This is a genomic window from Acinetobacter sp. ANC 4910, assembly GCF_004331035.1.
Classification (GTDB): Bacteria; Pseudomonadota; Gammaproteobacteria; order Pseudomonadales; family Moraxellaceae; genus Acinetobacter.
In genome coordinates this window covers 1-56,426 of the sequence record NZ_SJNT01000011.1, presented here as the reverse complement: position 1 = coordinate 56,426, position 56,426 = coordinate 1, and the positions used below count along the sequence as shown (strand labels likewise).

At 39.3% G+C, this 56,426-nt stretch carries 64 protein-coding genes and 2 pseudogenes (1 of these 66 running past the window's edge); 43 read left to right on the top strand and 23 right to left on the bottom strand.

Annotation, left to right across the window (positions count from 1 at the left end; translation table 11 throughout):
* The 3 genes from typA to E0H82_RS12535 all read left to right on the top strand — a co-directional run.
* Positions 1-216 carry the final stretch of a translational GTPase TypA gene (typA, locus tag E0H82_RS12545; protein ID WP_116760016.1) on the top strand. The gene continues 1,614 nt to the left of window position 1, outside the view, so the window shows 216 of its 1,830 coding nt (coding positions 1,615-1,830); its start codon lies beyond the left edge, outside the window; it ends in the stop codon at positions 214-216.
* Positions 217-397: 181 nt separating this feature from the next.
* Positions 398-832, top strand: a complete 435-nt coding sequence (gene mscL / locus E0H82_RS12540; RefSeq protein WP_131265101.1) for a large conductance mechanosensitive channel protein MscL — start codon at positions 398-400, stop codon at positions 830-832.
* A 133-nt stretch (positions 833-965) separates the two neighbouring features.
* A complete protein-coding gene (locus E0H82_RS12535; protein WP_131265100.1) occupies positions 966-1,295 on the top strand; it encodes a gamma-glutamylcyclotransferase family protein in 330 nt (109 codons plus the stop codon).
* A 57-nt stretch (positions 1,296-1,352) separates the two neighbouring features.
* On the opposite strand, the gene E0H82_RS12530 is transcribed toward E0H82_RS12535, so the two are convergent.
* Together E0H82_RS12530 and mutM are read right to left on the bottom strand one after the other, a co-directional pair.
* Positions 1,353-1,637: a peptidylprolyl isomerase gene (locus E0H82_RS12530; protein ID WP_016165366.1), complete on the bottom strand. Its 285-nt coding sequence runs from the start codon at positions 1,635-1,637 to the stop codon at positions 1,353-1,355.
* On the bottom strand, positions 1,634-2,485 hold the full coding sequence (gene mutM, locus E0H82_RS12525; RefSeq protein ID WP_131265099.1) for a bifunctional DNA-formamidopyrimidine glycosylase/DNA-(apurinic or apyrimidinic site) lyase: 852 nt from the start codon (positions 2,483-2,485) through the stop codon (positions 1,634-1,636). The genes E0H82_RS12530 and mutM overlap by 4 nt, the downstream gene beginning before the upstream one ends.
* A 192-nt stretch (positions 2,486-2,677) precedes the next feature.
* On the opposite strand from mutM, the gene E0H82_RS12520 reads away from it, so the two are divergent.
* Positions 2,678-3,787 (top strand): NADH:flavin oxidoreductase/NADH oxidase, encoded by a 1,110-nt coding sequence (locus tag E0H82_RS12520; RefSeq protein WP_131265098.1) that lies wholly within the window; start codon positions 2,678-2,680, stop codon positions 3,785-3,787.
* Between the two features lie 114 nt (positions 3,788-3,901).
* The gene (locus tag E0H82_RS12515) at positions 3,902-4,828 is read left to right on the top strand and encodes an AEC family transporter (protein WP_131265097.1); all 927 of its coding nucleotides are present in this window, start codon (positions 3,902-3,904) and stop codon (positions 4,826-4,828) included.
* Positions 4,829-4,905: 77 nt separating this feature from the next.
* Here the strand turns inward: E0H82_RS12515 and E0H82_RS12510 are convergent, their stop codons facing one another.
* Positions 4,906-5,724, bottom strand: a complete 819-nt coding sequence (locus E0H82_RS12510; RefSeq protein WP_131265096.1) for a tetratricopeptide repeat protein — start codon at positions 5,722-5,724, stop codon at positions 4,906-4,908.
* 253 nt (positions 5,725-5,977) lie between these two features.
* A complete protein-coding gene (locus E0H82_RS12505; RefSeq protein ID WP_131265095.1) occupies positions 5,978-6,172 on the bottom strand; it encodes a hypothetical protein in 195 nt (64 codons plus the stop codon).
* Between the two features lie 466 nt (positions 6,173-6,638).
* On the opposite strand from E0H82_RS12505, the gene sbmA reads away from it, so the two are divergent.
* The 4 genes from sbmA to E0H82_RS12485 all read left to right on the top strand — a co-directional run bounded on the left by sbmA (position 6,639) and on the right by E0H82_RS12485 (position 11,234).
* Complete coding sequence (gene sbmA / locus E0H82_RS12500; protein ID WP_131265094.1) at positions 6,639-7,832, top strand: peptide antibiotic transporter SbmA; 1,194 nt, start codon at positions 6,639-6,641, stop codon at positions 7,830-7,832.
* Positions 7,833-7,976: 144 nt separating this feature from the next.
* A complete protein-coding gene (locus E0H82_RS12495) occupies positions 7,977-9,044 on the top strand; it encodes a DUF1176 domain-containing protein (RefSeq protein ID WP_131265143.1) in 1,068 nt (355 codons plus the stop codon).
* Positions 9,045-9,338: 294 nt separating this feature from the next.
* Positions 9,339-10,316 (top strand): hypothetical protein, encoded by a 978-nt coding sequence (locus E0H82_RS12490; protein WP_228258658.1) that lies wholly within the window; start codon positions 9,339-9,341, stop codon positions 10,314-10,316.
* 81 nt (positions 10,317-10,397) lie between these two features.
* A complete protein-coding gene (locus tag E0H82_RS12485; RefSeq protein WP_131265093.1) occupies positions 10,398-11,234 on the top strand; it encodes a hypothetical protein in 837 nt (278 codons plus the stop codon).
* 68 nt (positions 11,235-11,302) lie between these two features.
* Here E0H82_RS12485 and E0H82_RS12480 read toward each other — a convergent pair whose 3' ends face one another.
* Positions 11,303-11,881: a DJ-1/PfpI family protein gene (locus E0H82_RS12480; protein WP_131265092.1), complete on the bottom strand. Its 579-nt coding sequence runs from the start codon at positions 11,879-11,881 to the stop codon at positions 11,303-11,305.
* A gap of 222 nt (positions 11,882-12,103) precedes the next feature.
* On the opposite strand from E0H82_RS12480, the gene E0H82_RS12475 reads away from it, so the two are divergent.
* Positions 12,104-12,586: a hypothetical protein gene (locus tag E0H82_RS12475; protein WP_131265091.1), complete on the top strand. Its 483-nt coding sequence runs from the start codon at positions 12,104-12,106 to the stop codon at positions 12,584-12,586.
* Positions 12,587-12,698: 112 nt separating this feature from the next.
* Here the strand turns inward: E0H82_RS12475 and E0H82_RS12470 are convergent, their stop codons facing one another.
* Positions 12,699-13,214, bottom strand: a complete 516-nt coding sequence (locus tag E0H82_RS12470) for a chromate transporter (protein WP_131265090.1) — start codon at positions 13,212-13,214, stop codon at positions 12,699-12,701.
* Positions 13,211-13,786 carry a chromate transporter gene (locus E0H82_RS12465; protein WP_131265089.1) on the bottom strand — a complete coding sequence of 192 codons (576 nt, stop codon included), beginning with the start codon at positions 13,784-13,786 and terminating at the stop codon, positions 13,211-13,213. The genes E0H82_RS12470 and E0H82_RS12465 overlap by 4 nt, the downstream gene beginning before the upstream one ends.
* A gap of 114 nt (positions 13,787-13,900) precedes the next feature.
* On the opposite strand from E0H82_RS12465, the gene E0H82_RS12460 reads away from it, so the two are divergent.
* Complete coding sequence (locus E0H82_RS12460) at positions 13,901-14,821, top strand: LysR family transcriptional regulator (protein ID WP_131265088.1); 921 nt, start codon at positions 13,901-13,903, stop codon at positions 14,819-14,821.
* Between the two features lie 45 nt (positions 14,822-14,866).
* Positions 14,867-15,382 carry a hypothetical protein gene (locus tag E0H82_RS12455; protein WP_131265087.1) on the top strand — a complete coding sequence of 172 codons (516 nt, stop codon included), beginning with the start codon at positions 14,867-14,869 and terminating at the stop codon, positions 15,380-15,382.
* Between the two features lie 58 nt (positions 15,383-15,440).
* On the opposite strand, the gene E0H82_RS12450 is transcribed toward E0H82_RS12455, so the two are convergent.
* Positions 15,441-15,908 carry a hypothetical protein gene (locus E0H82_RS12450; RefSeq protein WP_131265086.1) on the bottom strand — a complete coding sequence of 156 codons (468 nt, stop codon included), beginning with the start codon at positions 15,906-15,908 and terminating at the stop codon, positions 15,441-15,443.
* A 287-nt stretch (positions 15,909-16,195) separates the two neighbouring features.
* Here E0H82_RS12450 and E0H82_RS12445 point away from each other — a divergent pair, with 287 nt between their 5' ends.
* Entirely contained in the window at positions 16,196-17,569 is a 1,374-nt protein-coding gene (locus tag E0H82_RS12445) for a hypothetical protein (RefSeq protein ID WP_131265085.1), read from the top strand.
* A gap of 44 nt (positions 17,570-17,613) precedes the next feature.
* Here the strand turns inward: E0H82_RS12445 and gatB are convergent, their stop codons facing one another.
* Genes gatB through gatC form a run of 3 tightly spaced genes read right to left on the bottom strand, consistent with a single transcriptional unit; the run spans position 17,614 to position 20,926 of the window.
* Complete coding sequence (gene gatB / locus E0H82_RS12440; RefSeq protein WP_131265084.1) at positions 17,614-19,080, bottom strand: Asp-tRNA(Asn)/Glu-tRNA(Gln) amidotransferase subunit GatB; 1,467 nt, start codon at positions 19,078-19,080, stop codon at positions 17,614-17,616.
* The gene (gene gatA / locus E0H82_RS12435; protein ID WP_131265083.1) at positions 19,080-20,558 is read right to left on the bottom strand and encodes an Asp-tRNA(Asn)/Glu-tRNA(Gln) amidotransferase subunit GatA; all 1,479 of its coding nucleotides are present in this window, start codon (positions 20,556-20,558) and stop codon (positions 19,080-19,082) included. The genes gatB and gatA overlap by 1 nt, the downstream gene beginning before the upstream one ends.
* Before the next feature lie 53 nt (positions 20,559-20,611).
* Positions 20,612-20,926: an Asp-tRNA(Asn)/Glu-tRNA(Gln) amidotransferase subunit GatC gene (gatC, locus tag E0H82_RS12430; RefSeq protein ID WP_100242180.1), complete on the bottom strand. Its 315-nt coding sequence runs from the start codon at positions 20,924-20,926 to the stop codon at positions 20,612-20,614.
* Positions 20,927-21,058: 132 nt separating this feature from the next.
* Here gatC and E0H82_RS12425 point away from each other — a divergent pair, with 132 nt between their 5' ends.
* The 6 genes from E0H82_RS12425 to E0H82_RS16560 all read left to right on the top strand — a co-directional run bounded on the left by E0H82_RS12425 (position 21,059) and on the right by E0H82_RS16560 (position 25,817).
* Complete coding sequence (locus tag E0H82_RS12425; protein WP_131265082.1) at positions 21,059-22,105, top strand: rod shape-determining protein; 1,047 nt, start codon at positions 21,059-21,061, stop codon at positions 22,103-22,105.
* A 14-nt stretch (positions 22,106-22,119) separates the two neighbouring features.
* Positions 22,120-22,977: a rod shape-determining protein MreC gene (mreC, locus tag E0H82_RS12420; protein WP_016165347.1), complete on the top strand. Its 858-nt coding sequence runs from the start codon at positions 22,120-22,122 to the stop codon at positions 22,975-22,977.
* Positions 22,964-23,455 carry a rod shape-determining protein MreD gene (gene mreD, locus E0H82_RS12415; RefSeq protein WP_116760059.1) on the top strand — a complete coding sequence of 164 codons (492 nt, stop codon included), beginning with the start codon at positions 22,964-22,966 and terminating at the stop codon, positions 23,453-23,455. Before mreC ends, mreD begins: the two co-directional genes overlap by 14 nt.
* The gene (locus tag E0H82_RS12410; protein ID WP_131265081.1) at positions 23,443-24,009 is read left to right on the top strand and encodes a Maf family nucleotide pyrophosphatase; all 567 of its coding nucleotides are present in this window, start codon (positions 23,443-23,445) and stop codon (positions 24,007-24,009) included. Before mreD ends, E0H82_RS12410 begins: the two co-directional genes overlap by 13 nt.
* A gap of 39 nt (positions 24,010-24,048) precedes the next feature.
* Positions 24,049-25,503, top strand: a complete 1,455-nt coding sequence (rng, locus tag E0H82_RS12405) for a ribonuclease G (protein ID WP_131265080.1) — start codon at positions 24,049-24,051, stop codon at positions 25,501-25,503.
* 140 nt (positions 25,504-25,643) lie between these two features.
* Positions 25,644-25,817 (top strand): PA1571 family protein, encoded by a 174-nt coding sequence (locus E0H82_RS16560; RefSeq protein ID WP_016165343.1) that lies wholly within the window; start codon positions 25,644-25,646, stop codon positions 25,815-25,817.
* Positions 25,818-25,876: 59 nt separating this feature from the next.
* On the opposite strand, the gene E0H82_RS12400 is transcribed toward E0H82_RS16560, so the two are convergent.
* Positions 25,877-27,256, bottom strand: a complete 1,380-nt coding sequence (locus tag E0H82_RS12400; RefSeq protein WP_131265079.1) for a WS/DGAT/MGAT family O-acyltransferase — start codon at positions 27,254-27,256, stop codon at positions 25,877-25,879.
* 173 nt (positions 27,257-27,429) lie between these two features.
* Complete coding sequence (locus E0H82_RS12395; RefSeq protein WP_131265078.1) at positions 27,430-28,164, bottom strand: phosphoadenylyl-sulfate reductase; 735 nt, start codon at positions 28,162-28,164, stop codon at positions 27,430-27,432.
* Positions 28,165-28,365: 201 nt separating this feature from the next.
* Here E0H82_RS12395 and thrH point away from each other — a divergent pair, with 201 nt between their 5' ends.
* Entirely contained in the window at positions 28,366-28,983 is a 618-nt protein-coding gene (gene thrH, locus E0H82_RS12390) for a bifunctional phosphoserine phosphatase/homoserine phosphotransferase ThrH (protein WP_131265077.1), read from the top strand.
* A 61-nt stretch (positions 28,984-29,044) separates the two neighbouring features.
* Here the strand turns inward: thrH and E0H82_RS12385 are convergent, their stop codons facing one another.
* The 4 genes from E0H82_RS12385 to E0H82_RS12370 all read right to left on the bottom strand — a co-directional run bounded on the left by E0H82_RS12385 (position 29,045) and on the right by E0H82_RS12370 (position 33,618).
* Positions 29,045-30,226, bottom strand: a complete 1,182-nt coding sequence (locus tag E0H82_RS12385; RefSeq protein ID WP_131265076.1) for an OmpP1/FadL family transporter — start codon at positions 30,224-30,226, stop codon at positions 29,045-29,047.
* A gap of 336 nt (positions 30,227-30,562) precedes the next feature.
* Positions 30,563-31,798, bottom strand: a complete 1,236-nt coding sequence (locus E0H82_RS12380) for an OmpP1/FadL family transporter (protein ID WP_131265075.1) — start codon at positions 31,796-31,798, stop codon at positions 30,563-30,565.
* A 459-nt stretch (positions 31,799-32,257) separates the two neighbouring features.
* Positions 32,258-32,983 (bottom strand): YgfZ/GcvT domain-containing protein, encoded by a 726-nt coding sequence (locus tag E0H82_RS12375; protein ID WP_131265074.1) that lies wholly within the window; start codon positions 32,981-32,983, stop codon positions 32,258-32,260.
* 227 nt (positions 32,984-33,210) lie between these two features.
* A complete protein-coding gene (locus E0H82_RS12370; protein WP_131265073.1) occupies positions 33,211-33,618 on the bottom strand; it encodes a DUF962 domain-containing protein in 408 nt (135 codons plus the stop codon).
* A gap of 67 nt (positions 33,619-33,685) precedes the next feature.
* Here E0H82_RS12370 and E0H82_RS12365 point away from each other — a divergent pair, with 67 nt between their 5' ends.
* The 15 genes from E0H82_RS12365 (at position 33,686) to E0H82_RS12295 (ending at position 43,170) form a co-directional block, all read left to right on the top strand.
* A complete protein-coding gene (locus tag E0H82_RS12365) occupies positions 33,686-34,504 on the top strand; it encodes a helix-turn-helix transcriptional regulator (RefSeq protein WP_131265072.1) in 819 nt (272 codons plus the stop codon).
* Positions 34,505-34,596: 92 nt separating this feature from the next.
* On the top strand, positions 34,597-35,484 hold the full coding sequence (locus E0H82_RS12360) for a DMT family transporter (RefSeq protein ID WP_131265071.1): 888 nt from the start codon (positions 34,597-34,599) through the stop codon (positions 35,482-35,484).
* Between the two features lie 575 nt (positions 35,485-36,059).
* The gene (locus E0H82_RS12355; RefSeq protein WP_131265070.1) at positions 36,060-36,623 is read left to right on the top strand and encodes a DUF4256 domain-containing protein; all 564 of its coding nucleotides are present in this window, start codon (positions 36,060-36,062) and stop codon (positions 36,621-36,623) included.
* Positions 36,624-36,659: 36 nt separating this feature from the next.
* Entirely contained in the window at positions 36,660-36,902 is a 243-nt protein-coding gene (locus E0H82_RS12350; protein WP_131265069.1) for a DUF6868 family protein, read from the top strand.
* Positions 36,903-36,994: 92 nt separating this feature from the next.
* Positions 36,995-37,693, top strand: coding sequence for a DUF1003 domain-containing protein (locus E0H82_RS12345; RefSeq protein ID WP_131265068.1), 699 nt, complete (start codon positions 36,995-36,997; stop codon positions 37,691-37,693).
* A gap of 126 nt (positions 37,694-37,819) precedes the next feature.
* Positions 37,820-38,485, top strand: a complete 666-nt coding sequence (locus E0H82_RS12340) for an RluA family pseudouridine synthase (RefSeq protein WP_131265067.1) — start codon at positions 37,820-37,822, stop codon at positions 38,483-38,485.
* 82 nt (positions 38,486-38,567) lie between these two features.
* Positions 38,568-38,936: a ribonuclease E inhibitor RraB gene (locus E0H82_RS12335; RefSeq protein WP_016165331.1), complete on the top strand. Its 369-nt coding sequence runs from the start codon at positions 38,568-38,570 to the stop codon at positions 38,934-38,936.
* 110 nt (positions 38,937-39,046) lie between these two features.
* Positions 39,047-39,493: an SRPBCC family protein gene (locus tag E0H82_RS12330; protein WP_131265066.1), complete on the top strand. Its 447-nt coding sequence runs from the start codon at positions 39,047-39,049 to the stop codon at positions 39,491-39,493.
* A gap of 14 nt (positions 39,494-39,507) precedes the next feature.
* Complete coding sequence (locus E0H82_RS12325; protein WP_131265065.1) at positions 39,508-39,852, top strand: DUF2004 domain-containing protein; 345 nt, start codon at positions 39,508-39,510, stop codon at positions 39,850-39,852.
* A 35-nt stretch (positions 39,853-39,887) separates the two neighbouring features.
* Positions 39,888-40,250 carry a DUF488 domain-containing protein gene (locus E0H82_RS12320; protein ID WP_131265064.1) on the top strand — a complete coding sequence of 121 codons (363 nt, stop codon included), beginning with the start codon at positions 39,888-39,890 and terminating at the stop codon, positions 40,248-40,250.
* Positions 40,251-40,298: 48 nt separating this feature from the next.
* Positions 40,299-40,916, top strand: a complete 618-nt coding sequence (locus tag E0H82_RS12315) for a class I SAM-dependent methyltransferase (protein ID WP_131265063.1) — start codon at positions 40,299-40,301, stop codon at positions 40,914-40,916.
* Between the two features lie 86 nt (positions 40,917-41,002).
* Complete coding sequence (locus E0H82_RS12310) at positions 41,003-41,347, top strand: zinc ribbon domain-containing protein YjdM (protein WP_131265062.1); 345 nt, start codon at positions 41,003-41,005, stop codon at positions 41,345-41,347.
* Between the two features lie 115 nt (positions 41,348-41,462).
* Positions 41,463-41,831, top strand: coding sequence for a 5-carboxymethyl-2-hydroxymuconate Delta-isomerase (locus tag E0H82_RS12305; protein WP_131265061.1), 369 nt, complete (start codon positions 41,463-41,465; stop codon positions 41,829-41,831).
* Between the two features lie 225 nt (positions 41,832-42,056).
* Positions 42,057-42,392, top strand: a complete 336-nt coding sequence (locus E0H82_RS12300) for a YegP family protein (RefSeq protein WP_131265060.1) — start codon at positions 42,057-42,059, stop codon at positions 42,390-42,392.
* Positions 42,393-42,723: 331 nt separating this feature from the next.
* A complete protein-coding gene (locus E0H82_RS12295; RefSeq protein WP_116760101.1) occupies positions 42,724-43,170 on the top strand; it encodes a YybH family protein in 447 nt (148 codons plus the stop codon).
* 60 nt (positions 43,171-43,230) lie between these two features.
* Here the strand turns inward: E0H82_RS12295 and E0H82_RS12290 are convergent, their stop codons facing one another.
* Entirely contained in the window at positions 43,231-44,166 is a 936-nt protein-coding gene (locus tag E0H82_RS12290) for a tRNA dihydrouridine synthase (RefSeq protein ID WP_131265059.1), read from the bottom strand.
* Positions 44,167-44,409: 243 nt separating this feature from the next.
* Here E0H82_RS12290 and E0H82_RS16685 point away from each other — a divergent pair, with 243 nt between their 5' ends.
* Together E0H82_RS16685 and E0H82_RS12280 are read left to right on the top strand one after the other, a co-directional pair.
* Positions 44,410-44,931 (top strand): SRPBCC domain-containing protein, encoded by a 522-nt coding sequence (locus E0H82_RS16685; RefSeq protein ID WP_228258657.1) that lies wholly within the window; start codon positions 44,410-44,412, stop codon positions 44,929-44,931.
* A gap of 22 nt (positions 44,932-44,953) precedes the next feature.
* A complete protein-coding gene (locus E0H82_RS12280) occupies positions 44,954-45,376 on the top strand; it encodes a MerR family transcriptional regulator (RefSeq protein WP_131265058.1) in 423 nt (140 codons plus the stop codon).
* A gap of 657 nt (positions 45,377-46,033) precedes the next feature.
* Here the strand turns inward: E0H82_RS12280 and E0H82_RS12275 are convergent.
* Positions 46,034-46,504, bottom strand: a complete 471-nt coding sequence (locus tag E0H82_RS12275; RefSeq protein WP_131265057.1) for a winged helix-turn-helix transcriptional regulator — start codon at positions 46,502-46,504, stop codon at positions 46,034-46,036.
* Between the two features lie 62 nt (positions 46,505-46,566).
* Between E0H82_RS12275 and E0H82_RS12270 the strand changes: the two genes are divergently transcribed.
* Positions 46,567-46,797, top strand: coding sequence for a tautomerase family protein (locus E0H82_RS12270; RefSeq protein ID WP_131265056.1), 231 nt, complete (start codon positions 46,567-46,569; stop codon positions 46,795-46,797).
* A 345-nt stretch (positions 46,798-47,142) separates the two neighbouring features.
* The gene (locus E0H82_RS12265) at positions 47,143-47,859 is read left to right on the top strand and encodes a hypothetical protein (protein ID WP_131265055.1); all 717 of its coding nucleotides are present in this window, start codon (positions 47,143-47,145) and stop codon (positions 47,857-47,859) included.
* Between the two features lie 180 nt (positions 47,860-48,039).
* Here E0H82_RS12265 and E0H82_RS12260 read toward each other — a convergent pair whose 3' ends face one another.
* Complete coding sequence (locus tag E0H82_RS12260) at positions 48,040-48,849, bottom strand: cytochrome C assembly family protein (RefSeq protein WP_131265054.1); 810 nt, start codon at positions 48,847-48,849, stop codon at positions 48,040-48,042.
* A 138-nt stretch (positions 48,850-48,987) separates the two neighbouring features.
* On the opposite strand from E0H82_RS12260, the gene ffh reads away from it, so the two are divergent.
* Positions 48,988-50,397 (top strand): signal recognition particle protein, encoded by a 1,410-nt coding sequence (gene ffh, locus E0H82_RS12255; RefSeq protein WP_131265053.1) that lies wholly within the window; start codon positions 48,988-48,990, stop codon positions 50,395-50,397.
* 143 nt (positions 50,398-50,540) lie between these two features.
* Positions 50,541-51,119 carry an RBBP9/YdeN family alpha/beta hydrolase gene (locus E0H82_RS12250; RefSeq protein WP_131265052.1) on the top strand — a complete coding sequence of 193 codons (579 nt, stop codon included), beginning with the start codon at positions 50,541-50,543 and terminating at the stop codon, positions 51,117-51,119.
* On the opposite strand, the gene E0H82_RS12245 is transcribed toward E0H82_RS12250, so the two are convergent.
* The 3 genes and pseudogenes from E0H82_RS12245 to E0H82_RS12235 form a co-directional block, all read right to left on the bottom strand.
* Positions 51,095-51,841 (bottom strand): pantothenate kinase, encoded by a 747-nt coding sequence (locus E0H82_RS12245; protein WP_131265051.1) that lies wholly within the window; start codon positions 51,839-51,841, stop codon positions 51,095-51,097. The two genes, E0H82_RS12250 and E0H82_RS12245, sit on opposite strands and share 25 nt — an antisense overlap.
* A 9-nt stretch (positions 51,842-51,850) precedes the next feature.
* On the bottom strand, positions 51,851-52,609 hold the full coding sequence (locus E0H82_RS12240) for a biotin--[acetyl-CoA-carboxylase] ligase (RefSeq protein WP_131265140.1): 759 nt from the start codon (positions 52,607-52,609) through the stop codon (positions 51,851-51,853).
* Between the two features lie 170 nt (positions 52,610-52,779).
* Positions 52,780-53,506, bottom strand: a pseudogene (locus E0H82_RS12235) (IS5 family transposase); the annotation flags it as partial.
* A 451-nt stretch (positions 53,507-53,957) separates the two neighbouring features.
* Between E0H82_RS12235 and E0H82_RS12230 the strand changes: the two are divergent.
* Both E0H82_RS12230 and E0H82_RS12225 read left to right on the top strand, forming a co-directional pair.
* Positions 53,958-54,851, top strand: coding sequence for a LysR family transcriptional regulator (locus E0H82_RS12230; protein WP_165492952.1), 894 nt, complete (start codon positions 53,958-53,960; stop codon positions 54,849-54,851).
* A gap of 218 nt (positions 54,852-55,069) precedes the next feature.
* Positions 55,070-56,221: pseudogene (locus E0H82_RS12225) on the top strand (MFS transporter); the annotation flags it as partial.
* Between the last annotated feature and the right edge of the window lie 205 nt (positions 56,222-56,426).

Below are 56,426 nucleotides of genomic sequence, written 5' to 3'. Positions count from 1 at the left end.
GACGATATGGTGGTTAACCCAACTAAAGCGAAACAGTTAACTAACGTACGTGCTTCTGGTACTGATGATGCGTTGACTCTTGTTCCTGCAGTTGAATACACGCTTGAACAAGCACTTGAATTCATTGAAGATGATGAATTGGTTGAAGTAACACCTAAGTCAATCCGTATCCGTAAGCGTTGGTTGACTGAAAACGAACGTAAGCGTAACAAATAAGTTATTCTTATCTTCGGATGATAAAAACCGCTGATTTTGATCAGCGGTTTTTTTGTATAAGTTGTTCAATAAAGCGTTGTAGAAAATTTACAAAATCAAGTAAATTAGATGGAAATATATAGATTTCAATAATGTATACTTCATCACATAAATTAAAGTCAAAAAATAACTGGAGAGTTCAATGAGCATTGTTCAAGAGTTTCGCGAATTTGCGGTAAAAGGCAACATGATTGATTTGGCTGTCGGTGTGATCATCGGTGGGGCATTTGGTAAGATTGTTGATTCATTGGTAAAAGACATTATCATGCCGTTGATTACTGTCATCACAGGTGGTGGTGTGGATTTCACGCAAAAATTCTTTGTATTAGGTGATAATCCGAATAACCTACAATCCTTAGATGAGTTGACCAAAGCCGGGGTAAATGTCCTGACTTATGGTAACTTCCTCACCATTTTAATTAACTTCATCATCTTGGCATGGGTAGTATTTTTAATGGTGAAAATGATTAACCGTATGCGTCGTAAGCAAGAAGAAGCAGCACCAGAACCAGTAGCAACACCTGAAGATATTCAATTGTTACGTGAAATACGTGATGAATTAAAAAATAAATCTTAATCAATTCATGGTTCAGAACGGCACTTTCAAGTGCCGTTTTTTTATGTCATCAAGGATGCATGAAAGGGCTAGTTTTTGTACATTTTTCCGATTAAGATGCGCGCTGATTTTTTAATTAGAAGATGAAAATCCGATGAATCGATTGTTTGTCTATGGAACCTTACGCCCTAATCAGGAAAATGCACATATTTTAGAAGGCATTGGTGGCACATGGCAAAAAGGCTATGTAAATGGTGTGGTACACATTTTGGATTGGGGGCCAGACCAAGGATTGCCCGCAATTGTACTCGACCGAGCAGCCCCGAAAGTGGAAGGTTATTTTTTTAGTACAGACGAATTGATTGAACATTGGGCTTCGTTAGATGAGTTTGAAGGCATGCAGTATCAACGGGTCACTGTACAAGTTGAATTGGAGTCGGGTGAACAAACCGATGCTTGGATATATGAAATGAAAGCGGCTTAAACCGCTATCCAAAGGGCGGTGCCTAAAATAATTTAGGCACTGCTTTACTGAATAAATTTAGAATGCCATACGGAATTTTATTTCAACCAAATGGAAGCCAAATTGGCTTTTCACTGGACCATGCAAGACATGTTCAGCCGCAGTAAAGACCAATTTATCAATCACAGGCACCAATTGCCCCTTTTTCACTTCACCCAGTTCACCACCACGCTTACCCGAATTACAGGTCGAGTATTGTTTGGCAATTTTGGCAAAATCGGCACCATCTAAAATTTTCTTTTTTAACTGCTCAGCTAACTCTTTATCTTTGACCAGAATATGTCGAACAATAGCTGTTTTCACTTGATTTTACCTCGCTTGATTGCTGTCATTTTAGCTACTTGTTTCAAGGGTTGGCATTGTGGGCAGAAGACACTTGCACGTTGTCCCAGTTTTAAATTTTCCAATGTTGTTTCACAGTTCACACACATTTCACCAGCGCGACCATACGCGAGCAGGGTTTGTTGAAAGTAACCATTTTCCCCCATCGCGTTACTATAATCTCGTAGCGTTGATCCGCCCAGTTGAATGGCTTGCTGTAAGATTCTTTTGGTTTCCTGCACCAGTTTTTCAATTTGGTGCATAGATAAACTTGAGGCCACTTGTGCTGGATGTATGCCTAAATTGAATAAGCTTTCAGTGGCATAGATATTGCCCACACCCACCACCACATGATTATCCATCATTGCAACTTTTATGCCGACCTGTTTATTTTTCAATTTTTGGCTTAAATAATCTGCATTAAATGCTTCGCTTAATGGTTCAGGTCCTAAAGGAGCAAGCAGTTTTGCTTCAGTTTCCGCATCCCACCAAAGAATGCAACCAAAGCGGCGTGGGTCGTGATAACGCAACTGGATGTCATCAAATTGAAGAATCAAATGATCGTGTTTGCGCTTTTCCTCGTGCGTTTCACACAATCTAAAACTTCCCGACATGCCTAAATGCCAAAGCATCCGATCTTGTTCAAATTCTGCCAGAATATACTTAGAACGACGTGTGAGCTTCAGTAGTTTTTGTCCTTGCAGACGTTGTAAATCGTCGGGAATAGGCCAACGTAAACGCGGCTCAAAGACCGTAACGGATTGAACGTGTTGTCCAATCAACGGGAGCAAGCTAGTTTTGGTGGTTTCTACTTCGGGTAATTCAGGCATAGGCTTTAAAATGACAGTTCTAAGACAACAAGGCTAATATCGGGCTGAATAGGCGGGAATGCAAGCCTTTTCAAAATCTGATCGCTTTCTTTTGAGGATGGAACTTAAACAATAGATGAAAAGAGTATTTGCAGCCTCGGCATAATCTGTATAACGTGATAAGTCACGGAAATTAGAATTATGAGGCATCGCATGTCACGCTTATTTCAGCCCATTCAGTATGGTTCACTCTCTGTAAAAAATCGCATCGTAATTGCGCCAATGTGCCAATATTCAGCCAATGATCAAGGCGAGCTGAGCTATTGGCATGAACAGCAATGGGCAAATTATGCCTTATCTGGTGCGGGGCTGTGTATTGTTGAGGCAACAGCAGTGCAACCCGAAGGACGAATCAGTTTTGCAGATTTAGGGCTATGGAATGATCGACAACGCGATCAAATGCAGCAGTTATTAAAGAAAGTTCGTTCAATTTCTCCGATGCCCTTTGCGATTCAATTGGCGCATGCTGGGCGTAAGGCATCTACGGATAAGCCTTGGTTAGGCAGAGGACAAATTACTCCAACAGAACAACATGGTTGGCAAACGGTTTCTGCCAGTGAGGTAACATTTAATCCGAAAGATATTCCTCCACATGCCTTATCGATGGCTGAGCTTAAGCAGGTTCAGCAAGATTTTGCCCAAGCTGCCATTCGTGCTGTGGATGCAGGATTTGATTTAATTGAGTTACATGCAGCGCATGGTTATCTGTTGCATCAATTTATGTCACCACTGGCAAATCAGCGTCAGGATGAATATGGTGGCGAGTTTGAAAATCGCATTCGGATGACCTTAGAAACTTTTCAAGCGATGCTTGATGTTGTACCTCAAGGCTATCCAATCGGTGTGCGTTTATCTGCTCAAGATTGGTTTGATGGCGGTTGGACGGTTGAGGAATCGGTTGAATTGTCGAAACGCCTGCAACAATTGGGTGCTGCCTATATTCATGTTTCCAGTGGGGGGTTGCATGTAGAGCAGGCGATTCAGATTGGCGCGAATTATCAAGTTCCGTTTGCACAAGCAGTAAAACAAGCCATTGATATTCCAGTGATTGCAGTGGGACTGATTACGGAAGCTCAACAAGCAGAACAGGTATTGCAACAAGAACAAGCCGATGCAATTGGCTTGGCACGCGCGATGTTGTACGACCCACGTTGGCCTTGGCACGCCGCAGCAGAATTGGGAGAAACTCTGGAAATTGCACCACAATATCTGCGTTGTCAGCCGCATGGCGTGAAGCAATTATTCAAGTCATTTTCGGAATAAACCTAGGTTAAGTTGATTGTTGGCGTAGAACCTTCCTTTAAGCATACCGTGATGATTGCATGCTAAAACATAGCAAGGAGGCATTTTGAAAAAGCGTTGGTATGGAGTACACATGTGGTCTTAAGTATTATTTTGCCGATTATATTGTTGGTATTGCTTGGATTTGCCTGTGTCAAAGGTGGCTTAATCCTGTCTGAACAGATTAAAGCGCTTAGTGCCTTCGTGATCAAGATTGCTTTACCTGCATTTTTATTGCATGCCTTAGCCAGTCGTAATTTAAATGAGATTTGGCATCCGAGTTATTTCATTGCATATGGTGGTGGCTCATTACTGCTGTTTGTTTGTGCCTTTGTTTTATATCGGCATTATTTCCAACATCGCTTAACTGCTTCGGCAGTTATGGCGATGGGGGCATCGATGTCAAATACGGGCTTTATTGGTACTGCAATTTTGACCATGTTGATTGGTCAACATGCGGCAATTTATATTTCTCTGACATTGATTATTGAAAATCTACTGATTGTGGCTTTGGTGTTAATGATTGCTGAGGCAGGATTACAGCAGCAGGGCAGTTTTAAACAGGTTGCCCTTCCAACGTTGGTTAATCTGCTGAAAAACCCTGTCATTTTAGCCATTATTTTAGGGATGAGCTGTGTATTATTGGGGCTAAAATTACCTGCTGCCATCGATCAGATTTTAGCGATGCTGGGGAAGACGGCATCGCCACTGGCGTTGTTTGTGATTGGTGGCAGTTTGGTAGGTATAGGTCTTAAAGCTGTTGATATACAAAGCCTTGTTTTGGTTTTCTTTAAAATTATTCTGATGCCGTTGACCATTTTTCTGCTGTTTTCAGTACTGCCGAATGTCAGTCAGGAAATGTTGTATGCAGGAACTTTATTGGCGGCATTGCCTATGCCAATTGCGTTTGGCATATTTGGACAGACTTATGGACTAAATGAAAAAGCCCTTACGCCTTTAATGCTCAGTACAATTTTAGGGTTTGGAGTTGTGAGTGGTTTGATTGCATTTTGGTGGGGATAAGTTTCAATCTTTCGACCAAAAAGAATGCCCATCTTTTTAGATGGGCATTTTCTATATCAACAAGTGATCGGGATAAATTAGCTTTTTTTTGCGGCTTTAGTTGGTGATGCTGTTGATGCTTTCGCCTGTTCAGCCATCATTCTTTCAACGACTGCTAATGATTCTTGTGCTTGTGGTACATTTTCTTTGGCAAGTGCCATGAAGATTTTTTTCGCTTCAGGCAGATTTTGCGGCACGATATTGCCATTGGTAAACATATTACCAACTGCCATTAAGGCAGGAATATAGCCTTTCTGCGCCAAGTTTTGAATACTGGCTAAACCTTGCTTAATCGGAGCTTCATCTTTGTTTTTGAATCCAGTGCTAATGTCATACAAGGCTTTAGCGTGAAGGGCTTGGAAATTCCCTTTTTTGATTAAAGGATCAAGCTTTTGTAATGCCAATTTGTCCGAGGCTGGATTATTTTCAGAAAAAAGTAACACCGCCAGATCGACTGTAGCATCGCTAAAACCTTTAGCAGAGGCTTTTTCAAAATACTGTTTTGCTTTCGCTGTATCTTGTTTTAAACCCAAAGTACCTGCTAAATAATTTTTGCCCAGTACATAGTCCGCAACGGGGTAACCTTTACTGGCAGATTGCTCATAAAGTTGAATGGCTTTCTTTTCATCTTTGGTTGTGCCTTGCCCCATTTGGGTTAAATAGCCTAAATTGTAAAGGGCTTGAGCATTGCCTGCCTTGCCAAGTTTTTCCAATGCCTGATAGGCACCTGTCATATTATTGGCTTTGACCATGGCTTCGACTTCAGTAAAAGCGGGATCTGCTGCGGCGGGTTTACTTTCAGCAAATGCGAATTGTGTGGACATCGCGATTAAGCTAGCAAGAATTATTTTTTTCATCTTTTAAAAACCTTGTGGGGCATTCACACAATTCCATCTGTGTGTCGGGTAGAGAAACAAATACATAATAAGTTGAATTGACCGAATGTAAATATAGCAATTGTGTTTTGCTTAAAATTATTGTTATTGATTTGCCAATATTCATCAGCGTTTAAGTTCACTCAATTAGAGCTTGTGAACATAACCACTCCATATACCCGATACGGGGTGGTTGCTATGACAATTTATGTAGCTTGACAGCCTGAGTGGAATCTTAAAGTTTACGCCAAATGATATTTTCGCCATCTAAATCTACGGTAAAACTAAATTTGGCATCATCACTTACCAATAAAGAATTCGGTGTTTTCAATAAGACTTTAAGAATTGTGCCTTCTTCGAAGACTTTTGCGGTGTGATTTTCTTTTTCTAGAGTAATTGGTTTTATCAGTTCAATAACAAATGATTCCATATTCTTCTCCTCATAAATTTAGTTAATTTTATGGCAACAGTGTAGCATTATTCCTTTCGGGCATAGATTGCACTACGTCAGAAATACAAAATATTTCATGGAATAACGATGAAAAAATTCTATCGATCTTGATAAAAATCAAAAGTCTATTCCATATCATGCCGATTTTTTCGCAATAGCCAATCTATAAGCAATATAGGGGGGCTGATCGATTACGAATATAATAATTATGTAAAAGAATCAATAGTTATAGAGAAAAGGTCGGAGTTGGAATGTTAAACGGTAATGGATAAAAAATTATGAGATTGATCCACAAAAAAAATAGCAAATGAGAATTATTTTCACAAATAAATGATTACAAAAGAAAAAAGTACAAATATCTGTAAAAGTTCGTACCAGAAATTACAAAATTAGGATTAGTATTCCAAAGATATTCATTCAAACAACTCAAGGATTTTCGGGTTCAATGTTTAAATCATTTTTTCCAAATCCCAAATGGTTTTTTATTTCGGTGTTGATCTGGTCAGTGCTTAATATGACTTTGTGGTACACGGGAGGAAATACATGGGGGAGTGCCATTGGATGGCCACAGGGATATACCAATACAGAGTTACCTGTAGGCGTGAGTCGCTTTTGGTCACCTTCATTTTTATGGTTTTATGTCTGGTTCTTTATTTCAACCGCACTATTTGCTTTGTTCTGGAAATTTTTTTCCGACAATAAGTGGCAAGGTTGGTCTATTTGGGGTTCTGCCTTTATTTTGTTTAACATCTGGTTTGGTGTACAGGTCAGTGTTGCGATTAATGCTTGGTATGGTCCATTTTGGGACTTAATCCAAAATATGTTGGGCAAAGGCGGCAATATTAACGACTTATATATGGGCACTTTAACCTTTCTCTACATTGCGATGGTCGCAGTAACGTTTGCTGTGATTAATGCTTTCTTTACCAGTCACTATGTATTCCGCTGGCGTACAGCGATGAACGAATATTATACGGAACGTTGGGAAAAACTGCGCCAAGTTGAAGGGGCATCACAGCGTGTACAGGAAGACACCATGCGTTTTGCCACCATTATGGAAGATTTGGGTGTCGAGCTGATCAAAGCCATTATGATTTTGGTCGCTTTCCTCCCCATTTTATTTGATTTGTCTAAACATGTGCCTGTATTACCCGTTGTAGGCGAAGTTCAGCATTCACTGGTTTGGGCATCCATTATTTGGGCAATTTTTGGTACGGTGTTGTTGATGGTGGTGGGAAATAAGCTGCCAGGTTTGGAATTTAACAATCAGAAAGTAGAAGCAGCATATCGTAAAGAATTGGTATACGGAGAAGATCATGCAGATCGTGCACAGCCTGCAACCTTGGCCGAACTTTTTAGTCGCGTACGCAAAAACTATTTCCGCCTGTATTTTCATTATGCGTATTTCAACTTGGTGGCAACGTGGTATCGACAACTTGATATTTTATATAGCTTAGTGGTGCTATTCCCGTCCATTGCAGCAGGAAAAATGACCTTAGGTTTGGTCAATCAGATTGGGAATGTTTTTGATAAAGTTCGTGAATCTTTCCAATATTTAATTATGTCTTGGAAAACCATTATTGAACTGTTGTCCATTTATAAGCGTTTAAAAGCCTTTGAATCGATTTTGGATGAATAATCGAACTGTTTATCGATTGAAAAGAGCCTGCATTTTGCAGGTTTTTTTCGCTTGGAAAGTAACGTCATTTTGTTCAAATACATGGAAAGCAGTAAACTAAAAACAATGATGACAATAAATAACAGTGCCTTCCTGATGAAATTTATCGCTTATTTTATTTCTGTAACGTGTTTAACTGCGGTCAGTACAGCTATTTTGGCGCAAGATATTAAAGGAATATCTTTTTCTCATGAAGATTGGGAGCTTTATTGTAGCAATACAGGCACCTGCCGTGCGGCAGGTTATCAAAATGATGATCTCAGTCAATCAGAACCCGCATCAATACTTTTGACGCGTCACGCAGGAGCGAAGCAAACGGTAATGGCAGAATTTGCTTTAGCCAGTTTTGAAGAAGAATTGCCAGCATCCAAAATTCGGGATATTCATTTTTTTGTGAATGGTCGGGACTTAGGGATGGTGAATATTGATGGCAATGAGCTGCCTTTGATGGGGACGCTGTCGAATCAGCAAGTGAATGCCTTATTACAAGGTGCTGCACAAAATGCCCAAATTGAATTTAAAAATCAGCATGCACATTGGCAAATCTCTGATAAGGGCATGACTGCGACACTGTTAAAAATGGATGATTTCCAAAAACGGCTGAATACTGTGGGCGCTTTGATTAAAAAGGGACGTAACAATGAAGCAGGTGTTTTAGCAGCTATACCCAAATTCGTGGTGAAACCAGTGAAGACCGCAAATCAACCCTATCGGACTTTAGATCCAACTCAAGCACCCTATCAAACTTTGTATAAAACGTTGATGTCATCGCAGCCTAAAACCGAGGTGAGTGAAGGGTTTTGTGACGGAGTATATACAGGTGATGGACAGGAACCACAACCGATTCAACTGTATAAACTAAGCGGACAAAAGGTATTGGCCACAACGCTGTGCTGGCGTGCCGCCTATAATGAAGGTTATGGCATGTGGGTATTAGATGCTTCACTCAAAGGTCCTGCAACTTTTATTACCGAAACTGCGTCAGATTTTTCGGAGGGGCATATTTATAGTGGGCAAAAAGGGCGAGGCATTGGCGACTGTTGGGCTATTGCAGAATGGGTGTGGAATGGACAACAGTTTGTGCAAACCGTCGATCGTTGGACTGGGATGTGTAAAGGTTTAGCTGCGGGAGGCGTGTGGGATTTAGATAAAATTGAGGCCGTGGTTAAGTAGTTTGTCGGTTTCCATGCACTGAAATTGCGGTAGGCTTGATCGCTATTTTTTATTTATTTGATTAAAAAGATGATTTTATGTGGTCATATCTGTATGAGCTTCAACCACAGTAATTGTGTTAATTGAAACAACTAAAAAAACAAAAATATAATTTGTTTAACATTAAATAGGGTTTGGTTGATTTGGTTTTTAATAAAATATAAAAATGAGTAATAAAATCAGTGGGCTATGGTTTGTTATTTTATGTAATTTGCGATATTTTTAAACAATAAAATAATTATTGAGAACGGCGACGTGAATTTAAAACAATTTATTTTCATTGGGGCGATGGGAATTACTTTACAGGGGTGTAACCACATCAGTAATTTCAGTACAGATTCCATCAATAAATATGCAACACCACAAGCGTTAATTGACCAGAAAAATTTGAATGCAGCTGATGGTACGGCAAAAGAATATGTCTATGATTGGGGAAAACAACAAAACAGCACTGAAACTCAAGCGTTATATCCACGTAAGTATTTAGGTAGTTATTGTCATGCCAAAGGTGGCAAATTTGCCTTGCTGTATAAAAGTAATTTGCATTTAGTTAAAGATCAGACACAGAAAAAGCGCCTGATGGGAAACAGTAATGTGAAGCAAGGTATCGGTGCTTACGAATGTGTATTGCCTGATGAGCGTTGGATTGTTTCGATTGAACCTATTGCAGAAGGAAAGTTGGAAAGTCGTCTTACAGCGCGTGCTGTGAGTTTGCAAACCCGTATGCTGAGAGCAGATGAAGCCAAGCAATGGTATAAAAATGTAGGATCAAACTCGGCAGAGAAAAAAACAGCGAAGAGCACCACAACGACAAAAAATAGCAAAACCGAAATAGCTAAAGAGCCTGATAATAAAAAAGAAGCAGAGAAAAAGAAAGAAAGTAAACCTACTGTAGTAGACGCTACGCAAACTGTAACTGCTGCAGCAGTTGAAACACCGCAACAGCAGCAGCTCAAAGCTTATGTCACCGCTCGTCGTGATTTAAGCAAAGGTACCAATAAGTTAAATGCCTGTAACAATGCCCAACGTGCGTATAACTATGGAAAATTGGCAGGAACCAATGCAAATGTGTATACCGATTCAGGCATGCTCGTTGCACGGTGTTTGACCAGTGTGCCTGCATACAGCAGTCGTTTTTCTAACCCGAAAGGACAAGCCGATAAAATTCTGCAAAATCTTGCTAGCAACTATAACCATGCAGGTGCTAAGCGCATGCTAAAACAGGGGCGATAAGTCGTTTAACGGTCAGTTAAAGTGAATAAATGGGACTGAGGTAGCATCACGAAATAAAAAAGTAAATAAAGAGGTGTGACGATGGGGAACTGTTCGGAAAATGCTGTGTATTTTGAGGCGGCATTATTGGATCGGGAAGTCAGGGAATATGAGGTTGATATTCAACTGACACCCTATTTTTATAATGATGCAGGTCGACCTAGCTATCTCGCGAGCTTACCTGATGGGCTAAAACCACTTGCTCTTGCACCAGAAAATCGAAAAAGCAAAGGCAATAAGTATCTTGTCCCTCGTTGTTTAGGCACTAAGGACAATGCACCTTATGGCATAGAAACCCAGTTGGAATTTAAAGGTACTCGATTTGAGTTTGAAGCACTCTGGGCAACCCGAGAAAATGCGGCAGCTTTTGGTTTTACTCTCGTTGAAGCGGGGCAAGCCATTCAAATTCAAAGTCCAGTTACCACGCTATCCCAAATTGAATATGAATATGGGCTTTGGGCAAGCTACTGGTGTCCCTATTTGGATCTAGGTTTGGCTTCGGGTCGTGGAAAAACTTTATTTCCGTTTATATGTACCGATATGGAGCATCATGATTTTCCACATGTGTTTGCATCGAGCGATGCAAACTTACCTTTGGTGATTAGTGTGGCTCGTTATTGGCCCAAACAAAAGAAAATTTATCTGGCCGATTTGTGGGTTCCCATAGGTTCAGCACTGTATTTACCCCCGCAGCCTGCACATTCGGAGCAGGAATATATTAACTTACATAACAATCGTAACTCCGCACATGCTTGCTGGGGCAGTCAGCAGCAGACCCAATTGAAAACGCATACCTTATTACAAAATCAAGGTGGCTATTTTTATTGGTATTGGAACAAATCACCGACCATACATCATCTGTCACCCGTGATGAAATAGCTCATCTATGGGTTGCGTTCCCTATATGTGGTTTGGAACGCAACGATTAGTACTTAAGATAAAATGTCTTAAATCTGAATAGTTGCACCGAGTGCTTTTACATATTGCGCTAACCAAGCGGGGTGTGCAGGCCAAGCAGGTGCTGTGACCAAATGTCCATCTGTCACTGCTTCTGTTACGGCAATATCAGCATAGTGACCACCTGCCAGTTTCACTTCTGCTGCACAGGCAGGATAGGCTGAACAGGTACGACCTTGCAGTACATTGGCAGCAGCCAGAATTTGTGCACCGTGACATACCGCAGCAATCGGTTTTTTCGAAGTATCAAATTCTTGCACAATTTCAATGACGCGGGCATTCATGCGTAAGTATTCAGGTGCACGACCACCTGGAATGACTAAGCCAATATAGTCAGCAGTATTCACTGCATCAAAATCATGATTAATGGCAAAGTTGTGTCCACGCTTTTCGCTATAGGTTTGTTCACCTTCAAAGTCGTGAATTGCCGTGGCAATACTGTCCCCCGATTTTTTGTCTGGACAGACCGCATGTACGGTATAACCCAGTCCTGTCAAAAATTGAAAAGGCACCATGGTTTCGTAATCTTCGGCGTAGTCACCGACCAGCATGAGAATCTGTTTAGGCATGATTTTTCTCTCTGTGTTGTTCTGTATGGAATCATTTTTCTTCACCATAGCATAGTCCAATGATCAGCTTAAGTCAGGCTTTGTTGTCTTTAGTCGTAACGAATTATCAGGAGGGGATGGAAAATAAAAGACAGTCAATATCATCGTGATCATCAGTTGTTTTAGACCTGATCTGCATTAAAATGCCAGTCTGTCTTATAGCAATAACAAAGGATAATAAAGATGGGCGTGAAGCACTGGGTTTCAAAAAGTTTGTTGTGGGTCGCAATCAGTTTTTCTTCAATGACCATGGCTGCGGATATGACCAGCTATCGGGGGATGGGGACTGCGAAACAAGATTTTCCGACTTTTAAAGTTTTACAAGCGGGTGGCTTTATTGCCAAGAAACCTGAAGTTTCCCGTTATGACTACAACGATGTATTTCGCATTAAAAAACCACTCAAGTTTATGGGGCAAAATGTGGTCGCGGTGTCGGATGAATATATGTCACAGTATGTCGGCTGTTGTGTCAGTGAAGGTTGGGGGGCTGTATTAAGCAAAACTGCGGACTTGGCGGCGTTGCAACAATTTGCCAAAAAGAATCAGTGTTCTTTAGGCCTTATAGCAAACGATAATACTGATTATTATAGTCATATTCTAAAAAGACGACCGCAAGCTGAATATTATGAACTGTCTTGTCGGGAGCGAGATTTAGCGCAATATTAAATCATGTTTTATCCGACAGTAGATGTCACTCGGTGAGTTGGATTCACTCCGTATCTAATTAGAAAAATGATGAAACCCGCACAATGCGGGTTTATTTACCTTTATGATATTTTTATAGAAAACAAGCGCCTGCGGTTGCACCAAAGAGCATAACCCAAAGAGGATGTACTTTCTTAAACAGACTCATCACTGTCGTAATTGCAATGATGGCCATCAGTAAACTATTTTGTGCTGAAGCATCGGCAATAATCCATGCACTGACCAACACCAAGCCTACCGTAATCGGTTTTAAGGCTTTTTCAAAGCGTTCGCGTAGAGGATGGTCTTTAAACTGATTCCAGAATTTGAGTGCGAATACCGTAATCACGGATGATGGTCCAAATTTGGCAAATGAGGAGACCAACAGTCCCGCGGGACCCGCTACATGCCAACCCACCAGCGGAACAATCATCATATTGGGGCCGGGCGCTGCCTGTGCCATCGCAAACATGGTGCTAAATTCTGTGGCAGTTAACCAGTGATGTACTTCGACCACTTGATGTTGTATTTCAGGCAAAATGGCATTACCACCGCCAAAAGCCAGTAACGAAAGCTGAGTAAAAACGATGGCTAAAGCAATCAGAATCATGCGTTTTTTGCTCCTTTATTCAGGCTTAAAACTGTGATATTGAGGGTAACTAAAATCAGCAAAGTCAGCAGCAATGGAATTTTGATGACCAGCATAAATAAAAAAGTCATGCCAATGGTCAACCAAGTTAAATAACGTTTCATAATGGGACGTAGCATTTTTAATCCCATCGCAAACAACAAACCTGCGGCAGCCGCTGCCAAACCTTCAAGCATGTGTTTGACCATGGGGATGGACTGAAATTTTGCATACAGTTCATACAGCATAATCACAATTAAAGTGGGTGCTGAGATTAGACCCACCACAGCACTTATTGCACCTTTAATTCCTTGAAATTGATAGCCAATTGCGACTGACATATTAATAATATTGCCGCCAGGCAGTAGTTGGCACACTCCAAGTAAATGCGTGAATTCCTCAATCGTCAGCCATTTACGATCATCCACAATCATACGGTGTGCCAGTGGCAGTACTCCACCAAACCCCATCAGACCAAGTTTCATAAACCCCATAAATAATTCCTGATTATTGGGATGAATGTCTTGCTCCAATGTCATGACTTCAGTTTTCATTGCTGACCTCACTCGTTCTAATGTTAAAAGTATGCGCCTCTTGCGTTATAATGAAAAATTCTATTTATGGTGCAATCCATACCTAAAAAGTATGTTTGGTTTAGAGGGCGGAAGATGGATATACACAAGCTCAATGCCTTTGTGGTAGTGGTAGAAGAAAGTAATATTTCACGTGCAGCCGTGCGTTTAAATATGCAGCAGCCACCTTTGACCCGCATCATTAAAGGTCTGGAAGATGAATTGAATGTGCAGCTACTGAAGCGTTTACCGCGTGGCGTAGAGGCAACTGAAGCAGGGAAAGTGTTGTATCAGGAAGCACTAACCATATTGATGCATGCACAGGCAATTCCACAGCGCGTGAAGAACATTACCCAAGGTTTGGAAGGGCAGTTGAATATTGGCTTTACCAATTCGGTTGGGCTGCATCCTTTTTTACCTGCCTTGCTGCGGAGCTTCCGTGAAGCTTTTCCTGCGGTGTCGATTCATCTAGAAGAAGATGGCAGTAATTCACTGATTGATTCCATCAGCAATGATAAAAATGACATCGTATTTTTACGCAAACCCGCACCGATTGGTTTGGGGTTAAATAGCCTGCCCGTATTGGATGAGCCATTGATTGTGGCGATGCCGAATAATCATCCATTGGCAGAACAGCCAGATGCAATCCAATTGTTAGCTTTAGAGCCTTACGATTTTGTATTGTATCGCCGTTTAGCAGGGCAAGACTTATTCGACAATATTATGGCAAGTTGCTATCAGGCGGGGTTTAGTCCCAAAATTGTCCAAGAAGCCCCACGGTTAACCTCTAGTTTAAACTTGATTGCCGCAGGTATTGGTTTATCCATTGTGCCTGAAGCCATTCGAGATTTTTGGAACAAACAGATTGTGTATAAGTCGTTAAAGGCAGAGCCACCATTTATTGCCCCAATTTATGCAGTGTATAAGGACAATCCTGAAAATGTACGTTTACAGCATGTGTTGCGATTGTTGGGTAGACAGCACCACGAGATACAGAGTCATAACAACCAACGCTAAAGTCCTGTGCTACAAAGAAGCCAATCAGTTATTGGAATTCAGCAGATGTTTGTTCAGCTTGTGAAAATTCAGGGGAAATGGTCGGGTCTTGGTCGTGCGGTGTTGTTGGCAGCCACGGTTTTGGGTGCAACGCAGATGAGTATAGCGAGTACCACGGTCGATCAACTGAGTGATTGTCTAGTGAAATCGACGACGGCTACCGATAAAACTGCGGTGTTGCAGTGGACCTTTGTGGCGTTATCGACGCATCCCGATTTAAAGCAGTACAGTCAGGTCACGGAAGATCAGAAAACCGCACTAGATAAAAACGTGGCGCAGGTGTTGCAGCGCATTTTAGTCGAGCAATGTTCGGCACAAACCAAAGCCGTGATTCAGGCAGAGGGTATTCAAGCGGTTGGGGAGAGTTTTCAGCAGTTGGGACAGATTACAGGCGAGGAAATTGTAAAGAATACCGAAGTAAAGCAGCAGTTGAATGGTTTGTTGCGTTATGTGGATTTAAACAAGATGGTGACGACGTTTTTGACGCCTGAGATTTGGAATAAGTTGGGTGTGGTGCGTTAGTAGATTGCATAAAATCCCTCATTGATGAGGGATTTTTATTTTATTACAGTTTCATTTATCACAATGAACAGGCTTTGCCCTGATATTCATAACGGTTGACATCATATTTTTGACCATTCCAGCGGTAAACAGCAAAACAAAATCCGGGGCCACCATTTTCAATATCTGGCCAGCCGTCTTTTCCTTTGGTTTTTAGAAAAGTAGGGATGCCCATGTTTTCAAAAATGAGTTTCCAATTTCCAGTTTTTTGCTGAGTAACGATGTGGTAGCCGGCACCTGTATTGCCATAGCACATAGTGCTGGAATCAGAGATAACAGCGTCTTTTAGTCCATCACCATTTAAATCTTTATATGTGGTGATTTCACCTATATCGCAGTTGCCTTCCCAACCATACTTTGTTTTTTTGAAGCCAGCCGCTTTGAAGATTTGGCTGGCTTCTTTGGTAGGAACTTTGGGGTTGGTTTCTGCAAATGTAGTGGTGCTGAGGAAGGCAAGCGTAGAAAGTGTGAGGATAGCTGTTTTCATTTTTGTCCTTTGGTTTTTTTAAAGTATTAGAATGAGTTTAGTGTAGTTGATTTTGAGGAATTAGATAGGAGGTTTTAGCTCTCATTTATGAGGCATTTTTTGAGCTTTTAAATACATCTCCCTAACTTTTCTTAAAAAGGGGGATCCATTACAAAATTGATGACGGCATTGGATTTATAATGAAAGCTTCTTCTCTCATTGGGAGAAGGCGGAGGATGCTTTTTTACTAGGTATGTGGTTAATTAGCTTTTAAAAGTATGCAATCTATATTAAGATACTGAATTTTAATGAATTATAAATTTTATATGTTACAGTTTTTATTTTCATTTTTGATTTTATTAAGTATTTTGTTTTGGTGGGCTGAAGTAAATTATAGCGTCTTTTATAGAGTAAGAGAGAAAGTAAAGAAATTCTGTGATGACATAAAACAACAGACTAAGTTGAAAATAAATATATGTTTTATTATGGCTTTTTTAATTATTGGTCTTTTAATTGGATATCTAGGATATCAGTTATTTGATAAATTATATTCGCCATATTTTAAAGAGGTTCTTGATTCAAATAACCAACTCATTACTCTAAAAAAAACGTCTAACATTAATGACTCAAGTTTAATAGGTAATTGGGGAACTTTCGGAGATTTTATTGGTGGAACACTAAATCCAATTATTGGTTTTATTAGTATTATCCTATTATTTGCTACATGGTTCGTCACTTATCGTACATTAGAAGTGAGTCGGGAAGAGTTAAAGGAGAGTACAAATGCATTAAAAGATAATGCGGGAACGCAAAAAGAAATTCAGAAAACTCAAAAACTACAACAATTTGATAGTCTATTTTTTAATTTATTGAAAAATTTTCAATATTTAAATGTAATCTATTCTCAGCAAGAACAGCATAATAAGCAGTATGAAGATATCTTCATTGAAAAAAATAAAAATATAGCACTATTCCAAGATACAAATCTGCTTCAGTATTTTTCATCCTTAAATCTTATTCTTATAACCATTGGTAAAAAATTAGATATTACAGATAATCTTAATGAACAAATAGAAACACAAAATTATTATGTTGATATTGTATTAGCTCAGGTTCCAAATGGAATGTTGCACATTTTAGCATGGTATGCTTTTCAGGATAAAATTCTTCAAAAAACTCTAGAAAATTCAGGTTTTTTTAGAAATATGGACTTCAAATACTATGTCGAGAACAAAAGTGAAATTTTTGGAAATTATAATTTTGAGTTACTTTTACAATTACATAGATATGATGAAAAAATTTTTCAAAATAATAAAAAATTTTTAGATTTGAAAAGTACTTATTTATATGAGATTTTCTTTGGGGATGAGCCATTTATCTATAAATTCTTTCAGAAACAATATAATAAAGAAATTGTTTTGAATGTCGAAGCTGGACTTACAGGTAGGTATGAGCTAATCCTTACATTTAGTGAAAATGGTATGGAATACTGCTATCGGAATAAAGCTAATAAAAGGTTGGAATGCTACAGTATAGATTATCAAAATATGATTTTCACTACTGTTAGTATTTTAGCTAGGCAGAATAATAATTTCGGTTTTATTATACCCAATGGTGACGTTTCTAAAATTCAGATTGATAATTTAGAAACATATAAATTAATTGATATAAAAATCATATAAAAAAACCCGCTTCACAGCGGGTTTTTTTTCAAAATTAATCAGTCTTAACCAATCAACTTCTTCATTAATTCATTTACTTGCGCAGGGTTAGCTTTGCCTTTTGCAGCTTTCATCACTTGACCCACAAGACCGTTAAAGGCTTTCTCTTTACCAGACTTGTATTCCTCAACCATCTTCTCGTTGGCTGCAAGCACGTCTTTAATAATCGCTTCAATCGCACCTGTATCAGTTTCTTGCTTCAAGCCTTTTTCAGCAATAATGGCATCGGCAGTTTTGCCTTCTTCCCACATAAAGCCAAACACTTGCTTAGCGATTTTGCCGTTAATGGTATTGTCCACAATACGCGCGATCATGCCGCCCAATTGCTCAGCCGAAATAGGGGAATCCGCCAACTCTAAGCCTGCTTTGTTTAAAGCACCCGAGAATTCGCCCATCACCCAGTTTGCAGATACTTTACCTTGAGCCGCACCGCCAGCCGCTTCAACCACTGCTTCATAAAACTCAGACATTTCACGAGTCAGTGTTAACACGTGTGCATCGTACTCAGTCACCCCAAAGTCCGCCACGAAACGCTCACGACGTGCCGCAGGTAACTCAGGTAATGTTGCGCGTGCTGCTTCGATTTGTGCATCTGGAATAATCACAGGCAACAAGTCTGGGTCTGGGAAGTAGCGGTAATCGTTCGCTTCTTCTTTCGAACGCATCGAACGCGTTTCCATTTTTACTGGGTCAAATAGACGTGTTTCTTGGTCGATTTTGCCGCCGTCTTCCAAAATGTCCATTTGGCGTTCAATTTCAACATTGATCGCTTGTTCAATGAAACGGAATGAGTTGAGGTTTTTCAGTTCACAACGTGTACCAAATTCGTTGCCCGGACGACGTAGCGACACGTTACAGTCGGCACGGAATGAACCTTCTGCCATGTTACCGTCAGAAATACCTAACCAACGTACTAAAGTGTGAATCGACTTGATATACGCCACAGCTTCTTCAACCGAACGCATGTCAGGTTCAGACACGATTTCAAGTAAAGGTGTACCTGCACGGTTTAAGTCGATACCTGACATCCCTTCAAACTGGTCATGGATTGATTTACCCGCATCTTCTTCTAGGTGAGCACGTGTTACGCCAATGCGCTTCACCGTACCATCTTCAAGTTGAATGTCGATATGACCCAAGCCCACAATCGGGTTGTCCATCTGGCTAATTTGGTAGCCTTTTGGCGAGTCTGGATAGAAGTAGTTTTTACGTGCAAATACGGATGCTTGGTCGATGTACGCATCAATACCCAAACCAAAACGAATCGCCAAATCCACCACTTGTTTATTTAAAACAGGCAATACACCCGGCATAGCCAAGTCAACAAGGCTGGCTTGTGTATTTGGGTCTTGACCAAATTCAGTCGAAGAACCTGAGAAAATTTTAGATTTGGTCGCAAGCTGAGTGTGAATCTCAATCCCGATAACGACTTCCCAACCGTCAATCAATTTCAACTTTTGAGCTTCAGCCATTATGCATTCTCCTCAGCAATTGCTGCACGTTTGGTGTGCCAGTCCGTGTTTTGTTGGTATTGATGAACAATTGACAACAATTGTGATTCTGACCAGTAGTTACCAATCAACTGTAAACCAACAGGGAGTTGATCTTGGTCAAAGCCAACAGGGGCGTTGATGGCTGGTAAACCTGCCAAGTTCACTGCGATGGTGTAGATGTCGCCCAAATACACTTCGACTGGGTCTAACGATGCGCCAATGCGGTAAGCAGTCGTTGGTGCAGATGGTGCAGCAATCACATCGACTTGTTCAAAGGCTTTTAAGAAGTCTTGTTGAATTAAGCGACGAACTTTCTGTGCTTTCACGTAGTACGCATCGTAGTAACCCGCAGACAACGCATAGGTTCCAATCAAGATACGACGTTGTACTTCAGGGCCAAAACCTTCAGAACGAGAGCGTTTATACAGGTCTAAAATATCCGTCGGGTTTTCACAGCGATAGCCGTAACGCACGCCATCAAAACGAGAGAGGTTAGATGATGCTTCCGCAGGTGCAATCAAATAATAGGTTGGAACATAAGCTTCAGTCATGTTGAGATCAATCTCAACAAGTGTTGCGCCCATCTCTTCCAACTTCTTCAATGACTCTTCAACACGTGCTTTTACTGCGGCGTCTAAACCAGCGACATTAAAGTATTGCTTTGGAATACCAATGCGTAAGCCTTTAACCGCTGTGTTGTTTAGGTTTGCCACATAATCATCAACGTCTTTTTCAATAGACGTTGAGTCTTTCGCATCATGACCAGCCATCACGTTCATGAGGTAGGCACAGTCTTCTGCCGAACGTGCCATTGGGCCACCTTGATCGAGTGATGATGCATAAGCAATCATCCCGAAACGGGATACACGACCATAGGTCGGTTTTAGACCCGTTAAACCACAGAACGAAGCAGGCTGACGGATTGAACCGCCTGTATCGGTACCTGTCGCAAATGGAGCAAGGTCTGCTGCAACGGCTGCTGCAGAACCACCTGAAGAACCACCTGGTACATGACCTAAGTTCCAAGGGTTAGCTGTAGCACCGTAGAATGAGTTCTCAGAGGTTGAACCCATGGCAAATTCGTCCATGTTCACTTTACCTAAAGTCACCAGACCTGCGGTTTTACCTTTGGCAACCACTGTTGCATCGTAAGGAGAGATAAAGTTGTCCAACATCTTAGAACCCGCAGAAGTGCGAATGCCTTGAGTACAGAAAATATCTTTGTGTGCAATCGGCACGCCTGTGAGCACAGTCGCTTGACCTGCTTGACGTAAAGCATCTGCGGCATCGGCTTGAGCCAAAGCTTGTTCAGCCGTCACCGTCACATAGGATTGAACTTGAGCATCGATTTTTTCAATACGTTTTAAATAATGTGCAGTCAGTTCGCGAGAAGAGAATTGAGCTTGTGCCAAACCCTCAGCAAGTTCACGAATCGATAAGCGGTGTAAATCGGTCATGAGAAATAATTCTTTACGTTTAATTTAAAAAAAATGGTTCAACTGAGTGAAAATTATTCAATCACGCGTGGTACAAGGTACAAGCCTGCTTCAGTTGCAGGTGCAACAGCTTGATATTCTTCACGATGATTCTGTTCAGTCACCACGTCTTCACGTAACGGCTGTGGATTGTCGAAAGGGCTTTTCAATGGTTCAACACCTTCGGTGTCGATGCCTTTTAAGGTTTCCATCATGCCTAAAATTTTGTTTAAACTTTGAGCATATTCAGCAGATTGCGTATCATCTAGCGACAAACGAGCAAGATTGGCGATCGCTGAAACGGTTTGAGCATTTAAATCTGCTGAATGCTGAGCATCCGATGTAGACATAACATCACCTAATCAGTATTAAAAAATTTCAAAATATCGTGCGTTATAATAAGCGATTGACTTGTTCAAAGCATCACATTTAGTTAAAGTTGCGACCTTGCGTCCATATAAAGTTAAACTGAGAACGACCCCGTGATTCTAAAACGACTAATTGGCTTGTTTTCGCCAGACCTCGCCATTGATTTAGGTACAGCAAATACACTTATTTATGCACCAGGACGAGGCATTATATTAAATGAACCAACAGTTGTGGCTATTCGTCACAGTGGTTCACAAAAAATTGTTGCCGCTGTTGGTCTTGATGCGAAGCAAATGCTTGGTCGTACGCCTGCGAACATCTCTGCAATTCGCCCAATGAAAGACGGTGTAATTGCTGATTTTGAAGTGACTGAAACCATGCTGAACCAATTTATTGGTAAAGTGCATGAAAAGCGTTTATTTCCACCTGCACCACGCGTTGTGGTGTGTGTCCCATGTAAATCGACATTGGTTGAACGTCGTGCCATTCGTGAGGCTGTATTCAATGCAGGCGCACGTGATGTCCGTTTAATTGAAGAACCAATGGCTGCTGCAATTGGTGCAGGTTTACCTGTAGAACAAGCCTGCGGTTCGATGGTGGTAGATGTGGGTGGTGGTACAACTGAAATTGCGATTATTTCATTGCAAGGTTGTGTCTATGCTGACTCTTTACGTGTTGGTGGTGATGTGTTTGATGAACAAATCATTAACTATGTACGTAAAGCACATGGTTGCGTGATTGGTGAAACCACAGCAGAAAACATCAAGAAAGAAGTAGGCATGGCTTTACCAGATGAAAATGGTAAAACTTTAGAAATTGAAGTTCGTGGTCGTAACTTGGCAGAAGGTGTGCCACGTGCTATTACCGTAACTTCAAATGAAATTACCCAAGCGATTTCTGATCCTTTACAAAGCATTGTTTCAGCAGTGAAATCTGCATTGGAACAAACGCCACCTGAATTATCTTCAGATATTGCAGAGCGCGGCATTGTATTGACAGGGGGTGGTGCATTGCTACGTAACCTCGACAAATTATTGGCTCAGGAAACTGGTTTACCAGTCGTAGTTGCTGAAGATCCTTTAACTTGCGTCACTCGTGGTGGTGGTAAAGTTTTAGAATTCTTTGATAATCCAAATCACGACATGTTATTCGTTGGTTAATTAAGGATTTGGCTGTGCAAACAAATTTGTTTTCTAGGCAGCCCCCATCATTTCGCTCATTTATCATTGCGGTTGTAACATGTTTGGTGGTGCTATTTTTTAACTGGCGCTTACCTCATGTGATACAGCCTGCAAGAGATGTCTTGTATGCGGCATATAATCCCATTTATGCCTTGGCAAGTTATCCTGTATTGTCCAGCGAATGGTTAACTCAGCAGACCAAGTCTGAGGCACAATTACGTCGTGAAAACACTGCCATGCAGGCGGAGTTGCTACAAGCCCAAGTGCGTTTGCAAAAGCTGTCCGAGCTTTCTGCTGAAAATACACGTTTACGTGGTTTACTCGATACGCCTTTAATTATTGATGGTCGAATGGAAATTGCTGAAGTCATTGGGACGGATGCGGATCCATTACGCCATATTATTGTGATTAACCGTGGTTCAACCAACAACTTGAAAGTTGGACAAACGGTACTGGACGATAAAGGTATTATGGGGCAAATCATCAATGTGTATCCGCACAGTAGCCGTGTCATGCTGCTTTCCGACAAAGATCATTCTTTATCGGTACGTTTAGAGTACACAGGCATGCGTGCTATTGTTTCAGGTACAGGTGATTTAGGACATCTGAAAATGGAATACGTTCCGACCAGTGCCAATATTAAGGTGGGTGAAAAAGTGTATAGCTCAGGTTTAGGGGCGCATTTCCCAGCAGGATATTTGGTCGGTACAGTGTCTAAAGTGAGCCGACATACGACGGGTGAATTTGCACAGATTGATGTGGTTCCCGCGGCGCAGTTAGCCAGTGGTCATCATGTTGTGGTGCTGTTTTCCGATTCATTAGCGATGGAGCAGCCACATGCCAATCGCTAAGTTACGTCAAGAAAAACGTCAAGATCCGTTATTCCCAATCATCTTTTCAGTGATTGTTGCTTCTGTGCTGATGGTTTATCCATTGGCATATGCAGTTTCGGGCTGGCGTCCATTGTTTATGATGATGGTGATGCTGTTTTGGGTGCTGTGTCAGCCAACATGGTGTGGTGTCTGGTTTGCTTTCGGTACTGGTATTTTTGTTGATTTGTTGATGGATGCACCACTGGGCTTGAATGCCTTGTGTTTTGTGGTGATTAGTTTTGTGACGCGTTTTTTGATTCGTGAACGCCGTGTACTGACTTTTGCCAACCTGTGGGTTATTGCAGCGCTGGCAATTCTAGCTTATCTATTTATGATGTGGGTGGCACAAATTATGGGGGGCATTCAGTTTCCCTTTGCCCGACATTGGCAACCATTACTCACCAGTGTTTTGCTGTGGCCGCTGGTTTATTTTGTACTGAAAAAATGGCGCATCTAGTTCTTGCTTCTAGTTCTCCCAGACGTCGTGAGCTGCTTCAGCAGCTCGGTCTAGACTTCTTGGTTTATAGTCCTGAGATTGATGAATCTACGTTTGAGAATGAAACCGCAGCAGATTATGTCCAGCGTTTGGCTTGTGAAAAAGCGTCGGTAGTACAAGAAAAATTTCCAAATGCCGTCATTGTTGCTGCAGACACCAGTTTAAGTATCGATGGTGAAATTTTGGGTAAGCCAGAATCAAAAGACCATGCCTTTGAAATGTGGGCAAAAATATCGGGCAGAAAGCATGATGTATTTTCTGGGGTGTGTGTACGTACATCAGCGCAAATTTCAAGTATAGTGGTGCGTACCCAAGTCGAATTTCAAGTGTTGAGCCTGAAAGACATGGAAGACTATTGGGCAACAGGGGAACCTGAAGGGAAAGCGGGAGCTTATGCCATACAAGGGCTTGCTTCGCGTTATATTCCCTGTATTGAAGGCAGTTATACCAATGTAGTTGGTTTGCCGTTACATGAGACAGTCGAGTTATTCAAAGCCATTAAGCTATTAAATTAATGGTGAAACAAAAATTTTTATAATGTTTTGAGTCTTATTATGTCTGACGAGTTACTGATTAATGTCACACCGATGGAGTGTCGTGTGGCGTTAATTCAAAACGGTACAGTCAACGAGTTATATGTTGAACGTACTGTAAAACGGGGTTTGGTAGGAAATATTTATAAAGGCAAAGTGGTTCGTGTTTTGCCAGGTATGCAAGCGGCTTTTGTCGATATTGGTCTGTCGCGTACTGCTTTTTTACATATCAATGATATGATCTGGCCGCGGAATCAGCCTATTCCCAATGTTTTTGAGTTATTACAGCCCGGGCAAATTCTGACAGTCCAAGTCATGAAAGATATGCTGGGAACCAAAGGCGCGCGTTTAAGCACAGACCTTTCTATTCCTTCGCGTTATTTGGTGCTCATGCCTTTTGGTAATCATATTGGTGTATCGCAACGAATTGAATCGGAAGGAGAGCGTGAGCGTTTACGTTCTATTATTGAGAAGATCCAAGCCGAACATGAGTTGCCCGGTTCAGTTATTGTACGCACTGCTGCGGAAGGCATTGATGAAGCGTCCATTGCACAGGATATGGCGTATTTGGCAAAGTTGTGGGAATACATCCAACGTAAACAAAAAAATATTGCCGTACCTTCGCTTATTTTTGAAGAATTACCCTTACCACAACGTATTATTCGTGATTTAGCGAATGAAAATACTGTAAAAATTTCCGTTGACTCACGTGAAATTCATGCCAAATTGCAGGAATTCGTGGCTGAGTTTGTGCCAAATATGCAGAGTCGTTTGATTCACTATCCTGGTGAACGACCAATTTTTGACTTATATAATGTTGAAGAAGACATTCAGAAAGCGTTACAAACACGTGTTGCTTTAAAGTCGGGCGGTTATTTAATGATTGACCAGACCGAGGCCATGACCACAATTGATGTCAATACGGGTTCCTATGTGGGTGGTAGAACACTGGAAGATACCGTGTTTAAAACCAATATGGAGGCAACGCAGGTCATTGCACGCCAGTTACGCTTACGTAACTTGGGTGGCATTATTATCATTGATTTCATTGATATGCAGGAAGCTCAGCATCGTGAAGAAGTGATGAGTCAGTTTGATCGCATGTTGGAACGTGACCATGCCAAGACCAAAATTACGCAGGTTTCTGAGTTAGGTCTGGTGGAAATGACGCGTAAGCGTACCCGTGAGTCATTAGAACATTTGTTATGTGAATCTTGTCCGACGTGTCAGGGGCGTGGTTATGTCAAAACAGCAGAGACGGTATGTTACGAAATCTTTCGAGAAATCTTACGGTATACCCGAGCTTTTGAATCACAGAGTGGCTTTACTGTTGTCGCACATCCATCTGTGATTGATCGCTTACTTACGGCAGAAGCGCCAGCTGTGGCGGATTTAGAGCATTTCATTAATCGCGTGATTAAATTTCAGGTGGAAAATTTATATACGCAAGAGCAATACGATATCATTCTGAGCTGAAATTGTAACAGGATGTCGTTAAACACTTGTTACAACTGAAATTTTACTTTCGAGCTGGTTTTTTCAATACTACTCATACCAAGTAGCCAAACTAAATTTTCATTTTTGGAGAATTTGGTCTTAGCAAGAAGAGGTGTGAAATGGGCATGAGTGAAAAAATTATCAAACAAGGTATCAAGCACGTGCTAGATAATAAAAACGTACATACGGGTTATATCGTAGATGAACAAGGCAAAGAAACTCAAATTACAACTGCCATGGTTCGTTCGGTATGTCATCAATTACTGAAACAGTGTCGTAGTATTAAAGCTTAAGGGGCTCACATGAAGCCCCTTAATTTATTTTGCAGTATCTTGCTGTGCTGTTTTAGCGGTTAACTCACCGCTTGCAACTTTGGGTTCTTTACTCCAACAATACTTTCAAAACGTTGAATTTCTTCTTCCAAATGCGTCAACAAGTTTTGCATTTTAGGTAGTGCAACACGGCATGCCGTTAGACCAACTTCAAGCTTATCCAAATAACTGGTCATCGTAATATTGAGCGCTTGACCATCTAAGATAATGGATGCTGGATATAAGGCATCTAATTTGGCGCCATTCCAATATAAAGGTTCACGTGGACCTGGTACGTTAGAGATAACCAAATTGAATGCCTGACGTTTTGGCATTAAACCTGATGCAATATTTAGACCTGCGGCTCCATATACAAAAGCACTATAATTCATGATTTGGTTTGAATTCATGCGTTTAAAGCGTTCTTTTGCATTGAGGACACTACGACGAATAATCTGCAAACGTTCTAAAGGATCTTCTTTATGTGTGCCCAAATTTGCCAAAATCATGGTAATTCGATTCGATACTTCTGAATCATCATCCCGAATAGAAGCAGGAACCATGGCAATCAAAGGCTTTTTCGGCAGGGCATTTTGACTCAGTAAATATTCACGTAATGCACCAGAGCAAATCGCCAATACCACATCGTTAATAGTGACATTTAAAGATGTCGCGATATGACGCAGACGATCAAAATCAAAAGACTGGGCAGCAAAGCGGCGTGATGAACTGACACGCTGATTCAAAATACTGCTTGGTGCTTGAAAGCTAGACACATAGTCTGGATTACGCCCCATATCCTGCATTACTGTTTTGGAAAGTTCCCGCATCACGATAGGGGTTGCTTCAACCTGTTGCTTCAACCCAGTGATGATTTTTTTCATGCGGCTGACTTTCGCTTCTTTTATGCGTTTTGCACGAGGTCCTTCAACACACCACGGTGGCACAATGCTTTTGGCATTTGGATCGTGAGAGAGTGATTTTTCGACCAGACGCATACCCGCAATACCATCGACCATGGCATGGTGAATTTTAAAATACATAGCAAAACGGTTACCTTCGATTCCCTCGATGATGTAACACGTCCATAAAGGCTTAGCTCGATCAATAAGGGCGCTATGCTCTTGTGAGATATAGGTCAGTAATTCACGAATGCGTCCAGGATGGGGTAATGCAATATGGCGAAAATGATGATCGAGATCAAACTCTTCATCTTCATCCCATAGCAGACCATTTAATTTATTGTTAAATGGTGGGATGGGAATAGATTTTGAGTTGCGAATATCTGCAACTAAATTCTGTAGAAAAGTTTCAGGTGCATGTTCAGGAATTTGGAAAAGAAATAATCCCCCAACGTGCATAGGTTGCTGCCGTTTTTCTAATGTTAAAAAAATAAAGTCAATGGGGTGTAATGGGCGCATAGTATTGATTGCCTCACTGCAATTTCTGCGGTGACTCCTTTCTGAGACACCTTGTTAGAATTATAAAACTTGATTTGAGTATAGCGCCTTTTACTTAGAAAAGTTACGGCTTTATATGTCCATCAATCTGAAAAAAAACCACTGAATAGTTCAGTGGCTTTGGCTTGACAAAATTATTTTGATAAATTACCTGCATGTAATCCGCATTCTTTATGGGTGGCTTCTTCCCACCACCAACGACCTTCACGCTCATGTTGATTGGGCAATACTGGTCGCGTACATGGTTCACAGCCAATTGAAATAAAACCACGCTCATGTAATGGATTGTATGGCACTTCCATCATACGGATATAGCTCCATACTTCTGCACTTGACCAATTGGCTAAAGGATTGTATTTAATCAGCTGTTTATCTGGACCAGAAAAACCAACATCAGATTGAACCACTGGAATTTCTGTGCGTGTGCCAGGGCTTTGGTCTTTACGCTGACCCGTAATCCAACCATCTAAAGTCGCCAGTTTTTTACGTAAAGGTTGTACTTTGCGAATACCACAACATTCTTTATGGTCATCTTGGTAAAAACTGAATAATCCTTTTTCATTCACGAGCGCTTGGACTGCTTCAGATTCTGGGAAACAGATTTCGATATTAATGTTGTAATGTTTACGTACAGTTTCAATAAATTGATAGGTTTCTGGGTGTAAACGCCCCGTGTCTAAGCTAAAAACACGGAATGGTTTACCCAGATTGGCAGCCATATCAATCAGTACAACATCTTCAGCGCCCGAAAAAGAAATGGCAATTTCACCTTCTTGATTCAGTGCGAGTTCTAAAATTTCACTTGGAGATTTATCCGCATATTCAGATGCAAGTGCATCAATATGATCGACAGTAGGGATAGTAGTCATTAGAGTTCCTGGCTATAGGCTTGGAGACTTCAAAACCTATATTAAAAGATTTTGAAAATATTCTAATTGAATTGAATATTTCTACTTAGCATTAAAAAATAAATGCTTATGAAAAAAATAGATTTAAAAAACAGCAATTACTGAATCATAAGTTGATGCTATTATAGTCCAAATTTTTTTCATAGACAGTTGGGAGCATTCATGGAAGTTGTATGTCTTGATTTAGAGGGTGTGTTAGTTCCAGAAATTTGGATTAACTTTGCAAAAAAAACTGGAATTAAAGCGCTAGAAGCGACAACACGTGATATTCCTGACTACGATGTGTTGATGACACAGCGCTTAAATCTTCTTAAGCAACATAATTTAGGCTTGGATGATATTCAAGAAGTGATTGCGGAAATGGGACCCTTTCCAGGTGCGAAAGAGTTTGTTGAATGGGTCAGCACGCATTTTCAACTGATTATTCTCTCAGACACTTTTTATGAGTTTGCACATCCACTGATGAAACAATTGGGTTGGCCAACCATTTTCTGTCATAAGTTAGAAACAGATGAGCAGGGCATGATTTCTGCTTATAAATTACGTCAACCAGACCAAAAGCGTCAGGCAGTGAAAGCACTTCATGGTTTAAACTTCCGTGTGATTGCCGCGGGTGATTCATATAATGACACCACAATGTTGGGCGAAGCAGATCATGGTTTCTTGTTTGATGCGCCAGAAAATGTGATTGCTGAGTTTCCACAATTCCCAGCAATCAACGGTTATGATGCGTTAAAAGAAGCTATTCGTAAGGCATCTATACGTGATATTCCTGCTTAATTTTATAAGATTAAAGCAAAAAAAAGACGGACTTATAAGTCCGTCTTTTTTATTTCAAAGATTAGAATTTATAGCCAAATTTCAATCCGTAAGCAATTGCTTCATTATCAGAGAAATCACCAACAACATTACCGCCAGTTTGTGCCTTAGCGTCCCCTAACCAGAAGTACTTAACACCAGCTTGAACAAAATAATTTTCTGCTGGGCTATATTGACCACCCAAGCCTGCACTCCAATAGCCTTCAACTGGGCCTAAAGTTGTAACGGGATTACCTGCACCTGAATCCCAACCTGCTGAAACAGAACCAGACCATTTTTTATTGAATTTATGACCTAGACCAATTGTTGCAGAAATTTGATCATCAGAATAATCGATCAGGTTTTGTGCTTTACCTTTCGCGATTTTTGATGCGGTTGCTAAAGCTGTTGGGCTAACAGCAAATTGGTCCCAGTGTACCCAACGTACATTTGCGAAAGCTAAAGTATCTTTTGCAACACCAGTTTGAAAGTCTACATTCACAGACTGTGGTGTGACCACTTCAGTTTGGCTGGTGACAGAACGTAAGTCTACGCCACTTGGTAAAGTTGGTAAGTAATTCGGTGGAATATAGATATTTGAAGTTTCTGTAGTATCTAATTCGTGTTTAATTTCAGAGCGGTAGGTTACAGCTGCTTTTAATGCAATTTCTGGAATTTGATACGCTGCACCAGCTAACCAACCATAAGCCTCGTCTTCTTTTAGGTTAATGTCATAACCAGAAAGTAACGAGTAAGCTGCACCACGTAAAGAGACATCACCCTTTACCGTTTGATAAACAGGGCCTGCATAAAAATTCCAGTTTTCAGTTGGTTGGTAGCCGACAATCAGGGATAAGTTGTTGGTACGAACTTTAACACTAGTACCTTCTACGCCATTACCAAAAGTACCCGCTTCAGCAGAATATTGAGAGTCAGCTCCATAAGGTTGGTCGTAAAGTAAACCAAAAGAAAAATGTTCGGTTGCCTGAACTTTAAGTGCAGCTGATGGGAAATAATAGTCATCCGCCATGTCTGTTACAGCAGCCCCACTATTACTTTTACCACTTACATTCGGATCTAAAATACTGATTGAAGCTTCAGCATAGTTTCCTGATTGCAAAAAAGGCAGGATAGATTGACCAGAACGATCGAGACCCGCTGCAAATGTAGAGGTGGTAGGAATAAGACAGAGTAAAATTGCTTTTTTAAGGGCTGTAAGCTTCATGGATATTTTCCCTGATATCACTTTGTAACTAAAAGTTAGGCGAAGGTAACACAAATTAAAAAAGAGTAAATGCACTATGCCGTTTATTAATTGAACTAGCTCATACACAAAAAGTGCTTGAATAGAGTAAAAATACTAATGGTACGTATGTATATTAATGATTTATATATAAAAAATTAGAGTAATTAGTTTAATTATAGAGCTTTTTAAGTAAATGATTAAATGCTTAATTAAGAAACACTTGGCTAAGTTTGATAGAAACAGAAATTTATAAAATGATACTTTTTGCCAAAAAAAAGACCATCCAGAAGGATGGTCTTTTGAATGGAGTATGAATTAGAAGCGGTAGCCGAGTTTTAAACCGTATGCAATTGCATCATTGTCAGAGAAATTTGCAACATAATTTGATGTGCCAAATTGTGCGCCAGTTTGTGCTTTAGCATCGCCTAACCAGAAGTATTTCACACCACCAGCAATAAAGGTTGCTGGTGTTGGGCTATATTGAACACCTAAACCAAGGTTCCAATAACCTTCTGTAGGACCTAGTGTCGTTATAGGGTTACCTGCACCAGAATCCCAACCTACAGAAACATTACCTGCCCATTGTTCATTTAATTTGCGACCTAAGCCAACATTTGTTGACCATTGATCATCGCTATAAGCAACCAAATCAAATCCATTTGGATATCCTGGAGTTTTTCCTGCTGCAACACCAAATGCATAAGGACGAATTGCGAAATCTTTCCAGTTTACCCAACGTACATTCGCAAACGCTACAGTATTTGCCATAACTCCAGTTTGGAAATCAAGATTAACAGATTGAGGTGTAGTAACATCTGTATCACCTGTAGCACTCACTCCCGCTAGTGCAGGATTATTCATAATAGCTGAAAGGGCTCCTGTACCAACAGAAGATTCATCTATTCCGACAGAATGCTCAACTTCAGAACGATAGGTAATAGATGCTTTCAAGGCAATTTCAGGAATTTGGTAGGCAAAACCAGCTAACCATCCTGTAGCGCTGTCTTCACTAATATCTGCATTATATCCGCCGAATCCAGCAGCTCCACCATATGCTAAACCACGAAGTTTTACATGACCTTTAATTGTTTGGTAAACACCACCACCATAAATATTAAAATTTTCATTCGGTTGGTAGCCTAAGATCATAGCAAGGTTTTGGGTTTTAACTTCAACATTGGTCGACTCTGTGCCATTATGAAATAAACCTGAGCCATTTGCTGCTAATACAGAATCACTAGTTGAATAAGTTGCATCAGCACCAAATGGTTGATCGTAAATTAAACCAAAAGAGAAATGATCATTTACTTGTAATTTTAATGCAGCATTTGGAAAGTAATAATCATCGCCCATATCTGATATTGATGAGCCATTAGCATTAGCTGTACCAGAAACACTTGGATCTAGTATTGAAATACCTGCTTCAAAATAGTTGCCTGGTTGTAAGAAGGCAGAAATTGATTGTCCTGAACGGTCAAGTGCCGCAGCAAATGCTCCAGCGGTTGGTAATGCTGCGAGAATCATTGCGGTAGTTAGCGCTTTTAATTTCATTCTTTCATCTTCCCTTGAGGTACACGATTTTTATGCATGTTGAATCATGCTTTTGTTAATTCTGGAATTTTTGGTAGGTCCGACCAAAATCATATTGTTACTCCATGTGACAAAAATAACACAATTAAAATAAGAGTAAATGCTCTAGCTGAACTGGTTAGTTCAAAAAAACAACAAAATAGAGTAAAAAATCTATATTTTAGTAATGGTTTTATTTTAACTAGCTGAAATATATATGTTTAATTGGGGCGTAAGTTGCATTTGGAATAAAATGCAACTGATCATAAAATAACCAAAATTGGGTATTGTGTAATTTAATTTGCTAGAGATGAAATATAGAACGTAAATGATCTGTAATTTATAATTATTCTAAGTATTTATTTTTCATATTAATTTTATGGGGTGAATGAAGATCGTATATGTAATTCATATACGATCTTGGAATGCATTTAAACAGAATTAATGAACAGGTCTTGCAACATCACCATTTAATGCTTCTGGCAAGTCTAAGATTTGTAAGCCTAACTCAGTCATTGCTGTTGGTTTGGCAACGACTAAGGCTTTATAGCCATCGGTTGTCGGTATGCTATTGACCACTTCCACATCCTTGTCAAGTTGTGTCGCAGGAGCAGGGGCTTCACCATGTCCTTGAACTAAATGTAGCCAATGTTTTGGTTTTGCTTTAAACCAGAGGCGAGCCACAATTTCTTGACCTAAGTAGCAGCCTTTATCGTAGTGAATACCTTCACGTTGATGTAAACGTAACTCTTGAGGTTGGAACGCATGTTCAGTGATTTGGCAAATCCATGCTTGACCTGTTTCAATCGCTTGCAATTGCCAAGCACTTATATCGGTCTCTGTTGCTGAAAATTCAGTATGTGTACCAACAATACTCGGAAATACTGACCCAATAGATTCCAGTTTCATCTTGGAAAATGCACCAAATTTTCGAATATGTTTGGCAAATTCTTCGCTTTGATCGAGTGTGGTAATAATTTCGAAACTTTCACTATTTATTTTTTTTAGCCACAAGCCAAAATGAATTCGACCTTTAAGATCACAAATTGCGGTATAGCGAGTTTGATTTTCAATTAGGCGTTCTACGTGAACGGTAACTTGACCTTGTAGAAATTTTTGCACGTCTACACCATTAAGAGTGAAAGCCGTAAATGCAAGAGTACTCATGAAATGCTCACTTCAACAATTTATAGAAGAATTAATTCGCTTGATTTTCCACTATTTTGCGTGAAATTGCACATTTGCTTTACAGGAAAACATGAAAAGGAAATAGATTAAAATTTTCTTGGTTTTTTGCAAATAGATCACAGCTATTGGATAACCGTTAATAGAGGCTATTTCTAAGAATGTTGCTGACTTATTAGACCCCTAAATAAGTCAGCTCTATAGGGGTTTTACCAGTCGACTTTGCCGACTAAAATGTCTTTATACATTTTAAAGTCACAAATTAAGCTAAAGAAGGGCTGTTTAAATGTTGCAGGTTTGTTGTGTTCAAAGAAGAAGTGACCGACCCAAGCAAAACCATAGCCCACGATAGGTAAGGCCCAAAGTAATTTGGCATTTTTCTTCATGGCTGCGGTTGCAGCAATACCAATCACGCAGGTTGTACCTACGAAATGCAAACGACGGCAAGTTGGGTCTGTATGTTGTGAAAGATAAAAAGGGTAGAACTCTTTAAGCGTTTTAATACGACCATCATTGCCGACAATTTGTACCTCATGCTTATTCGTGAGTGTTGGTACAGTATTTTTAATGAGTTCCTGAGTGTTGTTTTTAATCAGTTCTTGGGTATTCTGTAACATGTAACTACTCCTTTAGTGTTTACAGGAGTCATTTTGAACAACATACCACATCGGGTCTTGAACGATTATGCTATTTCATCAGAAGGAATCTGACCCAGTAGCGAAACCAGAAAAGAGCTGGGTATATGCTTGGGATGGCGTCATTTTATATGTCACACAAGAACACTTAAACAAATCACATACGCATTTCCCTGCACTGTTACAAATCGGGTTAGGTGCTCAATTTGCTGTAACTTTGGATCATCAGCCCCGTAGTTATCATGACATTGTTTGTATGGCACCGAATGTTAGCCATAGCACGGATTCTGAAAATCAACCTTATCTGGCGGTGTTAATAGATCCAGACCATGAACTTTATAGCTATGTACACACTGCATTACAAGGAAAGCAGATGCATTCATTGCCTGCGGATTGTTTACAGCCACTCAGGAGTGAGCTTATACAATTGAGATTAGGGGCATTAAATATTGTGCAAGTGAAACAATTGTTATTGCGTATTTTGCAGCTTGTATCCCCACAAGTAACTCATTTGCCGTGGGATGTCCGTATTTTAAAAGCGTGTGAATATATTAAACAGCAAGTACCACAGAATATTCCTACAGCGGCAGAAGTTTCGGCTCAAGTCGGGTTGTCTGAGTCACGTTTGATGCATTTATTTAGTGCTCAATTGGGTGGTTCCATGCGGCAATATATATTGTGGTTAAAAGTACGCTATGCAATTCAATTGTGGATTGAAGGTTATAGTTTAATTGATCTTGCTTTTGAAGCGGGCTTTTCGGATCAAGCACATTACACACGAACCTTACGTCGCATGGTCGATTTTGCCCCTTCCATTTTGAAGGCTAAAACAGTTTTTATTAGTGAGTCCTCTGTTCAGCCTAAGTAGCAACACACCTGTGGAGTAAAAGAAAACTAAAGCTCGAAAAGCCAATTTGAAGCGAGTAAATTAGCACCTGAGTTAGAGATGAAGTCAGAATTATGGCAATTGCTTGGGTACTATTTACGATTATGGCGGCGTTTATGCAAGCGTGGCGTAATGCTTTTCAAAAGCAACTCAGTACCACCGTTGATGTTTATGGAACTACCTTAGCCCGTTTTCTCTTTTCTCCAATCTTTGCTTTAAGTTACCTCGCAATTTTATATCACCAACAACCTGTCACAGCAGTCGTGAGTTTTTCAGCACATTTTTGGCTGTATATTTTGGTTGCAGGCATAAGTCAAATATATGCAACTGCCTTAATGGTGAAATTGTTTCAACAAAAGAATTACGCGATTGGTATTGGACTGGCAAAAAGCGAAGCCATTTTGGCTGCACTCATTGGCGTCATGTTGCTACAAGAACACTTAAGCGTTTGGGGATGGCTTGGGGTACTGATTGGTGCAATCGCTGTATTCTTACTGAGTCAAGGAAGCAAGCAGAGCAAACTCTCCATCAAAACCTTAATGATCGGATTAGGCAGTGGATTGTGTTTTGCCGTTACCTCTTTATTGGTTCGAGAAGCCAGCTTAGAACTAGCAATGCTGCCTTTTTTGCATCGCGCAGCGTGGGTGTTGTGTATTTTAATTGGCTTCCAGTGTGTGATTTTGTTGTTGTACTTAAGTTTATTTAGCAGAAAAACTTTGTACCACATGGGGCAGCGTGTCGGACTGACCTTTAAAGTCAGTGTATGTAGTTTCTTGGCATCTTTAGGCTGGTTTAGTGCCATGAGTATGCAGACCGTGGCTTTGGTGAAAACTCTAGGACAAATTGAAATTCTATTTAGTTTGTTGATTTCGGCATTTTTCTTTAAAGAGAAATTAGCTCGTTCTGATCATTTAGGGCTATTTTTGGTGATTTTGGCGGCCACTATGGTGATTTGGGCATAATGAGCAGTTGCTTTTATTTTGGTGGTAAAAAAACGCAAATTATGCTTAAAAGTGAAATTAAAACTTCATTAAATTTTATTAAATGGAAATTTATTTCTTTTATTGATTGTATTATGGGAAATACATTTAAAAATTATGGAAAATTCTAAATTTTAGGAAAACAATCCCAATCGAATCTGCCTACACTATATCTCAAGGGTGTGATGGGGATCGGAAAGAGTAGTTTGCTACCAGTTGCGTACAACGTGAGTGTAGTACTTACCCAAAAGGTCTCGATTCGGCTTAGGACGCTATAAACCAAAAGTTTATAGGCACAAGGTTATGATTTACAAAGTCATGGTTGTTGAAGTAAACCACTGATGTTTTCCCTTGACACCCTAAAAAATTTTTTAGAATAAAATTGAATAAAAATATAAGTTTAAAAATATTTTAGAGTCCATTCTAGTTTAGTTTTTTATATAACTCCCATCTATATTTTTACGTCATTTACAAATTTAGACGATGTTTTTTTAGCTCATTCAGTAACATGATAAGAGCGTATTCCCCCCAATAATCTAATAAAAAGAAGAGCAGAAATGACGAGTCATAACTTAGATCAGCCATTGGATGATCAGGAACTTTTCACCCAGTTACAGCAACGTTTTGAGCAGCATGTTTTAAGGCATCCTTATCTCAAATGGAGTGAAGTGTTGCCCAAACTTCAAGCGCAACCTGAAAAAATTCAAAGTTTGCACTGGATGGAGCAAACAGGGGGTGAGCCCGATCTTATTCAGTTTCAACAAAATAACAATGAATATTATTTTGTAGATTGTGCAGAGGAAAGTCCCAAAGGTCGCCGTAGTTTATGTTATGACGCAGACGCATTGGCTGCTCGGAAACAGAATCCACCACAAGACAGTGCAGTGCATTTGGCACAGAAAATGGGCACGATATTACTCACAGAACAGCAATATCGTGAATTACAACAAATAGTAAATTTTGACCAAAAAACATCAAGTTGGGTGTATACGCCTGAGGCTATTCGGGCGTTGGGTGGGGCGCTATTTTGTGACCGTCGCTATGGTCAGGTATTTACTTATCATAATGGGGCTGAATCTTATTATGCTGCGCGAGGTTTTCGGGTTGGGATAAAGCTTTAGCTCACGCCATTGAACCTAAATATAGGGGTGGTACATATGAATATGGAATTATTACGGCAAGTGTTGGGCTGGTCTTTAGCCCTTAATTATCTGATTTTATTGATTTGGTTTGTGGTTTTTATCTATGCTAGAACGTGGATGAAACGTTTACATGGTCGTTGGTTTAATCTGAATGATCAAGCTTTCGATGCCATTCATTATGCGGCGATGGCAGTCTATAAAATTTTAATTATGGTGTTTAATCTGGTTCCATTTATTGTTCTATCTATTTTAAGTTAAATCTGACATTTGTAGTGTTGCAATAATGGAAGTTACTTCATTTAAACCAAAAATTGTTATGATAGAGTCAAAATAGAAAACGAATTAAAAAGATGACAGATAGACAAAATCAAACGTGTGCAGTGTGCAAAAAGTCATTTCCTTATAACGCACTGGTCTCTGGGCATATTATTCGTGATGTGATTAGCGATGAAATTAAAAAAGATGTTTCAGATTGGTCTCCCGATCGTTTTATCTGTCGCTCTGATTTGACCCACTACCGGATTCAGTATGTACACGCCTTATTAAAGTCTGAAAAAGGCGAGCTGACAGATTTAGAGCGTGAAGTAATTAGCAGCATGCAACGGCATGAACTGATTACCAAGAATATAGAGACTGAATTTGATCAAAAATGGACAATGGGAGAGAAATTGGCAGATAAAATTGCCAGTTTTGGCGGCAGTTGGATTTTTTTAATTTGTTTCGGCGTTTTTTTAGTGCTTTGGATTCTTTTAAATACAGTGGTGTTATTGGTACATCCAGTGGATCCGTATCCTTTTATTTTATTAAATTTGGTTTTGTCATGTCTGGCGGCCATACAAGCTCCGATTATTATGATGAGCCAAAATCGACAGGAAGCCAAAGACCGTTTACGTTCGCAGCATGACTATCAAATTAATTTGAAAGCAGAATTAGAAATTCGGCATTTACATGAAAAAATGGATCATTTGTTGTCACATCAATGGGAAAGGCTCACACAAATTCAGGAAATTCAGTTAGATTTGCTGTCAGAAATGAGTAAGCATCGCTAAATATTTCTAGATTTTTGATGGGGGATGCATCATCTTCGGATGAATGTAATGACTTAAAAGCAGAAAAATTGACAGTCTGAATTGAGCTTGATATTTTGCCCGCTTTGTTTGTCATCCCATCTGCTCATGCCTCTTAATGACCACTTCGTTTATACCCCACCACAAGAACCTTTGCAGATTATTTATGAAGATGCAGACTTGGTGGTGATTAATAAACCTGCGGGTTTGTTGTCGGTGCCGGGACGCTTACCTGAACATCATGATAGTGCTTATTATCGCGTTTTAGTGCAATTTCCAGAGGCGAAAATTACCCATCGTTTAGACATGGCGACCTCGGGAATTTTGATGTTTGCCAAGCATCGTGATGCCGAAGTCGCGGTCAGCAAAATGTTCCAAGCACGAACGGTGACCAAACATTATCAAGCATTGGTACAAGGTCAGATTCAGCAATCGGGAAGTGTAGAAGTCCCTTTAATTACGGATTGGGAAAACCGTCCACGTCAGATTGTACATTTTGAGTTGGGTAAAGCTGCAAAAACCTTATTTGAGCTGATGCAATACGATTCAGTGCAGGATATCAGTCGTGTGTTGCTGACTCCGATTACGGGGCGCTCACATCAATTACGTGTGCATATGCAATATATTGGACATCCAATTACAGGCGATAAGCTATACCATCCAGAACCTTTACAAAGTCCTTTAAAGCGCATGGCATTACATGCCAGTCACTTGAAATTTACCCAGCCATTCAGTGGTGAGTTGGTCGATATTCAGAGTGTAGCTGCATTCTAAAAATATCTATTTGGGGGCTTAAACTGTCATAAAATCATGCTAAATTACGTTGAATTAATAAACAAAAAGTAGGGATATAACAATGAGCCGAAACTATGAATTATTTCCAGACGATGATAACGGTAATGTACTGTGGCAGATGTATGAAGATGGTAATGATCTAACCGATCTACATGAAATTGAATTCTCTATTGTTTTTACAACCCAAGATCAGGCAGAAAAATGCGCTTTGCATTTATTGCATGAAGAACAAAAAATTTCACTGTTCCAAGAAGAAGTCAAAAATGATGGCAGTGATTTATGGGTGTTGAACGTGCATGTCAATATGATTCCTGAATATCAAGATGTTCAAGATTTAGAAGAGTGGTTCGTTAAAATTGCCGAAATGTTCCAAGGTGAATATGACGGTTGGGGCTGTTTAAGCTATCTCTATGATTATGATGATGAGTAGCGAGATGCCAAAGTAGGTGGTTGCTGTATAATTCATACTCAAGCTATACATAAGCCACCTCGACTTACCGTACACTATTTGAAACCAAAGAATAAAAATATAGGTGTCTCATGTCGAATACGGTTCAATTACATCGCGTGTTTAATGCGCCACCAGAGCGTGTTTATCGGGCATTTACCACAGCAGATGCCTTAGTCAAATGGATGGCACCCCACGGTTTTACAGCACATGTCGATTTGCTTGAGGTGAAGCCTGAGGGCAAATATCGCATGTATTTCACTAACTTTTCTACAGGCACACGCATTGGTTTTGGTGGCACATATCATGAAGTGGTACCGAATGAGCTGTTACGCTACGTTGATCAATTTGAAGATCCAAACATGCCCGATTTGATTGAAGTCAAAGTTCAATTTAAAGCGGTCTCTGTGGGGACAGAAGTTCAAATCACTCAATCTGGCATACCCGATGTAATTCCCGTAGAAGCGTGCTATTTGGGCTGGCAAGAGTCTTTGCAATTGTTGGCACTCCTAATTACGCCTGAAATACCTGATGGATAAAAGGTAAGGATGTTATGCAAACGTTTAATAATTTTAAGGACAGAGAACAGAAAGCTCGGAATGCGATTTGGCAAAGCTATCTGCAAGATGTCGGGTTAGATAATCAAGTGCGCTTGTATGTAGAGCATCATCTGCAAGAAATCTCTCCGCAATATTGGCAGCATCATACTGGGCTCACGCACCCTGAAGCGAAGCAGGTGATTGAGTTATTATCGACGCAGCGCTTTTTAGACTTTCATTCCGTTGAAGAAAATGATGATTCGATTGATTTTAGTCTGCCAGAAAATGTGACTGACTATGTGTTATGTGTGTCATTTGATGAAGATGGCAATGTTGAAGATATCAGTATGGAAAGTTAAATGAATTCTTTATTTTCGCACCGCTAAGGAAATCAATGCAGATTCAAATCAAGCGTGCCTATAGTCCTGTTACGGCAGAAGATGGATTAAGAATTTTAGTGGATCGTTTATGGCCACGAGGCATTAAAAAACAAGATGCCAAGATTGATCTTTGGCCCAAAGAGATTACGCCTTCTACTGTTTTAAGGCAGTCTTATCATCAAGATTTAATTGGCTGGGAAGAGTTTCGAGCAAAATATTTGCTTGAATTGATGCAACACCCTGAAACGCTTGCCGAATTACGACGTTTAGGCCAACAGAATAATATTAGCTTGATTACAGCGGCAAAGAATACCAACCAAAATCATGCGGTGGTCCTGAAGCATTATTTAGAATTCCCTGAAGATGAAAATACTTAAAATAAAATATATTTTAATATAATATTATTTATTGCAGGGAATGAAGAGATGTCCACAGAAACACATTGGAATCGAGTTTATACAGATAAAGCCGTGACGCAAGTCAGTTGGTTTCAGTTACATGCAAGCCAATCGATACAATTAATTCAATCTTTGAAATTAGCACCTGATGCAGCAATGATTGATGTTGGTGCTGGCGCATCGATACTTGCTGATGAATTACTCGATTTAGGCTATCGCCATTTAACAGTGTTAGATATATCCAACCAGGCATTGCAGCAGAGCCAACAGCGTTTAGGTGATCGTGCTCATTTGATTGATTGGAAAGTAGCCGACCTTTTAAGCGTGGAATTCGAACCAGAAAGCTATCAAGTTTGGCATGATCGTGCAGTATTTCATTTTTTAACTCAACCTCAAGAGCAAAAGCGTTATATACAGCAAGTGAAAACAGCCGTACAACCCTTAGGGTACGTGATTGTAGCTACTTTTGCTGAAGATGGTCCTTTAAAATGCAGTGGATTAGAAGTTCAACGTTATAGTGTTGCACAATTACAGCAACAATTTACTGAACCTGATTTCCGTTTCATTTCGAGTGTGCAGGACGTGCATATCACACCCAATCAACAAGCTCAAAAATTTAATTATGTGGTGTTTCAAAAGCAATAATTTGTAGAAATACCCATATGGAATTTAGGGTTATTCGCAGTTTTACAGTACACTAAGTTTTATTTTTTATTTTTTGAGTTTTTTTTATGTCTTTACCAAACTGCCCAAAATGCCAATCAGAATATACTTATCAAGATGGCGACTTATTAATTTGCCCAGAATGCTCGCATGAATGGAAAGAAGGTGAGCTGAATCAAACAGAAGACGTTGCTCAAATTAAGGATGCCAATGGCAACTTATTGGTCGATGGAGATACGGTTACTGTAATTAAAGACTTAAAAATCAAAGGCTCATCTTCAGTGGTTAAAGTCGGGACCAAGGTCAAGAACATTCGCTTATTGCCTGAAGCTAGCGATGGCCATGATATTGATTGCAAGGTTGACGGTATTGGAGCAATTAAACTGAAATCAGAATATGTGAAAAAAGTTTAATTGTACGGTTTTATCTCACTATGCATAGATTGAGGATGATCTCACCCTTTTTCTTGCATCAGTGAGGTATGAAAACATGGTATAACCCAGTTTTCACTGTTTGGGTTGTACTCAGATGCCGCATATTCATTTGGAATATTCTGACAATTTAAAAGACTTTCATTCCCAGCCTGTTTTATTAGGTCTAAACCAAGCACTATTTGCGACAGGTCATGTAAAAGTTGCCACAGACATTAAAAGCCGAGCAATTTGTCAAAGTGATTATTTGATTGGTTTAGGTGAATCGAATCAAGCCTATGTACATGTCAAGGTTTCTTTGCTTTCAGGGCGAGATATGGCGACAAAAACAGAAATTTCCAATCAATTACTTTTAGCTTTACAGCAGTTGCTACCCAAGCAAATGCATCTGACCGTACAACTGTGTGTGGAAATTCTTGAAATGGAAAGCGCTTTTTACGGTAAAACCGTGGTTGTACCGACCTGAGTAAGGTGATTCCATCTTGTTCTTATATTGTTATTTAAGCAAAAATTGATAATCGCCCCTGAAATTGCATGGTTTTAGGGCGGTTTGAATCACAGTGTTACTTTCTGGACTCATGTTTGATCAAAAAAGCTCTTTTTTGTTATATAAAAGTCATTTATATTTCTTAGAACTAAAATAGTTTCAAGCAACAATAAATAAATTTAAAACAACAAGAGGAATGAAGTTATGTCTGGATGGTTTGAACTAAGTCAAGCAAAAGACGGTCAATATCGCTTTGTGCTTAAAGCAGGTAATGGAGAAGTTATTTTAACCAGTGAGTTGTATAAAGCAAAAGCCTCAGCACATGTGGGCATAGAGTCTGTCCATAAAAATAGTGCTGATGACAGTCGCTATGAACGTTTAACCGCCAGTAATGGTAAGCCGTATTTTAATTTAAAAGCAGCAAACCATCAGATTATTGGTACCAGTCAATTTTATTCTTCTGAACAATCACGTGATAAGGGAATTGAGTCAGTCAAAAATAATGGCTTGGTCACCACGATCAAAGATTTAACGGTGTAATCCCAGATTTATCTTAATGAAGCATGTCCATATCGACATGCTTTTTTATTGAATTAAACTCGGTAAAAAAGGCTAGGAAAGAAGGATTTGAAAGCCCTTTAAAATTACCACTTTATTCTCTGAATTATTTTAGCTATAGTTTTTATAGTGTGATGAAAATCACATGATTTAAGTTTGTGAAGGCTGTAGGGAGTGCACCTTCTAAGACTGTGTATAAAAAGGCAAATGTCTCTGAATGTTTTATTTGTATGCAGATACGTTTAAGTCGTGATGCCGTCAAAATCAGAGCTTATGTTGATGATAAGTTGATACACTGTAAAGGAATGACACGATGAGCATAGAAATTTCGGGTGATGAGCAAAGTGCCCATGCCATCTTATTAATGTTGAAACAATGGGATGAAGCTGTAGCAAGCATGGATATTCAAGCTTTAGCTGATCTTTGTGTCGAAGATGTAAGTTTAATTGATGTAAGTACCCATTTAACGGGTATACAAGCGTACAAACAATTGTGGAGGCGTTATCTCCCAGTGAAAGCTGGAAATATTCGTGTATATCGTGAAGGCATTAAACTTATTGCCCAGCCAGAACTCGCCGTATTGCACTGCTTTTCAAAGGTCGATCAAATTGATGCAATTCCCAATTTAGAAGTGTTTTGGTGCCGCACCACCATATGTTTTCAGAAAGTAGAGCAAGTCTGGAAAGTGGCGCATCAGCATATTTCTATGCCAATACAACTCGAAACAGGACTCCCTATTTTACTCAGCGAAGTGAGTTAATCCTTTTACCTTGAAACAGCCATGAGATACGAAATGTATCTCATGGCCTTTATTTGAAACTTAAAGCACAGTTGCTTCTAATTTTTCTACAATTTCATTTAATTGTTTAATACGTTTTACTTCATCCCAAAGTAATTTCGCTTCAGGATAATGCTTAGACATCATGCCTAACCATTGTTTGTAGCGCCCAAGCATACCAATTTCAGTTTTGGCTGGGCCGTTAATAAAGCGAATTTGCAAAGCCAATAAATCATTCCAACTCAATAAAGCTGTATCTGAGTTTTGGCGGATACATTGAGTTAAATCGGGTGTAGTCACAGCACCACGACCTATCATTAGGTCTTCACAACCTGACTCTAAGCGACATTGCTTAGCATCAGCATTGGTCCAGATTTCACCATTGGCAATCACATTAATTTTCAATGCTTCACGAATCGGTTGTAACTGATCCCAAAATGCGGGCGGGGTATAGCCATCTGCTTTGGTACGGGCATGTACCGTTACCCAAGCTGCGCCCGCATCTTCAATTGCATGGGCATTTTCTAGCATAAAGTTGCGATCCATATAACCCAAGCGCATTTTGGCTGATACTGGAATATGCGGAGGCACAGCATCGCGCACGGCTTTGACCAATTCATGTACCACTTCAGGTTCATCTAACAAGACCGAACCGCCACGATGACGATTGACAGTTTTTGCAGGGCAACCAAAGTTCATATCGATAGCGGGAGCACCAAGTGCAACAGCACGAATGGCATTGGCTGCTAACATTTCAGGATCATTGCCTAAAAACTGTACGTGTACGGGGGTGCCCGAAGCTGTTTTCCCATCGTTCAGTAACTCAGGGCAAAACTGATGAAAAATATGATCAGGCAACACAGAGTTGGTGACACGAATAAACTCGGTTACACACCAGTCGAAGCTCCCAACGGATGTTAAGACATCACGCATAATCGGGTCAGTTAAGCCTTCCATGGGTGCAAGGATGAGTTTCACGATTTGAGTCACCAGTTAAATTTGAAGAACGGTGTTATACGTTTTTTTGTGCAAATTGTCTAGGCGAGGGGCTTTGAAAGGTTATCGTTAGAGGTAGGGTGACGATTTAAGTTTTGTCACAGTGATTTTATGTTAAGGAAAAAACCTTTTAAGAGTTAGCTGTTAGCTTAAAATTTTACTTGATGTTGGAGTAGACTCCAATCTTAGAATTATTGTCTGATTGCGTAATAAAGACATTATTTTATGGAAACAGTTTTCACTATCATTGCATTATTTTTGTTTTTTCTATTTATCTTTAGACAAAAAAGAATTGAAACAAAGATCGTTATAAACCAACCAATAGACTACGTTTGGCAACTTTTCACATCTACTTCATCTTACTCAGAGTGGAATACATTATTTGGTCTTGATCAATTTCCCACATATATCGGTCAACAAATTATTGTCGATTTATATGATGAAAACAAAAATGTGAAATTTCAAATGCAGCCAGAGGTAAAAAAACTTGATCAATATTATCTAGAATGGGAGGGTAAACTCTATATCAATGGTTTGTTTAATGGTCGACATCAGTTTGTTTTTACTAAAATTGATGCTAATACAACTCAATTCATTCAGGCAGAAGATTTTAATGGGTTACTTGTGCCTATTTTAAATTATTTTATTATTCAACCTACGCAATTAAATTTTGAGAGAATGAATGAGTCCTTCAAACAATATCTTGAAGATCATCCATTCAACAAAGACATTTTTAGAATATCCTAGATAAAGGAATCGTGGTGGTTGAGTGAATATTCGTCAATTTTCTCTAAAATATGGTCTTTCATTAGACACTTTACGTTTTTATGAAAGGCGTAAAATATTAATTCCTGACCGACTAGCAAATGGATATAGGAGTTATCGTGATATACATGAGAAAAAAGTTAAGTTAATTATTTGTTTAAAAAGCATTGGATTTAGTCTGGAAGAGATCAAGCATTTAATTGAGCTTGAGACAAAACCGCCTTCCGAAACCTGTAATGATATTTCTAATCAACTCATTGGAAAAAAAATAGAAATTATTGATCAACAAATCGCGTTGTTGGAATATGGGAAAAATACGCTTCATGATGTGAAAAAATATATTGAAGATAATTCTTTCGTTAAAAATAGGGACATAATTTCAGATATGATTGAAAACTTATATCATATTACAAAAAGCACGTATTAATAAAAAAGCCCGACGTCCTGTCGGGCTTTTTCGTATTGGTTCGCTTGGTATAACTCCTGTCGTACCTTGCAGTCCTTGTGCGATCTTTCTTATTTTTGTTCTTTGGAACTTCCTGTTCTCTATGTCCACATGATAAGAAATCCACCTGAGGTCGTACAGCCGCAAAGAGCGGGAATTGTTGTAAGCATATACGTACAAGTCTGGATAAAATTTGTCTTCTTTTTATCCTCTGAAATTGGGGATAATTTTCGTGTTGAACCGGCTGGAAAAGCTTTAATTGGGTTGAGAAGTAATTAGATTTATTGGACAGAAGTATCAAAATTACACATAAAAAAACCGACTTATTTCTAAGTCGGTTGAACGAGATCGTTCCAGAGGGTATGTATAAGAATAAGATACTGATCTTAAGGTAATCTTAAAAATCTATTTTGTATAAGCGCGATTATGTTAAAGATGAATAAGAAATTGGCGCTTTGCAAAAGAGTAAAAAGACTTTTCTGATAGGATATTAATAGTTTTATTACCCTTTTATGGTAGAAGTATTTCTGTATAACTCTTTTTCATTACAGAACGTTCTTGAGCTTTATGCAGTGGCGCCCAAAATTTAGAGCTAAGCAGAAAGTAATTGATGAAAGAAGTCTGATTAGCTTTTCTAAACTAATTTTTAGAATTAGAAACAGTTCTTAATTCCACATCGTTAATACTAACCACTTGATTATTTTCATTAACAAGTTTCAATCTAAGCGCTACATCTTGATCTTTTTGGAAAATTTTAACGACAGGCTCTTCTTGTGATAAAAAATGACCACCAGATTCTAACATAGCAAGTAATACCACATTCAAACTTCTTCCCTTTGATGTGAGTAAGTATTCTTGACGTTCTCTTGTTCCCATTTCTTTGTATAAAGACAAGTTTAATATATTTAATTCAACAAGATGCTTTAATCGATTGGATAGGATTTGCTTGGATATACCTGTATTTTTCATGAAATCATTGAATTTAGTCACCCCATAAAAGGCTTCTCTTAATAACAGAATGGTCCATCTGTCATTTAGAATTTCAGCAATTTTAACAATTCCACAAGCTTTGGAAGAAAACTGGTGACTCAAAGATATTTGATTTGACATTCAAAAGAACTCCGCTTACTCTGGGTCTGTATTAAAGACCTAGAGTTGATTGAGATAATAATATGCCATTCATTCATGTACAAACAATAGAAGGTTTACTTGATAAGGACAGTAAAGCTGAGCTTTTTGAGCGTTTAACAGATTTATTTGTGGAAATTGAAGGTAAAGGAAGAGCGGCTTTTAGAGAGCATATTTGGATTCGGATTGATGAACATCCACCTGAACAATGGCAACTAGGTCATTTAAAACCTACAAAAGAAATGATTCAGGTTCTTAATGAAATGGATAAATAAAAATTAAGTACTTACCCAAAACTTAGAACAATCCCAACTGACAAGTTGTGATGATTTTAATCATCACAACTTTTAGTAATCAAGATGAATTTGTTTCGATCGCTTTTATTGGCTGAAAATAATAAATTTGCTGAATAAAACGCTGACTTGTTTCAAAATTGGCTTTTGTGCGTTTTGAACTATGGTGAAATTTTAAAATAATTGATATTTAAGTTAATATATAAATCTACTTCGTATAACGATCATTATTTTAAATATAAATTATAGTTATAAGAAATTTAAGTTAATCAAAAATATATAACTGGAATAGTATAGAAATTCAATTGATCTTTAAAACTATTAATTATGAACAAGTACGCAGTAGCGACAATACAAGACCCTTTGATTGAAATTTTTCCCAATATTTATTTAGTGAGAGGAAGTATAAAAATTGGACCACTATTACAAATGAATCGTAATATGGTTATTGTCCGAGATGGATCTGAACTTACCTTAATTAATGCTGTTCGTCTTGATAGTACAAACTTAGAACATTTGGATAAATTAGGTACTGTTAAAAATATTATTCGTTTAGGCGACTTTCATGGCTTAGATGACCAATTTTATATTGATACATATAAAGCTACTTTCTGGAGTCAAGAGCGCCATGATAATTACTCAGAATTGCAGCCCAATAAAGTTATTAATGCAACAACCGATTCTCCTATCCTAAACAGCAAATTCTTTATTTTTAAATCAGCAAAGTTTCCTGAGGCTGCTCTTTTCCTTGAGGATAGTCAGTTGTTAATTACAACAGATAGTGTTCAATACTGGGATGATTGGAGACATATAAGCTTTTTAAGCAAAATTATTTTGTTATTAATGGGATTCCGCTTAGGATTATTTATAGGTGGTCCATGGTTGAAGAAAGTTTCTAGGCAAAAAGGTAGTCTTGAGCATGATTTTAACCAACTATTGAGCTTAAATTTTACAAGTTTAGTTGCTGCTCACGGAAATATTTTAAGGGATGGTGCAAAAAAAGAATTAGAGAGAATTGTTATTAATACTTTTAAGAGAAGTTAAATCAACATAATACACCTTATACGAAATGCACTATCTAAGTCATTTATAATCAATAGATTGTTGATTGGATAAAAGCCCAGCTTATACAAACTGGGCTTTTCTATTGAATTTTGATGTTCTTCTCGTTCGCGTAATGAAGAATGTTCTATATCTTTAATCAGCCAAACTGAATAAATGCCTTTATCTGCCTAAAATCATTTCCAGTACAAACTTAGAACCAATAAAACCAACCGCTAAAAGGAAGAAACCGATCAGGGTAAAACGAATGGCTTTTTGCCCGCGCCAACCAAACTTATAGTGACCTATCAGCAGCGAACCATAGACAAACCATGAAATAATACTGAACGCAGTTTTATGTGCTAAATGCTGAGCAAAGAAATCTTCAATGGTAAAGAAACCAAACACTAATGCTGTGGTCAGTAAAATAAAGCCAGTTTGAATTAAATCAAACAATAACGATTCCATCGCTTGAAAAGATGGAAGCAAATTAACCCAGATACGCTTCTTTTGCTTGTTTTTTAGCTCACGGTTTTGGAACCATAAAATTACCGCTTGAATGGTTGCCATTAGCAAAACAGCATAGGCCGATAAAGACAGAATAATATGAATATCTAGGCTAACCGAATGCTGTTCAATAAATTGATCAGGTTTACTAAAGGCAAAGCCTAAAATCAGCCCTGTCGCAGCGACAGGAATACCGATTAAATTTAACGCCAGAATCGGGCGATAAGTACTAAAAATTAAACTCAGTAACAGCATTAAACCTGAGGTAAAGGACATGAGTACAAAAACATCATAATTGACCCCAAGTGGCGTAAGCATGTCATGGTAAAGCACCCCTGCATGCAGCAGCAGCCCTAAACCCAAAATTACGCCAATAAACCAATGGTTTGGTTCACGTTTCGACATTAAATGCAGGAATAAATACCAAAAGGAGGTGGTATAGGCAATTAAAGCCAAAATGGTATAAACCAAGGGAAGACTAATCATGTCAAACCTTTTTCAGGATGATGAATATTCATTTATATAAATTCGACTCGAACTACAGTATCCTATAGCATCTTATGCATAAATTTTCTATTTTAAGAAAGATTTTTTTGCTACTGGCTATTTTAAGCGGATTTTGCAATGTTTGATACCTTAACAGAACGACTCACGCAGAGTTTAAGAAATGTTACTGGCTCAGGGCAGCTAACCGAAGATAATATTAAAGATACGTTACGTGAAGTACGTATGGCACTTCTTGAAGCCGATGTTGCGTTACCTGTAACTCGTGAATTCATCGCGAAAGTTAAGGAAGAAGCATTAGGCCAGGAAGTGATGACGCAGTTATCCCCTGGGCAAGCCTTCGTTAAAATTGTTTATAACGAATTAACCAAAATGATGGGCGAGGCCAATGAAAGCCTTGACCTCGCAGCGAAACCTCCAGTGGTTGTACTTCTTGCAGGTTTGCAAGGTGCAGGTAAAACCACCACTGCGGCAAAATTAGCGCGCTTCTTACAAGAACGCCAAAAGAAAAAAGTGGCAATGGTCTCTGCCGATGTTTACCGTCCTGCGGCAATTAAGCAGTTGCAAACGGTTGCAGGTGAAGTTGGTGCGATTTTCTTTGAATCGGATGCCAGTGAAAAGCCAATTGATATTGCTAACCGTGCGATTGAACAAGCCAAAATCCAGTTTGCGGATGTCTTGATTGTCGATACTGCGGGTCGTTTACATGTCGATGATGACATGATGGACGAAATTAAAGAGTTACACGCTGCGATTAAGCCAACTGAAACCTTGTTCGTGGTTGATGCCATGACAGGTCAGGATGCGGCAAATACAGCTAAAGCCTTTAATGATGCTTTAGCTTTAACGGGTGTGATCCTGACCAAGACCGATGGTGATGCGCGCGGTGGTGCAGCACTTTCTGTTCGTGCGATTACAGGTAAGCCAATCAAATTCTTGGGTATGGGCGAAAAGCTTGATGCCTTGGAGCCATTCCATCCAGAACGTGTTGCACAACGTATTTTGGGTATGGGTGACGTCCTTTCTTTAGTCGAAGAAGTTGAACGCAAAATCGACAAAGAAAAAGCCGAAAAAATGGCGAAAAAATTGCAAAAAGGCGGCAGCTTCAACTTTGAAGATATGCTGATGCAATTTGAGCAAATGAACAAAATGGGCGGCATGATGGGCTTCTTGGATAAGTTGCCTGGCATGAGCAGTTCAGGGATTCAAGATGCGATTGCACAAGCAAACCCGGAAAAGCAAGTGAAAAAAATGGAAGCGATTATTCAATCGATGACCATTAAAGAGCGCCGTAACCCAGACTTGATGAACCCAAGCCGTAAAAAACGTATTGCAGCAGGTTGCGGTATGGATGTGGTGGAAGTCAATAAACTCATCAAACAACACGCGCAAATGGCGAAAATGATGAAGAAGTTTGCTAACCCATCGGGCATGGCAAAAATGATGCGTTCATTGGGTGGCTTGCAAAAGCAATTCGGTGGCGGTGGTGGTATGGGACCGCTTTTTGGAAACAATGATCAAAAGAAATAATTGAAGAATCTTCAATATAAAAATAGGTGCATCAAGCACCTATTTTTATGTCTTATTTTTTAAATAAACTACAAAAGATCAATATAAAACCATAAAAGTTATGATTAGTATTTGATCGCAAATGAATAAAAAGAAATGTAGTTATGTCGAATCGTCCCAAAACTGTTTTTATTGTGCATGGTGAAAATTCTTCGCCAGAAGACCATTGGTTTACTTGGTTAGCACAACAGGTCAAAGCTATGCACGGTGTAGCGAAATTGGTTTTTTTACCCGATGCAGATGCTCCAGAGTTTGATCTTTGGCAACAAGCATTAGACATGCAGATGTCAGACCTGAATGAACACAGTATTGTGATTGCACATAGTTTGGGCTGCTTAGCCGCTGCACATTATTTGAGTCAGCATTTAAATCATCAAAAAATTGGGGCATTTATTTGTGTAGCAGGGTTTAAATCTGTGCCGCCACATAAGCCTGAGCTTAATTCATTTATCCAACAAGCAACCTTACAAAGTCGTATATTACATCGTCAAATTGCACATCGAATCGTATTATTTTCCAATAACGATGCCATTGTACCCCCTCCGCTTGCGCTGCAATTTGGACATTTTATGAATGCTCAATTGCAGGAAGTGAAACAGGCAGGGCATTTTACTCAGCAGGATGGATGGAGTGAATTTGTATTGTTACAACAGATTCTTCAGCCTTTAATGGTTTCAGCTTGATGATGAATATAATGTTGTAACCCCTTTAAAAGTAAATCTGCTTCAACAATTGGCTGATATTGCTGTAAATGTTGTGCAAACAACTCGGCATCACCACCAGTCAATACAAGCTGTCGCGGTGAATGTTGCATCACGCGTTCAATGGTACTGAGTAAGCCCAATAAAATGCCATGATGCACTGCATCAATGGTATTTCGCCCCGGACTGAGTTCTTCAAAAGCAGCATCAGGAATTTTAATGCCTTTGGTATTTTGAATTAGGGAATCACGTTGCAAGTACAAATTCGGCAGAATGTAGCCGCCTAGGTGTTGTAATCCATTCGCTAAATCAATGGTCAGGGCAGTACCACAACTAATCACACAATAATTTTGATTCGCATGATTGGCAACAGCTAAGACCTGTAACCAACGGTCAATCCCTAACTGTGTAGGATCGTCGTAGCCACATTTTAAGCCTGCATATTCGGTATGCACTTTGGCAAAGATCACAGGTACAGCCAAACGTTTCAGAATAGTTTGAATACGTTGATTATTGTCTTGATCTAAAACTGAGGAAACCCCGACGTGTTGAATGTTCAAGCCTTGAAAATGTTGAATTAGCCCGAGCAGTAAATCGGCAGGGGATTGTAGATGTAACTCAGCAGCATGTTCCACAACTTGCTCGTGTTGCGTAATCCAATATTTCAGTCGTGTATTGCCAATATCGAGCCATAAACTTTTCATTGCATCATCCTATTCGGGTGCTGTGCTGAGTCGCAAACGACCTTGGTAAAAACTTTGGATGCCTGTTTCGGTTTTAAGTAGTACTGCACCATCATCTTGAATGCCGATAAAGGTTCCAACACAGTTCCCTGTACTATGTTCAAACTCGACGGCTTGTTGCTGAAAAGCGGCATAACGATTAAAACGTGCTGCTAGATTATAGCTCTGGTGATCAAACCATTCTCCAGCACGGTGAATCGCCAGATAAAGTTCAGCAATCAAATCAATACGTGAAGTGCCTTGTAGTCCTAGTTCTATGAGTGAAGTGACTTGTTGATCAATACTCGCATCCGCAATAGGGGCAAGATTGAGTCCAACACCAACAATGACTTGGTTTGGGGTAATCGGCTCAATCAGAATACCGCCCCATTTGCCTTGCACACTATACAGGTCATTGGGCCACTTAATTTGTAAATTCAGTTGCTCTAGGCTGGGCATGTGTAGAATATTCAGGGCAACTTCTAAAGCCAAGCGCCCATCTATTGCTGTTCGAGTATTGAGCAACGTACTTAAATACACGTTTCCTTCGGGTGACACCCATTGACGTTGTCGCTGACCTCGGCCTTGCGTTTGCTGGGCACTACACACTAATGCACTTTGTATGCCTTTTTGTGCAATTTCACGCACATCATCATTGGTTGATGTGGTGCTCGGTTTGAGCATCAGGACTTCAGGAAGTTGTTGAGCCGCTTGAAGTCGTTGTTGTAGTTGGCGAGTTTCTACATCCATTTGAATCTGAGCATAGTGAAAAATATTTATGGAGTTAATCATATATTTACTGATTGGTGCAATCGCAGGATGATTTGATGAAGGTGGTTCACAGTACTCACTACTTTTAAATGACTTTGTTACATAAACATTTAGACCTTAATTGCTTAAATACATGCAAAATTAAGAGACAACTCATGTTGCTCTAGCGAACTAATTCTTTTATCTTTCCAAGGCTTCGCATTTTTTTAGGCGGAACTACAGCATGAGCCTGCCTATTAGACATAACTTGTCGGCAGTGTTTTGTGTCATAAACACCATCGGTATAGACAGAATAAATTCGTTCATCTTATTGAATTTAATCAAGTAAATCACAGCATACTTGTGCATCAATGAGATTGTTTATGGTGAGCTGAACAGCCGTATTTGCAAAGTTTCAGCATCGATACCAATATGCAGCTTACGCCACTGACGATAATATTCAGGCTGATATTTCTTACGTTTTCACTCACCTTACACCTTGTAATTTTAAACCTTGCGAAGCCATGCTTCTCATATCCACGAGTAGGAGAAGTCCATCACTACATTGTTGATAACGAATAGAAATATCATATGTTTTTGTTATCTGCATATCGCAGTGTGGTCTGGTGCTGTCCAATTTAATCCGCAAAGATGAATGAGACTTTGAACAAATCCCGAGACCATTCGTACAGTCCAACGAAATAAAACGTTCAGCATTAAATAACACTGAATAGCTGTATCCGAGTAGATTTGATCCTTGTTTGCCTTTGGGTTGTGTATAGCATTGAGTATTGCGATTAAATCAGATAGAGCGATTTTCTCGATGGATCAACGCTTGGTTAGGTTATAAGAAGGTCAATTCCTGCTAGGATAGATTTTAGGTATCGGCTTATTCATCTGAGAAAGATGTTGTTGAATAAGAACTTAGGAATAACTTTTTGCAACACAGCCGTTAGAGATCATAAAGGAATCTTTGACGTCATACTTCCGAGTAGAGAAATATAGGATGACTGACAGGTGATTATTCAGCAGTTGTGGGAGCAGGATACAGCCCCTATATCGCATCAGGAAGCTTAAAATTTGTTATAAATAGTGATCAAGTTCAATCTATTGATATTCATGTAATTTAGATAAAAAAAATATCGTTCTTATCGCGTAAGGCTTTGAATAAATTCATTTGTTGATCAAGTACCTTTATGAATGGGGTAATATACTCATTCGTTGATGAATAAATATTCAATATTTATTTGAAATAATACAGATGCAATTCAATGATTATTGGAGAAGAGTAGTCTATTTTTATAGATGTACCTGTACGTTTTTATTTTTAAAATTAAGTAGAAAATTTATGTATCGATTACCGCCTTTAAATGCACTAAGAGTTTTTGAAGCTGTTGCTCGTTTGGGAAGTGTACGTCGAGCAGCTGAAGAGTTATGTGTAACTCCTCCAGCAATCAGCCATCAAATTGCTAAATTAGAAGATCACTTGGGGCAAGCCCTATTTACAAGAAGGGGACGTACTTTGCTGTTGACGGAGACAGCTTGCAATTATTTAACGGAAATCCGTCCTACATTACAAGCCATTAGTCGTGCAACACTCGTCGCAAGTAAAAATAATACACGAGAGACTTTAACTATTTCAGCTCCACCAACACTAACCAGTAAATGGTTACTTCCACGCTTAACTCAATTTTTTGAATTATTTCCAGAATATGATGTCAGATTAGTTGACCGTATGACATTAGATCTTGAAGAGCAAAGTATTGATGTTGCAATAGAATATCGTTTTGAAGAGATAGCTCACTTTTCTACACAGCAACTTTTTGATGATCAAATTGTTGCATTGGCGAGTCCAACCTTTGTAAAGCAACATAATTTATCTGCGATTGAGCAATTAAAAGGTTTGACTTTAATTGAAACGGAACGGCGGTTGAATTCTTGGCGATCACTTTTGGCACAGTATTCTTGGGTTAATCAACAGCGATATTTATCCGTAGGATATTCACTGCAAGCTTTTGATGCGGCTGAGCTAGGACTTGGAGTGGCACTAGGTAATTTAATCAATGCACAAGATATGATTGCATCAGAAAAATTGTGTATTCCATTTGAAATTGATAAAGAGAGTATCCCTCCTTTACCTCATTATTATTTGAGTGTTCCACCGTATAAAGAACGATGGAGTCGTGTGTCGAATTTTGTAGATTGGATTACTTCATTAAGTTTTAGTAAAACTGACTGTTAAGTTTTTTTATTCATTTTCAAAAAAATTAATCAATTTTTTTTCTATCTTCTTCTCCACATAATGAGCTTCACTTAAAAAAGTAGCGATTAATCTTTAGCACGTTTCAGAACTAGAACATGAAGCTCGTCAAAGAGCTAGATGTTGTTATTTTAGAACAAGCTAAGGAGGGTCTATTTTTTAGGAATGTTAAAAAATAGGATCGGCTAAGGAGAAGCCCAATGAGTACAGATCAGAATATTGGTAAAAAGCTCAATGCAAATTTAGATCAAAAAACACGTATTAAATCAATTTTAGGCGGTTCAGCGGGCAATTTAGTCGAATGGTATGACTGGTTTGCCTACAGTATGTTTACATTGTATTTTGCGAAATCATTTTTTCCAGCAGGAAATCAAACGGCTGAATTATTGCAAGCCGCTGCCGTTTTCGCTATTGGTTTTTTAATGAGACCAATTGGTGCTTGGCTGATGGGAATGTTTGCTGATCGCAAAGGTCGTAAAGCTGGGCTAACACTTTCAGTTACGCTGATGTGTATTGGTTCCATACTAATTGCTATCGCACCAACCTATCAGCAGGTAGGTGTATTTGCACCAATTATCTTAATTATTGCACGTCTAATTCAAGGTTTAAGTATTGGTGGTGAGTATGGAGCAAGTGCAACATATCTTAGTGAAATGGCAGGAAAAAATCGTCGTGGATTTTTTTCTAGTTTTCAATATATGACGATTTTAGCTGGCCAGTTGCTTGCCTTGGCTACATTAATTTCGCTGCAAACTATCCTTACAGATTCACAATTGTATGACTGGGGCTGGCGTATTCCATTTTTTGTTGGTGCAATTTTAGCTTTATCTGTGTTCATCATTCGACGTGGAATGGTCGAAACACAATCTTTTAAAAATGCAACTCAAGAAGTGAAGTCGAGCGCTTTGGCTTTATTTAAACATCACCCTAAAGAAGCACTGGCGGTTCTATTTTTAACTGCTGGTGGAACAATTTCATTTTACGCATATACCTCATATATGCAGAAATTTATGGTGAATACGACTGGATTTTCAAAAGAAGTCGCTTCAATCGTATCTGCCACAACAATCTTTATTTTTATGTGTATGCAGCCTGTAATGGGGACAATATCCGATAAAATTGGGCGTAAGGCAGTAATGATTTTCTTTGGTATTGGAGGTGTATTGTTTACTTATCCAATATTCTCAACTGTGGCTACAACTTCAAGTCCAATTATCGCAGGATTATTAATCTTATTTGGAATGACATTTTTGTCAGGATACACTTCAACAAGTGCAGTGATTAAGTCGGAAATGTTTCCTTCGCATATTAGAGCTTTGGGCGTTGCATTACCCTATGCAATAGCAAATACTAGACAACTTGCATAACTCATAAACCGAACAATCATTTGCTGTAATTGTGCACCGACATTTTTTGATATTTCATGCATAATTTATGCATGAAATATATTGATATACAGAAACTGACTGATCCTCAGTTCAAACGCCTAACGGGAATATCTTGGTCTACTTATAAAGTGATGATTGATGTACTCAATCTTCATTTATCATCAACAGG

Bases quoted from the DNA above. Each gene is read 5' to 3' on its own strand.
- E0H82_RS12245 (WP_131265051.1), bottom strand. From the start codon at position 51,841: ATGAAAAGTTTATGGCTCGATATTGGCAATACACGACTGAAATATTGG.
- E0H82_RS12400 (WP_131265079.1), bottom strand. From the start codon at position 27,256: ATGCGCCCATTACACCCCATTGACTTTATTTTTTTAACATTAGAAAAA.
- E0H82_RS12350 (WP_131265069.1), top strand. From the start codon at position 36,660: ATGAATATGGAATTATTACGGCAAGTGTTGGGCTGGTCTTTAGCCCTT.
- ffh (WP_131265053.1), top strand. From the start codon at position 48,988: ATGTTTGATACCTTAACAGAACGACTCACGCAGAGTTTAAGAAATGTT.
- gatB (WP_131265084.1), bottom strand. From the start codon at position 19,080: ATGGCTGAAGCTCAAAAGTTGAAATTGATTGACGGTTGGGAAGTCGTT.
- E0H82_RS12395 (WP_131265078.1), bottom strand. From the start codon at position 28,164: ATGACTACTATCCCTACTGTCGATCATATTGATGCACTTGCATCTGAA.
- E0H82_RS16685 (WP_228258657.1), top strand. From the start codon at position 44,410: ATGGAAACAGTTTTCACTATCATTGCATTATTTTTGTTTTTTCTATTT.
- E0H82_RS12265 (WP_131265055.1), top strand. From the start codon at position 47,143: ATGAACAAGTACGCAGTAGCGACAATACAAGACCCTTTGATTGAAATT.
- rng (WP_131265080.1), top strand. From the start codon at position 24,049: ATGTCTGACGAGTTACTGATTAATGTCACACCGATGGAGTGTCGTGTG.
- E0H82_RS12510 (WP_131265096.1), bottom strand. From the start codon at position 5,724: ATGAAAAAAATAATTCTTGCTAGCTTAATCGCGATGTCCACACAATTC.
- E0H82_RS12300 (WP_131265060.1), top strand. From the start codon at position 42,057: ATGTCTGGATGGTTTGAACTAAGTCAAGCAAAAGACGGTCAATATCGC.
- E0H82_RS12240 (WP_131265140.1), bottom strand. From the start codon at position 52,609: ATGGATGTAGAAACTCGCCAACTACAACAACGACTTCAAGCGGCTCAA.
- E0H82_RS12455 (WP_131265087.1), top strand. From the start codon at position 14,867: ATGTTTGTTCAGCTTGTGAAAATTCAGGGGAAATGGTCGGGTCTTGGT.
- E0H82_RS12340 (WP_131265067.1), top strand. From the start codon at position 37,820: ATGCCTCTTAATGACCACTTCGTTTATACCCCACCACAAGAACCTTTG.
- E0H82_RS12465 (WP_131265089.1), bottom strand. From the start codon at position 13,786: ATGAAAACTGAAGTCATGACATTGGAGCAAGACATTCATCCCAATAAT.
- E0H82_RS12345 (WP_131265068.1), top strand. From the start codon at position 36,995: ATGACAGATAGACAAAATCAAACGTGTGCAGTGTGCAAAAAGTCATTT.
- E0H82_RS12535 (WP_131265100.1), top strand. From the start codon at position 966: ATGAATCGATTGTTTGTCTATGGAACCTTACGCCCTAATCAGGAAAAT.
- E0H82_RS12520 (WP_131265098.1), top strand. From the start codon at position 2,678: ATGTCACGCTTATTTCAGCCCATTCAGTATGGTTCACTCTCTGTAAAA.
- E0H82_RS12505 (WP_131265095.1), bottom strand. From the start codon at position 6,172: ATGGAATCATTTGTTATTGAACTGATAAAACCAATTACTCTAGAAAAA.
- E0H82_RS12480 (WP_131265092.1), bottom strand. From the start codon at position 11,881: ATGCCTAAACAGATTCTCATGCTGGTCGGTGACTACGCCGAAGATTAC.
- E0H82_RS12450 (WP_131265086.1), bottom strand. From the start codon at position 15,908: ATGAAAACAGCTATCCTCACACTTTCTACGCTTGCCTTCCTCAGCACC.
- E0H82_RS12355 (WP_131265070.1), top strand. From the start codon at position 36,060: ATGACGAGTCATAACTTAGATCAGCCATTGGATGATCAGGAACTTTTC.
- E0H82_RS12370 (WP_131265073.1), bottom strand. From the start codon at position 33,618: ATGTTACAGAATACCCAAGAACTGATTAAAAACAACACTCAGGAACTC.
- E0H82_RS12330 (WP_131265066.1), top strand. From the start codon at position 39,047: ATGTCGAATACGGTTCAATTACATCGCGTGTTTAATGCGCCACCAGAG.
- sbmA (WP_131265094.1), top strand. From the start codon at position 6,639: ATGTTTAAATCATTTTTTCCAAATCCCAAATGGTTTTTTATTTCGGTG.
- E0H82_RS12310 (WP_131265062.1), top strand. From the start codon at position 41,003: ATGTCTTTACCAAACTGCCCAAAATGCCAATCAGAATATACTTATCAA.
- E0H82_RS12230 (WP_165492952.1), top strand. From the start codon at position 53,958: ATGTATCGATTACCGCCTTTAAATGCACTAAGAGTTTTTGAAGCTGTT.
- E0H82_RS12275 (WP_131265057.1), bottom strand. From the start codon at position 46,504: ATGTCAAATCAAATATCTTTGAGTCACCAGTTTTCTTCCAAAGCTTGT.
- E0H82_RS12315 (WP_131265063.1), top strand. From the start codon at position 40,299: ATGTCCACAGAAACACATTGGAATCGAGTTTATACAGATAAAGCCGTG.
- E0H82_RS12320 (WP_131265064.1), top strand. From the start codon at position 39,888: ATGCAGATTCAAATCAAGCGTGCCTATAGTCCTGTTACGGCAGAAGAT.
- E0H82_RS12295 (WP_116760101.1), top strand. From the start codon at position 42,724: ATGAGCATAGAAATTTCGGGTGATGAGCAAAGTGCCCATGCCATCTTA.
- E0H82_RS12250 (WP_131265052.1), top strand. From the start codon at position 50,541: ATGTCGAATCGTCCCAAAACTGTTTTTATTGTGCATGGTGAAAATTCT.
- mutM (WP_131265099.1), bottom strand. From the start codon at position 2,485: ATGCCTGAATTACCCGAAGTAGAAACCACCAAAACTAGCTTGCTCCCG.
- E0H82_RS12270 (WP_131265056.1), top strand. From the start codon at position 46,567: ATGCCATTCATTCATGTACAAACAATAGAAGGTTTACTTGATAAGGAC.
- gatC (WP_100242180.1), bottom strand. From the start codon at position 20,926: ATGTCTACATCGGATGCTCAGCATTCAGCAGATTTAAATGCTCAAACC.
- gatA (WP_131265083.1), bottom strand. From the start codon at position 20,558: ATGACCGATTTACACCGCTTATCGATTCGTGAACTTGCTGAGGGTTTG.
- E0H82_RS12485 (WP_131265093.1), top strand. From the start codon at position 10,398: ATGGGGAACTGTTCGGAAAATGCTGTGTATTTTGAGGCGGCATTATTG.
- E0H82_RS12470 (WP_131265090.1), bottom strand. From the start codon at position 13,214: ATGATTCTGATTGCTTTAGCCATCGTTTTTACTCAGCTTTCGTTACTG.
- E0H82_RS12380 (WP_131265075.1), bottom strand. From the start codon at position 31,798: ATGAAATTAAAAGCGCTAACTACCGCAATGATTCTCGCAGCATTACCA.
- E0H82_RS12365 (WP_131265072.1), top strand. From the start codon at position 33,686: ATGCTATTTCATCAGAAGGAATCTGACCCAGTAGCGAAACCAGAAAAG.
- E0H82_RS16560 (WP_016165343.1), top strand. From the start codon at position 25,644: ATGGGCATGAGTGAAAAAATTATCAAACAAGGTATCAAGCACGTGCTA.
- thrH (WP_131265077.1), top strand. From the start codon at position 28,366: ATGGAAGTTGTATGTCTTGATTTAGAGGGTGTGTTAGTTCCAGAAATT.
- E0H82_RS12335 (WP_016165331.1), top strand. From the start codon at position 38,568: ATGAGCCGAAACTATGAATTATTTCCAGACGATGATAACGGTAATGTA.
- E0H82_RS12460 (WP_131265088.1), top strand. From the start codon at position 13,901: ATGGATATACACAAGCTCAATGCCTTTGTGGTAGTGGTAGAAGAAAGT.
- E0H82_RS12385 (WP_131265076.1), bottom strand. From the start codon at position 30,226: ATGAAGCTTACAGCCCTTAAAAAAGCAATTTTACTCTGTCTTATTCCT.
- E0H82_RS12305 (WP_131265061.1), top strand. From the start codon at position 41,463: ATGCCGCATATTCATTTGGAATATTCTGACAATTTAAAAGACTTTCAT.
- E0H82_RS12410 (WP_131265081.1), top strand. From the start codon at position 23,443: ATGGCGCATCTAGTTCTTGCTTCTAGTTCTCCCAGACGTCGTGAGCTG.
- E0H82_RS12445 (WP_131265085.1), top strand. From the start codon at position 16,196: ATGAATTATAAATTTTATATGTTACAGTTTTTATTTTCATTTTTGATT.
- mreD (WP_116760059.1), top strand. From the start codon at position 22,964: ATGCCAATCGCTAAGTTACGTCAAGAAAAACGTCAAGATCCGTTATTC.
- E0H82_RS12475 (WP_131265091.1), top strand. From the start codon at position 12,104: ATGGGCGTGAAGCACTGGGTTTCAAAAAGTTTGTTGTGGGTCGCAATC.
- E0H82_RS12260 (WP_131265054.1), bottom strand. From the start codon at position 48,849: ATGATTAGTCTTCCCTTGGTTTATACCATTTTGGCTTTAATTGCCTAT.
- E0H82_RS12375 (WP_131265074.1), bottom strand. From the start codon at position 32,983: ATGAGTACTCTTGCATTTACGGCTTTCACTCTTAATGGTGTAGACGTG.
- E0H82_RS12325 (WP_131265065.1), top strand. From the start codon at position 39,508: ATGCAAACGTTTAATAATTTTAAGGACAGAGAACAGAAAGCTCGGAAT.
- E0H82_RS12360 (WP_131265071.1), top strand. From the start codon at position 34,597: ATGGCAATTGCTTGGGTACTATTTACGATTATGGCGGCGTTTATGCAA.
- mscL (WP_131265101.1), top strand. From the start codon at position 398: ATGAGCATTGTTCAAGAGTTTCGCGAATTTGCGGTAAAAGGCAACATG.